The organism is Pelosinus baikalensis (genome assembly GCF_020819555.1).
Classification (GTDB): domain Bacteria; phylum Bacillota; class Negativicutes; order DSM-13327; family DSM-13327; genus Pelosinus; species Pelosinus baikalensis.
Genome location: NZ_JAJHJB010000031.1, coordinates 1 through 57,671, shown reverse-complemented (window position 1 = coordinate 57,671; position 57,671 = coordinate 1). Strand labels below are relative to the sequence as shown.

General features: G+C 40.6%; 48 protein-coding genes and 1 other RNA gene (1 of these 49 running past the window's edge). 8 read left to right on the top strand and 41 right to left on the bottom strand.

What is annotated here, in order from left to right:
- The 3 genes from LMF89_RS18490 to LMF89_RS18480 form a co-directional block, all read right to left on the bottom strand.
- Positions 1-2,420, bottom strand: partial view of a cation-translocating P-type ATPase gene (locus tag LMF89_RS18490; RefSeq protein WP_229536367.1) — the 5' portion only. It extends 238 nt beyond the left edge of the window; 2,420 of the gene's 2,658 nt are visible here — the first part of the coding sequence; its start codon is at positions 2,418-2,420; its stop codon lies off the left edge, out of view.
- A 759-nt stretch (positions 2,421-3,179) separates the two neighbouring features.
- Positions 3,180-4,028 (bottom strand): DUF6385 domain-containing protein, encoded by an 849-nt coding sequence (locus LMF89_RS18485; RefSeq protein WP_229536366.1) that lies wholly within the window; start codon positions 4,026-4,028, stop codon positions 3,180-3,182.
- A gap of 160 nt (positions 4,029-4,188) precedes the next feature.
- Positions 4,189-5,145: a DUF6385 domain-containing protein gene (locus LMF89_RS18480; protein WP_229536365.1), complete on the bottom strand. Its 957-nt coding sequence runs from the start codon at positions 5,143-5,145 to the stop codon at positions 4,189-4,191.
- A 174-nt stretch (positions 5,146-5,319) separates the two neighbouring features.
- Between LMF89_RS18480 and LMF89_RS18475 the strand changes: the two genes are divergently transcribed.
- From LMF89_RS18475 to LMF89_RS18460, 4 genes are read left to right on the top strand one after another with little or no spacing between them, the layout of a single operon-like run.
- The gene (locus tag LMF89_RS18475; RefSeq protein ID WP_229536364.1) at positions 5,320-7,290 is read left to right on the top strand and encodes a TPR domain-containing glycosyltransferase; all 1,971 of its coding nucleotides are present in this window, start codon (positions 5,320-5,322) and stop codon (positions 7,288-7,290) included.
- Positions 7,287-9,020 (top strand): glycosyltransferase, encoded by a 1,734-nt coding sequence (locus LMF89_RS18470; protein WP_229536363.1) that lies wholly within the window; start codon positions 7,287-7,289, stop codon positions 9,018-9,020. The genes LMF89_RS18475 and LMF89_RS18470 overlap by 4 nt, the downstream gene beginning before the upstream one ends.
- Positions 9,017-10,552 carry a tetratricopeptide repeat-containing glycosyltransferase family 2 protein gene (locus LMF89_RS18465; protein ID WP_229536362.1) on the top strand — a complete coding sequence of 512 codons (1,536 nt, stop codon included), beginning with the start codon at positions 9,017-9,019 and terminating at the stop codon, positions 10,550-10,552. Before LMF89_RS18470 ends, LMF89_RS18465 begins: the two co-directional genes overlap by 4 nt.
- The gene (locus LMF89_RS18460; protein ID WP_229536361.1) at positions 10,521-12,035 is read left to right on the top strand and encodes a glycosyltransferase; all 1,515 of its coding nucleotides are present in this window, start codon (positions 10,521-10,523) and stop codon (positions 12,033-12,035) included. The genes LMF89_RS18465 and LMF89_RS18460 overlap by 32 nt, the downstream gene beginning before the upstream one ends.
- A gap of 95 nt (positions 12,036-12,130) precedes the next feature.
- On the opposite strand, the gene LMF89_RS18455 is transcribed toward LMF89_RS18460, so the two are convergent.
- The 3 genes from LMF89_RS18455 to LMF89_RS18445 form a co-directional block, all read right to left on the bottom strand.
- Positions 12,131-13,144 carry a serine hydrolase gene (locus LMF89_RS18455; RefSeq protein ID WP_229536360.1) on the bottom strand — a complete coding sequence of 338 codons (1,014 nt, stop codon included), beginning with the start codon at positions 13,142-13,144 and terminating at the stop codon, positions 12,131-12,133.
- A gap of 232 nt (positions 13,145-13,376) precedes the next feature.
- Positions 13,377-13,973, bottom strand: coding sequence for a hypothetical protein (locus tag LMF89_RS18450; protein ID WP_229536359.1), 597 nt, complete (start codon positions 13,971-13,973; stop codon positions 13,377-13,379).
- Positions 13,970-14,200, bottom strand: coding sequence for a helix-turn-helix transcriptional regulator (locus tag LMF89_RS18445; RefSeq protein ID WP_229536358.1), 231 nt, complete (start codon positions 14,198-14,200; stop codon positions 13,970-13,972). Before LMF89_RS18445 ends, LMF89_RS18450 begins: the two co-directional genes overlap by 4 nt.
- Positions 14,201-14,422: 222 nt before the next feature.
- Between LMF89_RS18445 and LMF89_RS18440 the strand changes: the two genes are divergently transcribed.
- Positions 14,423-14,566, top strand: coding sequence for a hypothetical protein (locus LMF89_RS18440; RefSeq protein ID WP_229536357.1), 144 nt, complete (start codon positions 14,423-14,425; stop codon positions 14,564-14,566).
- A gap of 142 nt (positions 14,567-14,708) precedes the next feature.
- Here the strand turns inward: LMF89_RS18440 and hcp are convergent, their stop codons facing one another.
- From hcp to LMF89_RS18410, 6 genes are all read right to left on the bottom strand, one after another.
- Positions 14,709-16,424 carry a hydroxylamine reductase gene (hcp, locus tag LMF89_RS18435; RefSeq protein ID WP_229536356.1) on the bottom strand — a complete coding sequence of 572 codons (1,716 nt, stop codon included), beginning with the start codon at positions 16,422-16,424 and terminating at the stop codon, positions 14,709-14,711.
- A 196-nt stretch (positions 16,425-16,620) separates the two neighbouring features.
- Entirely contained in the window at positions 16,621-18,135 is a 1,515-nt protein-coding gene (locus tag LMF89_RS18430) for an FGGY-family carbohydrate kinase (RefSeq protein WP_229536355.1), read from the bottom strand.
- 271 nt (positions 18,136-18,406) lie between these two features.
- A complete protein-coding gene (locus LMF89_RS18425; protein WP_369412641.1) occupies positions 18,407-18,940 on the bottom strand; it encodes an ECF transporter S component in 534 nt (177 codons plus the stop codon).
- Positions 18,941-19,606: 666 nt separating this feature from the next.
- A complete protein-coding gene (locus LMF89_RS18420) occupies positions 19,607-20,263 on the bottom strand; it encodes a phenylalanine--tRNA ligase beta subunit-related protein (protein ID WP_229536373.1) in 657 nt (218 codons plus the stop codon).
- Between the two features lie 88 nt (positions 20,264-20,351).
- Entirely contained in the window at positions 20,352-21,209 is an 858-nt protein-coding gene (locus LMF89_RS18415; RefSeq protein WP_229536353.1) for an AraC family transcriptional regulator, read from the bottom strand.
- Positions 21,210-21,374: 165 nt separating this feature from the next.
- Complete coding sequence (locus LMF89_RS18410; protein WP_229536352.1) at positions 21,375-21,923, bottom strand: flavodoxin family protein; 549 nt, start codon at positions 21,921-21,923, stop codon at positions 21,375-21,377.
- Positions 21,924-22,610: 687 nt separating this feature from the next.
- On the opposite strand from LMF89_RS18410, the gene LMF89_RS18405 reads away from it, so the two are divergent.
- Complete coding sequence (locus LMF89_RS18405; RefSeq protein WP_229536351.1) at positions 22,611-22,760, top strand: small acid-soluble spore protein P; 150 nt, start codon at positions 22,611-22,613, stop codon at positions 22,758-22,760.
- A 630-nt stretch (positions 22,761-23,390) separates the two neighbouring features.
- Here LMF89_RS18405 and LMF89_RS18400 read toward each other — a convergent pair.
- The 10 genes from LMF89_RS18400 to ssrA form a co-directional block, all read right to left on the bottom strand.
- The gene (locus LMF89_RS18400) at positions 23,391-23,864 is read right to left on the bottom strand and encodes an HXXEE domain-containing protein (RefSeq protein WP_229536350.1); all 474 of its coding nucleotides are present in this window, start codon (positions 23,862-23,864) and stop codon (positions 23,391-23,393) included.
- A gap of 102 nt (positions 23,865-23,966) precedes the next feature.
- Positions 23,967-24,413, bottom strand: a complete 447-nt coding sequence (locus LMF89_RS18395; RefSeq protein WP_229536349.1) for a YdhR family protein — start codon at positions 24,411-24,413, stop codon at positions 23,967-23,969.
- An 88-nt stretch (positions 24,414-24,501) separates the two neighbouring features.
- Complete coding sequence (locus LMF89_RS18390; RefSeq protein WP_229536348.1) at positions 24,502-25,065, bottom strand: TetR/AcrR family transcriptional regulator; 564 nt, start codon at positions 25,063-25,065, stop codon at positions 24,502-24,504.
- An 830-nt stretch (positions 25,066-25,895) separates the two neighbouring features.
- Positions 25,896-26,291, bottom strand: a complete 396-nt coding sequence (locus LMF89_RS18385) for a PEP/pyruvate-binding domain-containing protein (protein WP_439651942.1) — start codon at positions 26,289-26,291, stop codon at positions 25,896-25,898.
- A gap of 67 nt (positions 26,292-26,358) precedes the next feature.
- On the bottom strand, positions 26,359-27,441 hold the full coding sequence (locus LMF89_RS18380) for an ATP-binding protein (RefSeq protein WP_229536347.1): 1,083 nt from the start codon (positions 27,439-27,441) through the stop codon (positions 26,359-26,361).
- A gap of 444 nt (positions 27,442-27,885) precedes the next feature.
- Entirely contained in the window at positions 27,886-28,824 is a 939-nt protein-coding gene (locus tag LMF89_RS18375; protein ID WP_229536372.1) for a tripartite tricarboxylate transporter substrate binding protein, read from the bottom strand.
- A 331-nt stretch (positions 28,825-29,155) separates the two neighbouring features.
- Complete coding sequence (locus tag LMF89_RS18370; RefSeq protein WP_229536346.1) at positions 29,156-29,500, bottom strand: hypothetical protein; 345 nt, start codon at positions 29,498-29,500, stop codon at positions 29,156-29,158.
- A 55-nt stretch (positions 29,501-29,555) separates the two neighbouring features.
- Positions 29,556-29,816 carry a hypothetical protein gene (locus tag LMF89_RS18365; protein ID WP_229536345.1) on the bottom strand — a complete coding sequence of 87 codons (261 nt, stop codon included), beginning with the start codon at positions 29,814-29,816 and terminating at the stop codon, positions 29,556-29,558.
- A 248-nt stretch (positions 29,817-30,064) separates the two neighbouring features.
- Positions 30,065-30,562: a hypothetical protein gene (locus LMF89_RS18360; protein WP_229536344.1), complete on the bottom strand. Its 498-nt coding sequence runs from the start codon at positions 30,560-30,562 to the stop codon at positions 30,065-30,067.
- A 71-nt stretch (positions 30,563-30,633) separates the two neighbouring features.
- Positions 30,634-30,980, bottom strand: a transfer-messenger RNA (tmRNA) gene (gene ssrA / locus LMF89_RS18355).
- Positions 30,981-31,282: 302 nt separating this feature from the next.
- On the opposite strand from ssrA, the gene LMF89_RS18350 reads away from it, so the two are divergent.
- Positions 31,283-32,197 carry a DMT family transporter gene (locus LMF89_RS18350; RefSeq protein WP_229536343.1) on the top strand — a complete coding sequence of 305 codons (915 nt, stop codon included), beginning with the start codon at positions 31,283-31,285 and terminating at the stop codon, positions 32,195-32,197.
- Positions 32,198-32,203: 6 nt separating this feature from the next.
- On the opposite strand, the gene LMF89_RS18345 is transcribed toward LMF89_RS18350, so the two are convergent.
- The 18 genes from LMF89_RS18345 to LMF89_RS18260 all read right to left on the bottom strand — a co-directional run bounded on the left by LMF89_RS18345 (position 32,204) and on the right by LMF89_RS18260 (position 52,325).
- On the bottom strand, positions 32,204-32,962 hold the full coding sequence (locus LMF89_RS18345; protein WP_304622617.1) for an amino acid ABC transporter ATP-binding protein: 759 nt from the start codon (positions 32,960-32,962) through the stop codon (positions 32,204-32,206).
- Positions 32,963-32,974: 12 nt separating this feature from the next.
- On the bottom strand, positions 32,975-33,628 hold the full coding sequence (locus tag LMF89_RS18340) for an amino acid ABC transporter permease (RefSeq protein ID WP_229536342.1): 654 nt from the start codon (positions 33,626-33,628) through the stop codon (positions 32,975-32,977).
- A 172-nt stretch (positions 33,629-33,800) separates the two neighbouring features.
- Complete coding sequence (locus LMF89_RS18335) at positions 33,801-34,583, bottom strand: amino acid ABC transporter substrate-binding protein (protein WP_007953970.1); 783 nt, start codon at positions 34,581-34,583, stop codon at positions 33,801-33,803.
- Positions 34,584-34,987: 404 nt separating this feature from the next.
- The gene (locus tag LMF89_RS18330; protein WP_229536341.1) at positions 34,988-35,893 is read right to left on the bottom strand and encodes a peptidoglycan DD-metalloendopeptidase family protein; all 906 of its coding nucleotides are present in this window, start codon (positions 35,891-35,893) and stop codon (positions 34,988-34,990) included.
- A 207-nt stretch (positions 35,894-36,100) separates the two neighbouring features.
- Positions 36,101-37,066 carry a class II fructose-bisphosphatase gene (gene glpX, locus LMF89_RS18325; RefSeq protein ID WP_229536340.1) on the bottom strand — a complete coding sequence of 322 codons (966 nt, stop codon included), beginning with the start codon at positions 37,064-37,066 and terminating at the stop codon, positions 36,101-36,103.
- 147 nt (positions 37,067-37,213) lie between these two features.
- Complete coding sequence (locus tag LMF89_RS18320; protein WP_229536339.1) at positions 37,214-37,855, bottom strand: hypothetical protein; 642 nt, start codon at positions 37,853-37,855, stop codon at positions 37,214-37,216.
- A 185-nt stretch (positions 37,856-38,040) separates the two neighbouring features.
- Positions 38,041-38,442 carry a response regulator gene (locus tag LMF89_RS18315; protein ID WP_229536338.1) on the bottom strand — a complete coding sequence of 134 codons (402 nt, stop codon included), beginning with the start codon at positions 38,440-38,442 and terminating at the stop codon, positions 38,041-38,043.
- A 107-nt stretch (positions 38,443-38,549) separates the two neighbouring features.
- Positions 38,550-40,898 carry a COG1470 family protein gene (locus LMF89_RS18310; RefSeq protein WP_229536337.1) on the bottom strand — a complete coding sequence of 783 codons (2,349 nt, stop codon included), beginning with the start codon at positions 40,896-40,898 and terminating at the stop codon, positions 38,550-38,552.
- 133 nt (positions 40,899-41,031) lie between these two features.
- The gene (locus LMF89_RS18305; RefSeq protein ID WP_007953964.1) at positions 41,032-41,613 is read right to left on the bottom strand and encodes a Yip1 family protein; all 582 of its coding nucleotides are present in this window, start codon (positions 41,611-41,613) and stop codon (positions 41,032-41,034) included.
- Positions 41,614-42,564 (bottom strand): signal peptide peptidase SppA, encoded by a 951-nt coding sequence (gene sppA / locus LMF89_RS18300; protein WP_229536336.1) that lies wholly within the window; start codon positions 42,562-42,564, stop codon positions 41,614-41,616.
- Between the two features lie 229 nt (positions 42,565-42,793).
- On the bottom strand, positions 42,794-44,398 hold the full coding sequence (pyrG, locus tag LMF89_RS18295) for a CTP synthase (protein WP_007953962.1): 1,605 nt from the start codon (positions 44,396-44,398) through the stop codon (positions 42,794-42,796).
- Between the two features lie 110 nt (positions 44,399-44,508).
- Complete coding sequence (gene rpoE, locus LMF89_RS18290; RefSeq protein WP_007953961.1) at positions 44,509-44,877, bottom strand: DNA-directed RNA polymerase subunit delta; 369 nt, start codon at positions 44,875-44,877, stop codon at positions 44,509-44,511.
- A 119-nt stretch (positions 44,878-44,996) separates the two neighbouring features.
- On the bottom strand, positions 44,997-46,661 hold the full coding sequence (argS, locus tag LMF89_RS18285) for an arginine--tRNA ligase (protein WP_229536335.1): 1,665 nt from the start codon (positions 46,659-46,661) through the stop codon (positions 44,997-44,999).
- The gene (locus LMF89_RS18280; RefSeq protein WP_229536334.1) at positions 46,651-47,085 is read right to left on the bottom strand and encodes a YwiB family protein; all 435 of its coding nucleotides are present in this window, start codon (positions 47,083-47,085) and stop codon (positions 46,651-46,653) included. The genes argS and LMF89_RS18280 overlap by 11 nt, the downstream gene beginning before the upstream one ends.
- Positions 47,086-47,296: 211 nt before the next feature.
- On the bottom strand, positions 47,297-48,169 hold the full coding sequence (locus tag LMF89_RS18275) for a methyl-accepting chemotaxis protein (protein WP_229536333.1): 873 nt from the start codon (positions 48,167-48,169) through the stop codon (positions 47,297-47,299).
- A gap of 482 nt (positions 48,170-48,651) precedes the next feature.
- The gene (locus LMF89_RS18270) at positions 48,652-49,671 is read right to left on the bottom strand and encodes a SpoIID/LytB domain-containing protein (protein ID WP_229536332.1); all 1,020 of its coding nucleotides are present in this window, start codon (positions 49,669-49,671) and stop codon (positions 48,652-48,654) included.
- Between the two features lie 233 nt (positions 49,672-49,904).
- The gene (gene larA / locus LMF89_RS18265) at positions 49,905-51,170 is read right to left on the bottom strand and encodes a nickel-dependent lactate racemase (RefSeq protein ID WP_229536331.1); all 1,266 of its coding nucleotides are present in this window, start codon (positions 51,168-51,170) and stop codon (positions 49,905-49,907) included.
- A 261-nt stretch (positions 51,171-51,431) separates the two neighbouring features.
- Positions 51,432-52,325 carry a DUF2156 domain-containing protein gene (locus tag LMF89_RS18260; RefSeq protein ID WP_369412640.1) on the bottom strand — a complete coding sequence of 298 codons (894 nt, stop codon included), beginning with the start codon at positions 52,323-52,325 and terminating at the stop codon, positions 51,432-51,434.
- 211 nt (positions 52,326-52,536) lie between these two features.
- Between LMF89_RS18260 and recQ the strand changes: the two genes are divergently transcribed.
- Positions 52,537-54,660, top strand: a complete 2,124-nt coding sequence (gene recQ, locus LMF89_RS18255; protein WP_229536329.1) for a DNA helicase RecQ — start codon at positions 52,537-52,539, stop codon at positions 54,658-54,660.
- Positions 54,661-54,823: 163 nt separating this feature from the next.
- Here the strand turns inward: recQ and LMF89_RS18250 are convergent.
- Positions 54,824-57,671: type I polyketide synthase (locus LMF89_RS18250; protein WP_229536328.1), on the bottom strand; the 2,848-nt coding region annotated here is incomplete at its 5' end.

Below are 57,671 nucleotides of genomic sequence, written 5' to 3'. Positions count from 1 at the left end.
ATTGAAAAGGAGAAAAATAACTGCGCGCCGGCAAGAACTACGAATGCCATTGTTCTAGCATTTGTTATTACATGTTCCGGTATATCCTTGGAGTTTAAGCTATAGCCAAATTCAGCTAATCCAAAATAGAAGGCCACCAACGTCAAAATACCAATTAATGTACCACCAATTATTGCCCTTTGTCCAGCGCCGTGGGCAAAGAAACTATCTTTAGGTTTTCTTGGTTCTTTACTCATAACATCCTTATCGCCAGGATCTATGCCGAGTGCAATTGCCGGAAATGAGTCAGTAATCAGATTGATCCAAAGTATTTGAGTAGCCAGCAGCGGCAATGGCCAGTTGAACAACACAGCTAGAAATATAGCCACAACTTCGCCTAAATTACAGGAAAGCAGGAATATTACCGATTTTTTAATGTTATTGTATATATTTCTTCCTTCTTCTATCGCATGGACAATCGTTGTAAAGTTATCATCTGTAAGTATCATGTCACTCGCGCCTTTCGATACGTCAGTGCCTGTAATGCCCATTGCAACGCCGATATCGGCGATTTTTAATGCAGGGGCGTCGTTCACTCCGTCACCGGTCATAGATACGATATTCCCATGGAACTGAAATGCTTTCACTATCTTAACCTTGTGCTCTGGCGATACGCGGGCAAATACTCGATAATTCTTGATTTTTCTTAAGAATTCCTCTTCTGATAATTCATCTATTTCGCTACCGGTAATACTCTGCTCCAGCGAGCTTGCAATTCCTAGTTCCTTCGCAATGGCAACCGCCGTATTCTTATGATCACCGGTAATCATAACTGGAGTAATGCCGGCGCCCTTGGCTTTTGCTATCGAGTCCTTAACTTCTAACCTAGGCGGATCGATCATACCGACTAAACCGACAACGGTTAAGTCTTCTTCCATTTCTTCCGGATTAATAATGCTATTCGTATCTTTAAATGCTGCGCCTAGAACTCTTAACGCATCGTCCGACATTTTTTCCGCTACTTTTAGGTAATCTTCTTTCATTTCTTCAGTTAATGAAACAACTTTACCATCCACCAAGGCAGTCGAGGATATCTTTAGAATATTATCAAGTGCGCCTTTGGTATGTACTCTATATCCATTTTCATCTTGGTTAAGGGTAGACATCAATTTTCGATCTGAATCAAAGGGCTTTTCACCCACCCGTTTATGTTCTTTATGCAACTTTCTTCTTTCCATGTCATATTTTTCGGCAAGCACAACTAAAGCAACTTCAGTAGGATCGCCTGTACTTTTTCCATTTTCATAAGTTGCATCTGAACAGAGAACAAAGGATCTAATCAATTCTTTCTCGTCTGTGTTCTGTGCGGCAAACGACCTTCCTTCTGTCGCGACATTTGTCAAATTGCCTGCAGTATAAAATTTTACAACTGTCATCTTGTTCTGAGTAAGCGTCCCGGTTTTATCTGAGCAGATGATGTTTACTGAACCAAGTGTTTCAACCGCAGGAAGCTTCCTAACTATAGCGTTTATCCTGGACATTCTTGTCACACCAAGCGCCAGTACGATGGCGACTATAGCCGGCAGTCCCTCAGGAATCGCGGCAACAGCTAAACTAATGGCTGTTAAGAACATCTCAAATAAAGGTCTATCTTGGACTAGTGCTATGACCAACATCACTACTGTTATAGCTATAGCAATGTACCCCAACGTCTTTCCAAGTTCTTCGAGCCGCTTTTGCAGCGGAGTCATCGAGTCGATATCTTCATCCAATATTGTGGCAATCTTGCCAATTTCCGTTTCCATGGCAGTTGCTATGACAACGCCTTCCCCTCTGCCATAGGTAGCCAATGTTGACATGAATGCCATATTCGATTTTTCGCCAATAGGTGTCTTAGGGTCTTCGTGCAGGTCTTTTGCATTTTTCTCAGTAGGAAGTGATTCACCTGTCAGGGCCGATTCTTCGATTTGTAGATTTGCACTTTCGATTAGTCTAAGGTCAGCAGGTACATATCTGCCTGCATCGAGGATTACAATATCTCCTGCTACTACATCTTCCGAATTGATTTCCCTTACTTCTCCGTCACGTCTTACCAACGATCGTGGAGTAGTCATTTTCTCAAGTGCTTCTATTGCCTTTTCCGCTTTGCTTTCTTGGATTACCCCGATAGTTGCATTCAGGAATACTACCATCAGGATAATAATGGCGTCTACCCATTCTCCTACCGCTATAGTGATAACCGCTGCGCCCAATAAGACATAGATTAACATGTCCTGTAGTTGTGCAAAGAATAATTCGAGCGTGCTTTTCTTTGGCTTGCCTTTTAACTTATTTTGACCATACTTTTCAAGCCTGGCTTGCGCTTCTGCAGTAGACAGACCAGTTTCTGGGTTAACACTAAGTTCATGAATAATTTCTTCCGTCGATTTTGAGAACCACATTTATATTTTCATTCCTTTCCACATTTGATTGAGGCGTTCCTGCGTAAAATACCCTCGCCCTACGTTTTTTGTAAGCCTATTGTTTTCAGTTTATCTTCAGTGACATTCCTATCGAGTAGCAAACCTCTTCGTCCTTCCCCCTCCAATCCCGACTGGTCATCACCTACTGTTTTTATATCGCTATTGTACCCTTCTGTCGTGGGTTTTATAAACACCACTTCGGCACGATAGCTAGTAATATTCGCGGGAACGGTTCTTTTTGAGTCACTCCCCCTCGTTTTGTCTCATGTCATAAATTTACGATCGTAAATTTCTTTTAAAACAATTCCCATATTTCCATCCTATTTACCATTAAAATACAAAACTCCTGCAAGGCTTGGGGGATGTTACTAGATTGTCAACATTTTGCCACTATGCTGCGTGATATTCTAGTTTTTTCTGCGAAGTCTGCAATGGCTCAATTCATGCAGTTAAGATTAATCGGGGTCTACGTATCGGGTTAAACGGCGAAATGTCTTTTATAATTATTTAGCAAGACAATATCACTATCTCCGAGCCCGCCTAATGAGCCAGAAAACCTTAAGAAGCAATAGAACCGTCCCTTTGCCTTTACTCCTACATAATAAATAGGTAAACCATATTTTCCCCTTCCATAGTTTACCTATTTATTCACAGCTTCAAACTTCCACGCTTGATGGGCCTTCCAGCACTTTTCCGGCTTTCCCATTTTTATTACTGCAGTTCAGACAAAAATCCTCCTTAAGAGGAGTAACCTCTTACTCGTATATCCAGTAAAGTACTCTGATCAGGCACGGTCGATTGAAAGGCCAGGCGAGCAAATCTGGCAATTACATTGGGGACAAATGGCAACATTACCCCAGGCGAAATGACCCGCAGCGGTTCGTCGGTAATCCAGTTTATGCCGTCCGGGCTGAGCTCAAGGGAAACACTAGCGCTATATGTACCGGTATTGATGATATAATACGTGTAATTAAAACGTTGAACATTTAGCATCGTTGTAGTTCGAACAAATTCGCTGGTGGTGACGCCTTCATCCATATCCAGCATTTCACAGCAGTTATCATTGGGTAGCGGTTCTAAAAATGTCACTTCTAAAAATGGCCAGCACCGCGAGTTAAAGGCTCTATTACTGCAAAAGCCTAGCAAACCAGGCCTTTGTTGGTCTCTTAATTTCAAAAGTACTCCCAGGTTCGCACTGCCACCTGTATACCAATCCACAATCAGGGATGTAATGTCAAAACTTAAGAAGCAGCCATTCCTATCGCCGACAGCCACGCTGGTCACCGGTGCATTTTTAATCAGCGTGTTTTTCCTTTTACACCACGGTGAAAGTACTTGATGAACATCAATGATATTTCCTATTTGGGAACAATTATTCTCAAACAGAAAAACATTCAGTGTTCCGCGTAAAATGGTCAGAAATGACGGTAACGCAGCAATATCAAATTCAATAAGCGATTGATATATATGCCTCTTGCAGCCGACGAATAGCATTCTTTTGGCCGATCGATGGTGCGAACATTTGCCATTAATTGTAGATATATTTTTAACAGGAGGCTTAATGGTTTTCACTCTCTCGCCCGTCACACCTACTCCCCCCCTTCTTTTTATCTAAAATTCATGTACCATATACCACCCATCATAATAAACATAGTTAATTATATTTTCTATTATGTAAGAAATTTGTCTCCAACCACTTGTTAGAGACAAATTTCACAAAGCAGCACTTGATAAAATACAGGGTGTATTACGATTGTCCTTGGAAGAAGATGGTGAGGTCTACAGCACTGGCAGCATTAACAGCTGCATAGTAGACCCTGGCATATTTCAGGAAAATATCAGATACTAACCCAGTTGAGCTACTTGGACTCAAGGTGACTACTGAACTGTCGTTAAACCAGACCACCCCATCAGGACTGAGCTGCAATTGAGCAGTTGCTTGAGCATTGGCTGCAGACGTGGATTCATTAACTAGACCGAAAGAATAGGCTGCTACGCCCAGTACTGTGTACGTGTTGGACGGTGAGCCAGCCGTATCAACAAGACCGGTTTTGGCTTCCGTTACATCAGTGGTAGCCAGAGCAGAAATAACAGATAATCCTTCGCTAGTAATCAGCAGTCCACCGGTTGGTGGTGTTACGCTGAGACCAGACGCCGGTGCCGTAACGATTATACCATTGACAGGCCCAGTCACGCTCAAGCCATCTGGCGAAGCAGTAACAAGCAGACCATTCGTTGGCGCGGTAACACTGAGGCCGGACGCCGGTGCCGTAACGATTATACCATTGACAGGCCCAGTCACGCTCAAGCCATCTGGCGAAGCAGTAACAAGCAGACCATTCGTTGGCGCGGTAACACTGAGACCGGATGCCGGTGCCGTAACGATTATACCATTGACAGGCCCAGTCACGCTCAAGCCATCTGGCGAAGCAGTAACAAGCAGACCATTCGTTGGCGCGGTAACACTGAGGCCGGACGCCGGTGCCGTAACGATTATACCATTGACAGGCCCAGTCACGCTCAAGCCATCTGGCGAAGCAGTAACAAGCAGACCATTCGTTGGTGCAGTAATACTAAGGCCGCCGACCGGAGCAGTGACAGACAGGTATCCTCCATTTGATGTAATTAGCGCCTCATTTTCCGATCCAAAAATTTTTATTCGAGCCTGGTCAGGCACATCTTGGATAATCTTAAAATTGGGCATGCCGAAATCGCTCCTTTCCCACAATCTTTTGACAGATTCCTCTATCACTTTATAATATGCTAAGTAACAATTTATGTGCTGTACTTTACCTTTTTATGTAAAGAAATATATCTTAATGAACGAGAAATATATCCTAAGCATATACTGAAAATAAAACATAATGGGGTATATGCCATGAGCAATAAGATCAGCTTGTGTATGATCGTAAAAAATGAAGAGATTAACCTAGCGCGTTGTTTACACAGCGTGACCGGAGCCGTCGACGAAATTATCATAGTAGATACAGGATCGTCAGATCAAACAATACAAGTAGCCGAACAGGCCGGAGCCCAAGTAATCTCTCATGTCTGGCAAGATGATTTCAGCGCTGCCCGTAATGTATCCTTAGAATTGGCGACCGGCGACTGGGTCCTTTTTCTGGATGCCGACGAAACTTTGGAGCCTGGAACCGCCCAAGCGCTACGTCAAATGGCAGAGTCAGATAATGAAGGTTACTTTGTAAAAATCATTAACTTGATTGGCATGGAAGGAAGCATTGAAACCTGCCCAGATTTGGTATTTCGAATGTTTCGAAATAAGCCGGAATATCGATTCCGGGGAACCATTCACGAACAGATTGTGGACGTCATTTTAGAAAATAACAGGCAGGCAAAATTCCAGATTGCCGAAAATATAGTTCTGCGGCATTACGGTTATTTAAACCAACAAGTTATCGAAAAAGATAAAAAAACCAGGAACCTAGCTATTATTAAAAAGCAAATGGAAAGTGATCCGGATAACAACACGCTGCGTTACCACTATGGCGTAGAATTGTATCGAATTGACAACTTTTCTGAAGCAGCGGAGGAACTGACCAAGGCAGCGAACAATACCGACCCGGGCACGATTTACTACCCCAAATTGCTGCGGTATATTGCCCTTGCTCACTATGGGGCCCAGCAATATGAGCGCGCGTTAGAGGCTATTTCACTCGGTCTAAAGTTCTTTCCCAATTATGCAGACTTATATTATTACGGTGGGTTAATCCATCTTGAGCAAAAAAATTACGCCGGAGCCTTTGATTGTTTTCAGAATGCGCTCTCAATGCCCGAACAGCCAGCCTACTATGCTCCTTTCAGCGGCAGTCGGGGATTTCGGGTCTATTATCAAATTGCCCAGTTAGCAGAAGCGTTTGGTAATGAAGAAGAAGCCTTGCGCTATTATATTCTAAGCTTACAAGATAATGCGAGTTTTACCATCACATTGTCGGCCATTGTTCGTATCTTAAACCCCAGTAAAGATCCCGAGTATACCAAGCACGCTATGGAAAAGCTTTGTGATTTCTGCACTCCGGATGCTAAACGCCTCATTGGTACAGTGTATTTTACAGAAGGAGCCTATCGTCTGGCACTTGATTATTTTGAAAAAATTGAACCTTCAGCTATAGATGATTACACCAGCATGCTGAAAGCAATATGTCTAATTCAACAAAAACGAATACTCGAAGCGTTGCATTTATTAGATGCTATCCCCCCCAATCATCCCCAATACCCATTAGCAAGAATGAATGAGATACTCTGCTTCTGGCTAAATAAAAAACGTACAAAAGTACGCGTACTGTGTGAAGATTTCCTGGCTGTTGGTTTGTCTGCCGATACAGGCGCAGTTGTCATCATGCTGAGGGATTCCTTGTATAAACGAGGCTCTGCTCCCCCGGCTGTCCTCGGGTCGGAGGGTATGTCACTTGTGAAGGACATCGTTCTGCGTGCGCTCGATCTGCAGGAGTTACAGCTTGCCGAAGGCTTGCTAGCCAAAGTCGCAAAATCGACACAAAAAGAATGCGCCCTGGATTTAGCCCGCATTTTTGCGCATTATGAATATTGGGATACTGCGAAGCTGTATACAGAGTTATACTTAGAGGAACATACGGACAATGCAGATGCTTGGTGCCAAATGGGGGAAATACTACAGCAAAGTAATCAATCAGAGGAAGCTTGCCTTTGCTACCGCCGTGCAATATCGATAGCACCACAGCAGCCACAGTACTATGTTAAATTAATCCGTCTGTACCAATTAGTGCGGCAGAAGCTGCTGTCCGAGGCTGCCCAGCGATATCCTGATATGCCCCTGTTTAGCGAGTTGCTAGAGGAGGCTGCGAAACAATGACACTACAACGAATCTCTTTGGCGATGATTGTTCGCAATGAAGAAACTCGCCTCGCTCATTGTCTGGAAAGTGTCAAAGACGCAGTCGATGAAATTGTGATTGTCGATACCGGGTCATCTGATACTACGGTGCATATTGCCAAAAAATATACAACAAAGGTATACTCCTACCAGTGGAATGATGATTTCGCCGCAGCCCGTAATTATGCCATCGAGCAAACAACCGGAGATTGGGTATTATCATTAGATGCCGACGAACAACTAAGTATCGACTCAAGGGCACTGCGTTTATTAGTAAACCAACCAGAATATACTGCCTTTTGTCTGCCGCTTTGCGCACTAAAGTCTTGCAATGAATTTCGTGAATATGACCGCTTTATGGTGCTGCGGTTATTCCGGAGGAATTACCGTTTTACAAATCCTGTCCATGAATACGTGTCCATAGTTGACCCCATGACTGTGGGCTATACTTGTCATCCCGTAATTTGGCATACGGCAATTTCTCCTTCCGAACGACGCGCCCGGCGGGGGCGAAATATCTGTCTGTTAAAGACTGCGATAGCCCTGAATAACACTGACCCCTATTTGCATTATTATCTAGGCACCGAATGGCTGGGAGTAAGCCGCAATGACCTCGCTATTGCCGATTTTCAAGTAGCTTTGAGGCAATTCTCTACCACCCAGGCAGTGTTTCGCACGCCAGCAGTCAGGCACCTTATTAGCTGTTACAAGCAGTCCGCGAAACATGATGAGGCAATCCGGCTTTGTTTAGAGGAAAGTGCGCATTATCCAGAGTACTGCGACCTCTTCTTTGATGGAGCAGTTCTTTTCGAATTACAGGGGGAATATGCCCTTGCAATGAAATGGTTTCAAGAGGCTATTCGATTGGGCCCACCGCCACTAGCGTTCTTTCATACCGATGGAACAGATAGTTATCTGGCTTACTATCATCTGGGCTATTGCTCAGAAAAGATCGGTTTAATAAAAGAGGCAGAAATTTATTATGAGCAAGCTTTGGCTACCAGCCAAAACTATTACTACCCATTATATCCACTGGTTGTATTAAAACTGACGCAACAGCCGGCTGTTGAGGTGCTGCGTTTTCTCCGTGAACAAGATTATCTCGCAGTTAGCGAGGTTGCCGTAAAAATGGCAGAACTCTTCTGGACAGCTGGATTTCCGGATATCGGTGTTCAATGTCTAGAGCACAAGGTGGCCCCTGACGCTCTCGTATTAGAGACATTATTTACCTGCCAATTGTATAGCGGCGAAATCGCCAGAGCACAGCAGTTAATCTTGCAAATGCACGATCTGGGAATAGAACCATCCACCGCAGTAGCTGTGGATGAAATCGTCGGCCTTATGATTTTAAGCCGCTTTGAGGAAGCACGGCAACAGATGTGGCGCCTTTGGCAAAAGCCAGACAGTCGCAATGAATTCCGGGCTGTATTTTGTCTTTATAAAAAGCTGTGCCACAATGCCGCTATTCCCTTAGCCAATCCCCAAGCGACTGCTACCCTTCTCGCCGTAAGTAACCGTTGTCTGCAGGTCCGGACAAAAGATTTCTCACAGCAGCATCGCTTTGCCGCTGTAATCGCTGCGATTAAAGATATTCTTACCAATGAAGCGGAATCATTAGCATTATTCATCGACAATCTTAGCGTAAAAGAACAAGGTGTAAAGCAAAGTTTGGACTACACCTTCTCGACACTGCGAGGCTTATATCGATGAACGGTACTATCTCAATCTCTTTGTGCCTTATCACAAAAAACGAAGAGCATTGCCTGGCTCGCTGCCTCCAAAGTGTACAGCAACTTGTGGATGAGATTATCGTCGTTGATACAGGGTCAGAGGATGCTACCGTGAAAATTGCAGCAGAACTAGGTGCCTCCGTATTTTTCTTTCACTGGGTGAATGATTTTTCTGCAGCACGTAATTATGCCATTAGCCAAGCACAGGGGCAATGGATACTGGTATTGGATGCCGATGAGGTATTATCTCCCTTGTCCCGCCAAGAACTATTCGGCTACATGGAACAGTCACCGGCAGAGGGCTATTATTTTCAAATTTCCAGTTATCTGGATGGCGGCAATAAGACCGTTGAGGACTATGTCGTCCGCTTATTTAAAAATACGCCCGCGTATCGATTTAGCGGAGCAATTCATGAACAAGTTGCCGGTAGTATTCAAAGCAGTAATCTAATCGATGGATTGATTTTTGCTCCCTATACCATTCACCATTATGGATATCTGCTAAAAGAATTAGAAGGCAAACATAAGTTCCACCGGAATACCGATATCATTCGAAAGGCACTGATGGAAAATCCACAGGACCCTTTTTTGCATTATAGCCTTGCAATTGAGTATTTGCAGCATAAAGACTTTCAACAAGCCGGTTCATTGCTACAAAAAACCCTCACCCTGCTGCGTGGTGAAGAAGGCTACATCCCGCAGGTATTAATAGCACTATTACTAGCAAAATTGGCCGAACCTGATGATCCCCACGCCGAAGCATTATTCTGCAATGCTTTACAAACCCTGCCTGACAGTGGTGACTTATACTGTCTGTACGGGGTATGGCTTATGCTACATACCCGCTTTTCAGAGGCGGTAAAGGTATTAGAGACCGCGTTATCAAAAAACATAGACCTGGTTGAGCCTGGCCAACTGCATTCTTTGCTGGGAGATGTATATTTTCTTGGAGACATGGGGGATCAAGCTACCGAGTATTATTTAACTGCAATATCCCAACCATCAGTGGATTTGTATCCACTGGTACGGCTACTAACCATGTGGAACCGCAGGTCAAGTCAGCAATTAAGCAAATCTATATTAAACAGACTGACCCCCAATATCACTATAGGTTTGCTGCAACGCGCAACACAAGCAGGCAGATTTGATCTGGCAATTGCTATTATTTTGTTAGCAATCATTGAAAGTACCCGTGCAAATGACATTCCGCAGGTTGTATCAGCCTGTACCGCATATGTGCAGTACTTGTCAACAGCAACTCCTGTACATTGTTTACACACCGGGATGTTTACCCTATTGGAGCAAAGTGGAAAAAAACTACTACTCCAGAGCCGCTTGCTAGAATTGTCCGGCGGTCACTTAACAAATGTGCAGCAGGCATTAATTGAGGACGCGCTTCAAAATCTTCTTCTGATCTCATCATTTGTTCAGCGCTGCTTCCCAACTGATCCATTAAAATTCTGGAAGGGGGTATTTATCAATGAAACGAGTTTTGATTGCCAGTCCTGTTAAACAAAAGACTGGCATTCTGACTGAGTTCCTTGCTTGCTTGCAAGCGCTGGATAAGGTGGGTCTTACGCTGGAATTTATCTTTATCGATGATCATGATTCTCCAAGTGTTGCTTTACAAGAATTTGCAGCAGCCAATCCCGGTGTTATTATTTTACAAGGTACAGAACGGTCCCAGGCTTATCAATGCAACGAGCAAACACATTACTGGCAGGAAGATATCGTGTGGAAAGTAGCCACATATAAGGATTATTTCATCAATTTAGCCCGTGAAGAGCAATATGACTATCTGTTCCTTGTCGATTCGGACCTGGCTTTGCATCCAAAAACCATAACTCATCTTGTTAGTCTTGGCAAAGACCTCGTCTCCGAGGTCTATTGGACCCAATGGGAGAAAGAATTAATTCTGCTGCCGCAAGTATGGCTAGGGGGGCAGTATCGCTTGCATGAAACCGAGGATGGAAAACCATTGAGTGAAGAAGAAATTGGCAAACGCCAACGAGACTTTATTAACAGGCTCTATTGCCCTGGAACCTACAAAGTAGGTGGTCTGGGGGCCTGCACCTTACTCAGTAAAAAGGCGCTGGCGGCTGATATTTCTTTCGCTAAAATAGACAACTTGGACTTAGTCGGTGAGGATCGGCATTTTTGTGTACGGGCCGCGGTGTTGGGTTTCGAACTATATGCTGATACCTATTACCCCCCATACCATATGTACCGGGAATCGGAACTGCCCGGACTCATGCAGCACAAAGAAAAATATGACTATCAGGAAAGCAAGCAATCACCCCATTTAACTCTAGCTATGTTAGTCCGTAACGAAGCAGATCGCTATTTGGAAAAAGTACTCACCCATGCGGCCAGCTATGTCGACGAAGTAGTCATTCTGGATGATGCCAGTACAGACAATACCATCGAGGTTTGCCGACAATGCCTTATCAATATTCCTCATCGAATTGTAGTAAACACCGAAGCGGGGTTTCATAATGAAATAATGCTGCGCAAGCAGCTATGGGATCTGGCAGCAGCAACAAAGCCAGACTGGATACTGATTTTGGATGCGGACGAAATCTTTGAAGACCAAATTATCCAGATGATGCCCTTTTTGCTGCGCAATCCTCAGGCAGATATCTACCACTTTCGCTTGTATGATATGTGGAACGAAACACAGTATCGTGAAGACAACTACTGGCAGGCACATATGTATTACCGACCATTCCTGGTGCGCTACCAGGCTAATTATGATTATAATTGGCAAGAAACCCCCCAGCATTGTGGTCGTTTACCCTTGAATCTCAGTAATCTACGCGCGATTCCCTGCCAAATCAGGCTGAAACATTTGGGCTGGTCTCGTCCTTCTGATCGGCTTGATAAATATTATCGTTATAAGAAGCTTGATCCCAATGCGGTTTACGGCAACAAGGAGCAATACCAATCGATCTTGGATCCCAAGCCCAATCTGATTAGCTGGCAAGATTGCGACTAAGAAGTAAAGGAAGGAAGCAAAGGGACGGCAAAATGTGTGAAAAAAGCTCCTGCAAGACTAGGCTGTTTTGCAGGAGTTGGTCGTATATATTGTTTTTAGTCGAGTATGCCGTATAAGAATTCATTCATATTACCTTGTAATTTTTCATAATCCTTTTGTTCAATATTATTAATGAATAGTACAATTTCTGTAGAATCATCTTTCTTATCTATGGCATACAATGCAGTATTCAGTATATAATTTGTAGAACCTCCTTTAAACCCCAAATGTTGAAATAGCTCTTGATTTCCCGCACTTTCCATAAGGCCTTCCATGAGTTGATCCAAATAGTTTTGGACTTGTGGTGAAAAATAATTACGGCCATTAATTTTTGACAATAGTAATCCGTAATCTTCCGCTGTAGAAGCCACCATTCTATCTGAATTAATTTTATCAAATTCATTGTCATACCACTTTTCAATATCGACTGCCTTTTTATAGGCTCCATCAATATCATTTGCCAGTTTATTATGCTCTTGCATTGCTAAAAGGTAAAATTGCTCTTTAGTCATGTTTCTCAATTCTTCTTTTGTTTTTGCTATTCTTTCCTTCTCAGGTAAATTATCATTTTTTTGCATTAACCCATATGGCATTAAGAAAAACGAAAACGGAAATATCTTGTCATGATTCTTTAATCCGAGCGTAGAAATATTTTTGTTGATATTATCAATACCTAAAATCTCTATCAAATAGTCCGCATTTGCATTGCTGCTAAAGTCAATCATTCCTTTTGCAACTTCCTTCAAAGACACAGAATTATCCTTTATAAGATTGAGGGATTTAAGACTATCTATCCATTTAAGTTGAGCATCTCCATCTAATTTAGGTATATAATATTTATCTATTTCAGTTAAGTTAACAGGTTCATCGGGATTGATCCTTCCATTTGCCGATTGCTGAGCATATTCAATAGCTATCATTATTTTAACTACACTAGCTAACGGCATCATCCGATTGGAATTAAAAGAAACGATTACATTATTATTTCGTATAACAGTCAGTGCTACATTCTCAGGATGGTGTTTCATATATTTGAGCACAATTCTCTTCGACTTAATTTTATTCAACATTCTTATTCCTCCACATGATTTACTTACTTAATTCAGATACCAGCCGCTTTTAGACAGCATTTTGGATAAATTTGACCAGAATTCTGGATAGGGACAGTGTACGAATTTTGGGGTCCACTCCATTCATTGCAATGAAGTTTGATTTTGGGTAAAGGTCAAGAAACGTTTTAAAAGCTTGGGTCTCACTCTATGTAAAGATGCGGCAGAACAGGTCGACTCTGCTCTATTACTGTTATTTCATTAAACGCCGCATCGAATAATTATAAGCAACAACTTGCCAAATTATTAATCCGAGGATTAATGCTGAGCTAGAAATAGGTAGGCCAGCATAGGAAAAAATAGTTTGCTCTTGCATGGCTTCTCGTGCGTCATCCTTTGGTAAATTTTCTAGCAGTTCTAATTTCACACCTAATGAAATAATATTGGTTTTTCCATCAATCGCTTTCTCTAAAGGGATACTACAAACAGAAATCTGGAAACAAGAAAGAACAAAAAGAAAAATCAATATGGCTAGAGTGGTAAGCATGGTTGCTTTTGCAGCTTTTCCAGTTAACATCACTTCACGTTCGTCGCGTTCTTTTATAAAGGTGAGTTTAGTCAACACTTTTTCTCTAAATATCCCGGAAAACATTAAACGAATACCTAAATAGATCGAAAGCAGCATCCAGGACATGAACATGAATCCAGCAAAATTCTCTAGCAGTATTATGTAGTTATTAGCAGAGACAGGTGGGACTGAATCGTATGAGTACGAAAAAATAGCCAAAAGAAGAATAAGCGGCAAGCCATATAGGAAAGTTCTTAATAAAATGGAATCAAATCTTTTCATTTATTTTCCTCCTCAACTGAAAAAATGGCATTAATATCTGTTTTGAAATAACGTGCAAGACGAAAAGCAAGTTCTAAAGATGGATTATATCCGCCCCCTTCGATTGCAACAATCGTTGCACGCGTTACTCCAATTGCTTTTGCTAGCTGGTCTTGGGTTATTCTGTGTTCTGCACGAATCACGTGCAAACGATTGGAGATTTTTAGTTGCATTGTTGATTTCGTCATTTCATATCCCCATTCATTACCTATTTACATTATAAATGTAAGATATATTGATCTAAATGTCAAGTTTATTTTACATTTAGATCAAATGGTTTAGCAAACCATTCATAAAAAATAACCAGTACGATCAGCAGGAGGACTGATTTCAGCGATACTGCTAAAATAGCCGGTGGTATGCAATTTTTTTTTACTTTTGGCATCCTATATTATAAAGGAGATGTTATAATGGCTGAAAACAGAGATTTGAAAGCAACTCCCGGCATACCTGAAAAAAATAGAGTTGATTCGGAACCTAGTACAAAAGAGATTATTAATCAAATTGAGACTGCTGTTAAAAATTCTGTTACTGAGAAAAAACGCGAAAGTTAAAGCCAATCGTAGCTCGCCCCACCTCTTATTTATTCGTGATATGCAAAAGTATTCGCCTAGACTTCAAGTCTAGGCGAATACTAATATACTTATTAAATATCTCTAAATTTCAGCAAACTGCTAAATTAAATGCTGCAGTTGCTTAGGCCATGAACATTTTGATATCATCTTCGGGATTGCTGATGCCGCCTATGCCAAATTGCTCTATAAGCACCTTGACTACATTTGGTGAAAGGAAGCCTGGCAGCGTCGGTCCGAGATGGATATTTTTCACACCAAGGTATAACAGCGCCAGGAGTACGATAACGGCCTTTTGCTCATACCAGGCGATATTGTACGATATTGGCAACTTATTAATATCATCCAGGCCAAAAACCTCTTTAAGTTTTAGGGCTATAATTGCTAGCGAGTAGGAGTCGTTGCATTGACCGGCATCCAGTACGCGGGGAATGCCGCCGATGTCACCCAATGGAAGCTTGTTGTAGCGGTATTTGGCACAACCCGCTGTCAGTATGACAGTGTCTTTAGGCAATGCTTTAGCAAATTCGGCATAGTAATCTCTGCTCTTCATGCGGCCATCGCAGCCAGCCATAACAAAGAAACGTTTAATGGCGCCGCTTTTCACTGCATCCACCACCTTATCAGCCAGAGCTAATACCTGGTTGTGAGCGAAACCGCCGATTATTTCCCCTTGTTCCAGCTCATTGGGCGGTGGGCATTTTTTAGCATGAGCGATAAGAGCCGTAAAGTCCTTCGGTTTGCCATTTTTCCGCTCACCGATTTCTTTCAGGCCTTCAAAACCGACTACACCAGTCACATACACGCGGTCTTTATAACTGGCTTTCGGTGGCACTAAGCAGTTAGTAGTCATCAGGATCGGTCCATTAAAGGTTTCAAATTCTTTGTCCTGCAACCACCAGGCATTGCCGTAGTTACCAGCAAAATTGGTATATTTCTTAAAGGCTGGATAGTAATGCGCCGGCAGCATCTCGCCGTGCGTGTATACATCAACGCCCGTCCCTTGGGTTTGTTCCAATAATTCTTCCAGATCTTTTAAATCATGGCCACTGATAAGGATACCAGGGTTGTTTCTCACACCAATATTGACTTTGGTAATCTCAGGGTTGCCATAGGTACTGGTATTGGCTTTATCCAATAAGGCCATAACATCAACACCGTATTTGCCGCATTCCATCACCAAAGCAACCAATTCATCAGCACTCAGCTTATCGTTAGTAGTGGCAACTAGCGCTTTTTGCATAAAGGCAAAAATAGCATCCTCCATATAGCCTAATGTATAGGCGTGCTCAGCATAAGCAGCCATTCCTTTTACGCCATAGGTAAGCAGCTCGCGTAATGAACGGACATCTTCGTTTTCAGTCGCCAAAATTCCGACTGTGGCAGCCTTTTTTTCAAATTCTGGCGCATTATCAGCAAACCACAGAGTGCTGTCATGAGAAGCTTCTGCTGCCCCATCAGCTGTAAACCAGTCAGTTAATTTCCGCCAGATGGATCTCGTACTGTCATTTGCAGCATCTACCTTTACACCGGCTTTTACTAAAGCAGCTTTCACGTTATCTCTCACGATCAGCGCTTGTTTAATGAGCACAACAAAGTGCTCCTTATCAAAGTTAGCATTGGTAATGGTGGCAAATAAGCCTTCCATTATAAACTTATCAGCCTCTGGTGTAGCAATTTTAGCCTGACGAGCCTCGAGTGCATAGACCGAAATCCCTTTTAGTGTGTACATGAGCAGGTCTTGGAGATTAGATACATCAGCCGTTTTTCCACAGACACCACGCATGGTGCAGCCAGTACCTTTGGCTGTTTCTTGACATTGATAACAAAACATCGACATATATTTTATCCCCCTTATATTGTGAAGCGCTATTTAAATCTTCTGATGTTATTGTATCGAAAACTATAGCGATTGACTGTGAGCAAAATCACATAAAGGGATGCCGTCTTTCTAAGATTAAGTTTTGTCGCCTTACCATCAAAAACAAGCCCGCAGTTACCTGCAAGGCTTGTTTTTTTCAGTCTTTGCTAACGACTTAGTGACCTAATTTATTCAATAAATCTTTTTGCTTCTGCGACTGTTGCTTGTAGATCTCGGAATTTTTGCTGTCTGGGCTATATGTATGGGTTATTTTCAAATTTCTGGTGAGCAGCTCTTTCAAGTCTCCGTCCGCGCCCGTTGCATAGGCCGCAATGATAGAATTTGTCAGCACTGCACCTCCGGAAATCTCCAAGGTGATCGCCTCGCTGTCCATGACATCGGCTTTAATCTGATTCCAAAGCGCATCGCAACTGCCTCCTTCGGTAATGGTGATTCTGTTGATCTCGATGCCGGCCTGTCGGTAGGTGTCGGTGATTTCCCGGTAGTCATAGGCAATGGCCTCGAGCACGGCCCGCCATAAGACAAATTGATCTGTGTCTAGAGTCATGTTCAGGAAACAGCCTTTTACATTGGAATATTCGTCATAGCCGCCGGTCAAGTACGGCAAAAAGATCACATCGTTGCAGCCCGGGGCGACTTTGGCAGCACCTTGGCTTAACATTTCATAATAGCTGTCATCATCGACTTGCTGGCAGATACTGTCTTTGAACCAGCGCAGTGCCAATCCACCGGTCCGGACAAAGCCCCAATAAAAATATGTATTTTCCAATGTGCCGCTGTTGAAGATCAGACCACTGCCTTTACGGCTTAGTTCCGGAATGATCCCTGTGGTCGAGACACAGAACATCGCACAGGTACCGGCAACATCTACGGCCTTATTGGCTTCAAAGACCCCGCTGCCCAGCATGGACTGCATAGTATCACCGGCTCCGGCACAGATAGGGATCCCCGCTGGACAGCCCGTTTGTGCTGCTGCTTCAGCCGATAAAGTACCGATGATATCCCATGGTTTTACGATCTTCGGCATATAGCTTTTATCGATTCCCAATATAGTTAGCTGTTCATCGGACCATTGTTTTTCATATACTTTGTAACCTAATCCCCAACCCGACATTGCCCCCCAGTCAATAAAGGCATCGCTGCTCTTCAAGCCAGCGAGATTAAGCAGAATATACGGTGTATTGTGGACAAATTTCTTGCCCCTAGCCTGAAATTCTTTATTATTGGTCAATAGCCACCGGGCATGCAAAGCCGGAAACATGCAGAGTGGCTCGGCATTCCCCGTTTCTTTGCCCCAGATGTCAAGATCAAGCTCTTTAAGTGCTACCGCATCACTCTGCGTTCGTGAATCCAAATAATTTATGTAGGGTGTGATTGCCTTGCCGTTCTCATCGATGCCGACAATCCCACAAATAATTCCATCGCCCATAATGGCCTTGATTAACCCAGGATCAATACCCTGTTCTTTTAACTGCGTCATGCACTGTTTCATGCCCAGTTTGGTCAGTGCAAGATATTCATCCGCATCCATCTCAACCCAGCCGGGATGGGGATAGGTCAACGTCGTCTGATTGGATACTTTCGTTACGCATTCCATATTTTCATTGTATACCGTCACTTTTACACTTTGCGTTCCTGCATCAAAACTAACATAATATTGCTCCGCCATTTGCCATGCCTCCTGTATTTAGCCGGTCTATCTTTAGAAATTGCTTCTAGTGTCATTGCACTTTAATTTTATCATTTAAAATACGGGAAAAAGTACGGGAATAAATTAATTTAACTTAATTGTTTACATTCGCTATTTCAGGATAAATTCCTTGGAAAATCCGCTCCAATTTTCCCTAGAATTTTTGCTTTAAAACTGTTTGGACAATAAAATAACCTGTAAGAGATTTCTCTCCTACAGGTTATTATTCATTAGCCGATCATACCGAGGGTCATTTGCGGCCTCCTGCCCAGGAATAAACAGCCACATGCTTTCTCAACTTCGCCACGATAGGCAACACAACAACTGCCGCCACGCCAATCTGAACGAGATTACCGGGAATCGATGCCATTGGTGCCAGCCAATTGCCGTAAATAATCCATTCGGCACCATAGTAACCAACCACTTTAATGAAACAAGCCGCCGCCAAGGCCAGGACATAAGCCGTCAGGGTCCGGTGCTTTTCGCAGATAGCGCCGACCGTATACCCCATGAGACCAACAATGGCCAGCGTAAAGGGAGCCCATAAAAACCAGCCGCCCACCACATCAAAAAGAGCCATGCCGATTCCTCCTGCCAAAGCGCCAAACCGGCGTCCGTAAAGAATGGCGATAATAAATAGAGGCACATTCCCCAAATGAATTAAACCGCCATTAGCGGCTATGGGAAGACGAACATTTACAAATACTGTACAAATAAAAACGAGGGCAATACCCAATGCTGCATAGACCAGTTGTTTTGTTTGACTGAAGGATTGTTGTTTCATATCGACTCCTACCTTTCCTACTTCTAAAATATTGACTTTATTATCGCCAGGGATATAGCCCGCTTTGCACGAGGGCAAAAACCTTCGATGAATCGCTACCCACTTCTTAGCCTCTTTATCCATAGCTTGGACCACCGATACATAATCGGTGAGATTGCTTTCCCTGCATGTCAGGAAAATAGGAGTTACGAATACCCGTTTATTGATAATGGAAGTATCATATCATTGGTAATGTTTTTCTCGGTAGCCACTGCAAGTTCTGGTTAATGGATTTGATATTGATATTGCAATCTGCCAACACTTGACACACAGTTGCAACAATGCCTACCCCTGGTCAATACCAATCACTGTAATGACAATTTTCATTCACACACTCCCATTCTAAATATATATAAGATATCATAGGAATTAGTTTGATGCAACTCTCATGGTACGAAACGTTCGTTATTCTTAAATAATTAATTCATATATACATTTCAAATATCTTTATGAATATATCGCTTTCACAAAGCAAAACCTCCACCCGAATAGGTGGAGGGGATGTTTTCATTTGTTGGAGGAGACCAAACTAGTCTAAATCCTCCCTTTTAAGCTTCCCACGATAATCATTGCTAATGACAAACTTATGTACGTATCCAGATTCTCTTTTAATTTATTAATTTCCATTTAACTATATACTTCTTGTCGGTCTATTTGGGCATCAGGGGATACTAATTTGACATAGGCATATATGTCAGACAAATGATCAGCTACTAGGTCTTTCGAAATACCAGCAGGCGCATAGACTAGAAAAACAACTTTTCGAGTGCTAGGCACAATGCGAGAACGCAAGTCAGGCCCGTGTATAATACTTGAGATAATCCCTTCTGTATCAACAATCATCATATCACTAGGTTTCACAATTTGTTCTTGCCCATTCAATAGGACATATTTTTCATTCCCTCTAGCTACATCAAGTTTTAGAGGAAATTTAAGTGCCTCATAGTCATGTCCTGCGGTTAATAGGCAATTTTCAAGTTCTGCCATAAACATGGCTTCAATCAGTCCTGCACCACGAGGAATACACTTTCTTTTAAAGACAACGGATTTCAATTGTTGCAACACATGGTAAGTCTTAGAATATCGCTTGTAGTATTCGGTATAGACCTGAATTGAATTATAACTAGATAAATCTCCGTCATTTAGAAATCTTGCTCGAAGCTTGGTTTCTAATTCACGTTTGCAGTTCTCCAGCTCCTCACATTGCTCCATATTACACACATTACTAAGAACCATTAATCCTGCACTCGCTCCAGGATATGTTTTTCTCCATAATTCCGTCACATACAACTTATTAGACATCTCCTTATTATAAATTTGAAAGCAAAACTACGCTCAGATTTTTAATCAGACTGTAGTTCCTGATTTCATTTTAAATCGTATGCGGAGAAAATCCTTGTATAAAATTGCTATATTTACGAGGCGTAATTCCAGTAATTTGTTTGAATTGTTTAGAAAAATGACTTTGATCTACAAATCCCCTTTCGTGGGCAACAAAAAGAGGAGGAACGCCCTTAGCTAGAAGCTCCTTAGCTCGCTTTATTCTGACTTGTTTAAGATATATATGGGGGGGTACTCCAATCTGATCTCCGAAAACACGTATTAAATGAAAAGGACTTAGACCGCAAACGCTAGATAATATCTCAATCGAAATATTTTCTTTATAATTATCCTCAATATATTCCCTTGCCCGATTCACTTCTTTTTTCTGTTTACCTACATTTCCCATTACCAAACGTTCATTAGCATGACGCAAAATACACATAGTAAGCATTGTTAAAAGATATGATTCTTGCTCAAGTCTTGGTATACTTGGTTCTTCCAGTAACAGGTGGAGATTTCGTATAAGGGCAGCCAAGTAGGTATCTTTTATAATGCCATCACGAAAGAAGGGGATACCTTTTGCTTTATTAGAGATTTCAGAAGCAGCTTGTTCCAGTAACTTCGTTTCGAGATAAAACATTCGGTAAGACCAACCTATATTTGATGCAGCATGTCCGTCGTGAGCTTCGCCAGGAATAACTAAATTGATATACCCTGAAGGAGCAAGCAGTTTTTCACCTCGATAAGAGAATTCAAGGGCCCCACGCTCAATAACACCAATCCCAAATCCTTCATGAGTGTGTTTCGTAAAGGATTGGGTAATATATGTTGCACGAAGTAGCTCAAGGTTATTCAAATGTGGCATCACCCAAAATTTCACTTTTTCTTGTGGTTTAATTTCACACATAAGAATCCCCTTTCAACAAAAATATCCCTTTTATAGTATGCGGTTGTATTTTGAATATAACATTTAACCAAGAATAAACTATTCTTGATTTAGTAAGACAAGTATGTAATTCTCTCTCATATGAACTAATTCCTCGTGAAAATTGAGTGGCGTTTGCTTAGAACATCAAACTATGTTTTTCCCCAATGTTTCCGCTCTCTTTAGTCCGTCGGTCTTTAGAATATCATCTTTATCATGAAGACCCGGTACGATGACTATGCCGCTATCCTTCCAATTCAGGAAATCAGCAATCAGCTTATAGGACTTAACAATACCATCGTACGTATTTAAATCTGTCCCGCCGCCGCTGACTAGAAGCACGCATTCCTTTATCTTCAATGTCCTTTTCGAAATTAAATAAGAATAGAATTTGTCAATAGCAGCTTTCAACTGCACCGGAAACGAGAACCAGTACATTGGTGTTGCGAACACAACCATATCGGCTTGCTCCAGAAGCGGTGCAAGGTTAACAAAATCATCTGGAACAGAACAAGCGCTCCCTCTGCTGAAACATGTCTGACAGTCGATACAGCCCTTAATGTGTTTATCCGCAGTTGTAAATATTACAGTTGTGTGTCCCGCCTGCTGAGCTCCGGCAATAAATGCATCTGCCAACTTATCGGTATTGCCGCCTTTTCTAGGGCTACCTGTTAAAACAAGTATATTTTTTGACATATATATGTGCCTCCTTTAATAAACTCTCAATTTCTTGATTTCTCTTGATTTAGCTCAGTATTGCCTTTTAAACAAATTGGAGCTTGCTTTTCGAAAAGTGTGTAAACTAGGTTGTCGTAAGTCTTTATGAGCAACTTCCTTCGATAATATATATGACGTTGAGCTAAGTTAAAACCCGCTTACAGTAACCTCCCCCTCATGTTCTTCGTTTTCTGGAAGTATATCCTTATATAATAATACACACTAATATCACAAAAAATAAGTACGCACTTATTTGTATTATAGTATCTATTTTTATACCGCACGAATTTATATACTTGATCAAATTTTGAATTTTCGAGTCGCTGTGTCTGCAATTCCTACAGACACAGAGTATTCTTGCGATGGAAAAAAGTACAACAATTAATCACGAATCTTCCACGGATAAAACCAAGTAAGTCGCCGTAAGCTATGTAATAAGGTGCGAGCGATAGACAATCGCAAGACTTGATCGCTGCCTAGAGAAAATCAACGATCTCAAATCCATGAGCGTCCCATCCGATCCAAACACACTTAGCGAATCTACCAAAGAGTTAAATTTTCGCCCAACCAACAGTCATCAAGCACAATAGGCTCAGCGAGACCGAAACGATCGACGCAAGCAAGCTCTAAAAACTCATACCAAACCTATAAATCGGAGGAGATAACATGACTAAGCCCGAAGCTTACCCTGTAGATCCGCCAGATGCACCTAAGCGTACAAAGAATGATGACACCAATATACCTGAACCACTTTCAGGATCTAAGAAAGTAAAAAATCAAAATCACACTGGCCAGCGCCACGGAGAAGGATCCTAGAATTTTATTTCACAATGGCAAATCCCTAAATTTATAACCGATATAGCCAATACAAACAAATGCCTGCGAGTTCTTCATTTCTGAACTGCAGGCATAATTAGTAATTATGATAAGACTTTAATTTGGCTTTCAGATGACTCCTTGACTAGGTGAAAAAATAAGCTTCGTAATATAGGTGAGTATAAATAAAACTACCACAGCTTTATTGACCATAAGAGTCAGCTAACTACGTCATTAGCTTGCAACTTCTAGCTGCCATTCCGTTTCTTATAAACTAGGCACCTGCAATAAAACAGAGCCTGCTATCTGCAACGCTAAAACTCTTTCCCTCTCACCAATAAGCTGGTAGCTCTTAAGCAAAAAGACTATTTGCTAATAATCAGCAAATAGTCTTCTAAATTGTCATCGTTTTTCAACCCCAAAATGGGTGGATTTTTTTGGTGGAGGCGAGGCGTGACCTTGCAAATCCACCCAAAATATCCGATGTAGCCTTGGTCTTTTATTCATTCTTACCATCTGCGAATGACAAATTAGACTCACCTTCAAAACCGTACTTACTTTATGCTCTCTTTGTTTTAAGCAAAAAACAAAGAGAGCATCCTTTTGCTTCTATGAGATCAGCTATACTGTTTAATATTCATCAATCAACTTACTCCCCATCTTAAACAATAGTCGTAAAGAAATACTTGTCAAAACGCTTACAATAATGCCTGCTATAAGAATAGAATGTCGTGGTACACCAGCTTCTATATTTTTCATAATGATCGTCGTACCAATCGGCAAGTTTAGCAATAAACCTGTCAATGTTCCTGGAGCATATTTTTTCAGGACGATTGTCGCTAATAGATGCGGAAAAACTGAATTGAGGCACATCATTACTATAAACCCTAAATAAATACATTGTATGGTCTCGATAGATTGCCCAAACTGTAAAGACATAAATGTTAATAGATATCCCACTGAAGTTATAGTTAGTAAGGCAAAATGGAATTCTCTATTAGATACTTGTGGATGATATGGCCCTACATATTGAGACCATCTCGGCAGCCATATTCCTTCTTCTATATTATGTAGGGTAAATGATAATAAAAAAAGCAATTCCATTTAACCCCCTCCTCCATCACGTTCCATTATCACTGATGTTTATCTACGTATCGTCTATAATGATAAATACTCAAACAGTTTCTTTCCTACCTGAGCTTTCGTCTAGTTTAATTCTAATATAGTATATGTCACACTTCCTGGCACAGATCTTTTACGCATAAAATTCATTGCAAATGATCTTGCATATAATTCAGCGTGTTCCTTCGTATCCCACTCATATACACCTTGAAATTCACCGCTGGTTTTATTAACCATCCATAATTTAGATCTAAAACCTGACAATCCTATGATGAAAGGTATCGGTAATATTGAAAACTTAATATTTTTTTGCGGTGACATTCCAGCTAGGCGAAAACGAACCCTAAATAGGGCTCCTGGATATTTAGGTTGATTTTTAGTTGGTTTAATAACGACCTGCCGAAATATCTCAAATTGAACTCCGTCATCACTTCTAAAAATATCGCCTTTCCTATTGTTAGGAAAACGTATCGTACTAGTAAACAGATAACCCAACGTCCTTATAAAAGACCAAAATGGATTAAAAACCATAATTAAAAATCCCCTCCTCTATGGCTTCTTAACGTTATACTAATTATATTATTTCGGTATAATTAGTATAACGTTTAATAAAAAAAAATTACTTTTGAATGCCTTTTAAAATATATCCAAACGATATTTTCAATTTTTGTTGGAAACTAACAGCATCTGGTTCCTGTTTTATAAAATATAGCAGAACGGCTTGCAATGTCTGAATTAAGGTTTCTGGATCTACCTCTGAGTGCAACTTGCCTGCATCTTTACCTTTCTGAATAAACTGGTATATGTACTGTGTCAATTCGCGCCTATGGCATATGATTTGCTCCTCAATAGCAGGATATTCATTATATACTTCTCGAAATGTATCGCTATATAGACCTACGATTTTTGGAAAAACTAATAGTATTTGATCCAATGCCGCGAAATACTCTGCTTCCTTTTCTATGATTTGTCCGACTTCCCACTGTAAATCCTTAATTTTATTAATAATAACTTTTTCCAACAAGATTTCTTTTGATGTAATAATCTTATATAAAGTGTTTTTCGCCAGTCCAGCCTTAGCAGCCAACTGATCCATATTCCATCCTTGTAAGCCCTTTTGAAAAACTAGACTTTCGGCACAGGACAAAATCTTTTTTTCTACTCTTTGATCGTCAATTTTCACACTCCATCCCCCTCTATTTATACTATAATAGCATAAGTAGTATAAATCAAGATATTTATCTTAATCAGGAGACTTAGCCAAAAAGGTCACTACTTGCATCCGATACGATTAATGATTTTCACTCACTTGAACTAAATCCAAATTCACGCTACATCTATCTCTATAATGACCGATACAATACAAATTTCTTCATCTTTACTAATTATCCCTCAATTTCCAATTTATGTTTTTATTCTACTCATTATAATCGTCTGGTTTTAGCTGGTGGAGCTACCCGAAACCTTTTAAAACCACACAAAGCAAAAAAGCCACGAAATTCGCGGCTTCATAAGTATTCCGGATTTAGATGGTGGAGGCGAAGCGCGTCAATCTACGCGCAAAACATTTATATGTCTTATACCTCACTAAGAAAAGGACATTAAATATTTTACTATATTTATTATTTCCTACAATATTATATAAAAACACCCTCACCGTTGGCAGCTAGTAGACAATGCCAACATTAATTAACGCAACTGTAACGCATTTTAAAATTTCACTTCACTCTCTCTATTTCTGAGTCCTATCATCACCTCAATTCTTTTTTGGTTTTTCATGAATATTATGCAGTTTCTTTTTTCAATGTTGTCACGTGCTCGCTTTTCGATTGTTCCTGTGTTATCCTGGGGGCAGCAGCCGAAATGTTCTTCGATCTTTCTCCTATGCGCTCAAGCTGCAAAAACTGCTCATCCGTCAGAGCTTGCCTATTCTGCCGCTCAGGCGGGATCTCCTGTTCTTTCGTACCACCATCTTGTAAGGCATAAATAGCCAGCTTCTTGGTGGATATCTTCTTATCGATAACCTTGCCTACACACTTTATAGATATCAGTATTCACCAGGCCGGAGACCAAGGCCTCACCAAGTCCGAAGCTGGCATCAATGGATACCACTTTCCGATTGGAAGTGACGGGATCGGCAGTAAACAAAATTCCTGCCGCCTGCAGGAAGACCATCTTCTGAATAACCACGGACAGGTGAACTTTACGGTGGTCAAAGCCATTTTGAATGCGGTAAGTGACTGCCCTCTCGGTAAACAGCGATGCCCAGCACTTGCTGATATGCTTGAGGTTTGCCTCCTTGCCGATAATGTTCAAATACGTATCCTGCTGACCTGCAAAGGAGGCCGTCGGTAAATCCTCTGCAGTTGCGCTGGATCGTACTGCTGAGGCAAATATCGCCGGTGGCAAGACGATAAGCGAATATTAGTTCCTCCTTTTATTTATTATCACAAGGGCTACGGAATTGATAAATATATTACAGGGGTAAACTGACAATAAAGGAGCTGCCTTTTCCCAGCGTGCTTTCCACTTTTATTCTTCCGCCGTGGACATCTACGATCCACTTAGCGATAGACAGACCAAGGCCAGTACCACCCTCTTCACGTGACCTTGCCTTATCCACTCGGTAGAAGCGTTCAAAAATTCGATCATTTTCTGAAATTCCTTCCCCTGTATCGCTTACAGCAATCATAACAAATGATTTCGGAGTAGCTGTCCTTGTGAGCAAAACATCCACCTTACCGCCGACAGGGGTATATTTTATCGCATTATCAATCAGAATCAAAAGCAGTTGGCTTATTCTTTCGCGATCAGCCATAATGGGCAGCATCTCTTTACCGCGCATTTCCAATTTGACCCCTTTTACAACCGCTAATGGCTGTACTGAACGAATAAGGGTCTCTGCCATAGCAGCCAAGTCGAATTTCTCTTTTATAATATTGGTTGCTCCAGCATCCGCCCGTGCCAAAGTTAATAAGTCGGTTACCAGTTTGGTCATTCTACGGATTTCACTGTTCATGTCATCAAGCACTTGAGTGGAGAATGATGATAGCTTTTGGTCTTTATCGTTCTGCACTGCCTCCACGGAAAGCTTGATGACACTAAGAGGCGTGCGCAGTTCATGGGAAGCATCGGCGACAAATTCACGCTGCCGGAAAAAAGCCTGCTTAATTGGAATCATTGCCTTCCCCGCCAGTAGGTGTCCGGCAAAAGCGGCGATGATAAGAAAAATAATAGAAACCGCAACCATTATGATCAACAACATTTTTAGCATGTGACAATAAGCGCTGATATCTTCCCCTACAAAAACAGTGCCCAGTACTTGGGATCCGTCATATATTTTCATGCTGCATAACATGACCACGGCTCTGTCGCCATCAGCAAGACGAAATTTCTTCAGTTCAACTTCCCTATCCGCCGCGTCCCATTTGTGTATAATGCGTAACACACCGCTTTGAATTACATGAGCTGGCTCCTCGGCAGCAGCCAGCTGCCCATTAGTATCGAAAACATAATAAAAAATCTTGGCACCGTGATCGCTATCCTCAGTTTCCTTCATTGTTTAACTATCTAACTAAATCCGACAATCCCCTTGTGTATAAGCATCAAAAAACTTATAGCAAAAAACCCGCGAAATTCGCGGGTTCAATTTATTTTCCGAATTTATTTGTGGAGGCGAGGAGAATCGAACTACACGCAAAATATTTATCTTTCATATAGTTTACAAAGATAGATAAGTTACGTGGTTGCTTCATTTATTCTACTTACAATAAGCTCAGCCAACCTACGATTATAAATATCTGGATGCTTATCAGGATTAAAGTTGATGATTGTTACATGTGCGGTAAAATTAGGATACTTTTTTGTGATCGTAAATGGAGACTTAATTGTCATAAGTTTTACCAACCTTTTACTCCTTATTATTTTCCCCTATTAGTGTAATTATGCAGAAAAATACCGTCCACCTAATTAAAGATAGACGGTACATTCCTTCTAATTTAAGTTATTTTTTTTGATCCTTAACTCGGTCTAAAATGCCAGTTTCTTGTACTATTTTAGTTAGTTTTACGTTATCTTCTAGCCATTTATTTTGGGATTCCTTAGAACCTAAATATTCAATTTCAACTCCAAGGGAGTCCATACTGCTTTTAAACTCTGAATCGGAAATCAATGCTTTAAATCCTTCGGTTAACTTCGTTTTAACTTCTGGTGGTAACTCTTTAGGAGCTGCTATTCCATGGCGAGTATTAAATACGACATCAAGCCCCTGTTCTTTAAATGTTGGTATATGTGCTAAAACTGGGTCAGTTAATCGTTTTTCGGATGATACTGCTAATGCTCTTACTGTACCGCTTTTGATTTGTTCTCTGACTGATATCGGAGGCATAATAGCAATTTGAACATGTCTACCTAATAAGGCAACTGTTGCTTCGCTAGTACCATTAAAAGCAACTTGCTCAATATTGATACCTGCACTTTTTGCAAAAGCTTCACCGACTACATGTGCCATTGAACCTAAGCCCCCATGACCAAATTTTATTTGTCCTGGGTGCTCTTTAGCATATTCTATTAATTCGTCAATATTCTGCCATTCGTCTGATTGAACTAACATCACAAAAGGCGAATATGAAATTTGTGCAATAGGATCTAATGCTGTTAGATATTGATACTTAGTTTGCCCATATAACGGCAGAAGTAGTAAGTCAGTCCCAGTTATGCCAAGCGTATACCCATCAGGATTAGAACAAACTAATTCATTCCACCCAATGGCTCCAGCCCCACCAGGTTTATTTATAATAACCAAGGATTGACCAAAGTATTTAGGCGCTTCCTTTTCCATAGCCCGAGCTAAAAGGTCGAATCCTCCGCCAACACTAAACGGTACAATTACAGTAATAGGCTTTTCAGCGAAATTATTAGGGGCCATTATAGTTTTTTCCATAGTTGTACAACCTCCTATTATTATTGAAATAAGTAACAAGTATACTGCCAACGAAATCAATGATTTTTTTTGCAATACCATATTCCTCCTTCCATATTACAATTTGTTATAATTTTACTCTAAATACAATATAAGTAGTTTATCATTAATATTTCTCCAATAAATGGGAGAATCCTTTTTATTAAGTCAAATTAAATCTAAATATAGCAGGATTATGTTAAAATTTTCATGTGGATAAACCTGTGAATAGTGTGTGGATTACTGTGGATAACTTTATACGATTGATAACGGCCGTCCCTGGGATGTTTCAAAATGGCAAGCGCTTGCCGATTTAAAATATAATAAATAACTTATCCGTTTTCCTAGTATACTTTACTTCCCATCCCGAACTATTACCTCCAAAATGGTGCTCATAACTTATTGCAGCGTTCTTACTAAAATTACGCTGCAGCTCTACAGGTATATACCGATCACCACCATGCTGACCGTAGCCAGCAGACCATTCCCAATTACGGTAATTATTGTTTTTAAATACGGCCACGTCATAATTAGCCTGTGGCGTTTTATTTGTGTTGGTGGTTACAATTGTATTATCAGTCTTTTCGAGAGCTGCAGGTGGTAAGGTGGGATCTCTATCATTTATACGTTTGGCTACATCTTCGGCTGCGGCCTGCACACTTGGCGCCTGCACGGTGAACTGGTTAATCGGCTGCGCCTGGCCCGTTTGAGCCTTATTTATAAAGTTGCAATACGTTTTTGTCCTTTGCTTGCTGCTTACTTAACACAATTGCCTGCTGCAGCTTAGCTTCTGTATCAGCATGTTTCTGCCAAGCGAAATAGCTGGCAATCAGTAATCCAATTATAACTATAGCTACAAAAATTATAGCCGCTACTCGGTATTTACTACCAGTAGCGGCCGTTACTTTTTCTAGAATTTGCTGGGCTAGTTTTATCAGTTCTTCTCTTAGCGATTTATTGCCTACATTTCTCAAATCATTGATTCCTATTCCTTTTTCAGCCAAATACCTATTTATATATTCATTCACATTTAACTGATCTATTTCTTTCTCTTGTTATAGTAAGCTTAATCAATTCAATTCCTTACCGGCACTCCAAAGCTCATTCTCACTCAAGTCAATGTCTTCGTGAGCGCCCAACTTGTAAGCGCCAACACCTCTCTTAGCATGATGGCGACTATCCCAAATCACAATATCGATTGCATACCACCTGTCACTTCGCTCTAATAAGTATATAATTCACCATTTTCTTTTACTATATTTTTGCAATTACTAACATAGGTTTTCGTCCCTGCTTCATAGTTACATTTTGCGTGACTAAACGCAATGTTCTCCATGCTGTAAAAGAGTTTAGTAGGCTCCTCACTTAAGAGCCAAGATTCCTTATGGTCAATGGTAAACTCTTCAATGTTATCGATGATCTCGCCACATCGAAAACAAGTATCCATCCCACACTTTTTGGCTAAATCAAACATTAGTAGTTTGTTAAGCCTTGATTTAGCTGTACTAAGCTTTTCGCCAAGTAATTCTTCGATCTTTTTTGTTCTGCGCTGGTAGGGTTTGAGACCATCTCGTGGGCTATTATGTCTTACTTGATTTGCATAAATCCCAGTACAACTACGACTGCAAAAAAAATAATCTCTCCCCTCTTTTCGCTGCCGTCGTATTTCTTTTTCTTCTTTTTCAAACTCGATTCCACATTGGCGACAAGTTACTTTCATAAAACAAAACCTCCACCTAATGTATAATAGATTTTATCTCTATTATACATTAGGTGGAGGGGATATTCAATTGGTGGAGGCGAGGAGAATCGAACTCCTGTCCAAAGGCATTACTACATGGGCTTCTCCGAGCGCATTCTGTACTTTAACATTCGCTCCATTGACGCTTACAGACGAGCTTCGCTGGTGCTATCTCTTTAAAATTTCCCAGTCGGTCCGCGGAGAATTAGACCTCAGGTATCCTGCATCGTGACGTCCTATCCTTCTCCGCAGGAGGGGAGACGGTAGAACGTTAGCATTAAGCTGCTAAAGCGTATTCGTTGTTTTCAATTATTGTTTTTCCACCGTATTGCGGGCTGATGGAATCCCGGCTCGCTACCCATGTCACAACAACCCCTGTCGAAACCATTACGCCCCCGATTTCAACATTGCATGATAATGACTCGAAAACTATGCGTGTACGCTTCAACACACATAACTCTCCTGTGTATCATTATGTACTTATTATATCATACAATCAATCAATCTACCAACTATAAGTATTACCATTTATATAAGATCATCATGTTAGCATTTATCTTCAATAACAAATTTTAAAATACTCAATTTTTGAATAAGGCAGAATAGGATGTAACAAAATAAAAATTTCTATATCAAGTCTTTTATCCAACTCACAGGAAATTACTTTTATAAGCAGGAATATACTACAGAACAAAGGAGATGATTCCACTGAGTCAACAATATTTAGGTGCTTTATTAGTCTTATCATCGGCTGCGGGCTTTAGCACTTTGGCAATTTTTATTAAACTTGCATATGGCGCAGGTGCTAATACCCTTACTATACTGACCATGCGTTTTGTATTGGCATCCTTATGCCTATGGCTGTTATTACGTTTTTTAAAGATTTCACCTCGTATTCCAATCAAAACTGCAATCAAACTCTGTCTAATGGGAGCACTGGGCTACGGCACTATGTCTTTAGCATTTGCTGCTTCTCTGCAATACCTGCCTGCTTCCTTATCTGAAATGCTGCTCTTTACCTATCCTACGATCGTGAGCGTTCTTTCTTTCCTGATTGGCGATGAAGAATTTAGCTGGCAAAAAGGTGCCTCTCTTGCAATTTGTTTACTAGGTCTTTTTTTTATTTTAGGCGTCTCATTTACTGGTCTTAGCCAAGTAGGCATCCTGCTGGGCTTAAGCAGTGCCATTGTATATTCTTGTTATATTCTCATTGGTAATCGAGTGCTAAAAGATGTTCATGCATTAGTTGCCACCACCTATGTATCTTCCGCTGCAGGCCTTGCCTTTGCTGCTTACAGCATTACGACAGGTCAGCTTATACTGACAGCTCTTCCCCTCCACGGCTGGCTGGCGTTAGCAGGAACAGCTATTTTCGGGACTATTTTAGGTATTTTGGGATTTTTTGCTGGCATTACAAAAATCGGAGCAGCTAATGCTTCGATCATCAGCACTGCTGAACCAGTCCTGACAGTCCTACTCTCAGTGTTAATACTAGGAGAAGCTCTTACACTCCTTCAAAGTTTAGGCGGCATTTTGGTTATTGGCAGCATATTGCTTTTACAACTATGTACGAAGAGCACCAATGTCAAAGATGAAATTCTGGAAATAGGTTAAGTATTTTTATAACATACTCTTTAAAAATGCTTGTGTGCGCGGCTGCTCTGGATTGTTAAAGATTTGTTCCGGTGTGCCTTCTTCCACAATATCGCCGTTATCCATAAAAATAACACGTTGAGCCACTTCACGGGCAAAGGCCATTTCATGGGTTACAACGATCATTGTCATATGTTCTAAGGCAAGCTGACGCATGGCTTTTAATACTTCTCCCGTCAACTCTGGATCAAGGGCAGATGTGGGCTCATCGAACAGCATGATATCAGGCTTCATCGCTAAGGCTCTTGCAATCGCAACCCGCTGTTTTTGACCGCCTGACAATCTTGATGGATAGCTATTCTTTTTCTCAAATAGTCCTACCTTTTTAAGCAGTTCTTCCGCTTCGGGAATAATAAGCTCTTTTTTGATTCCTTTCACCAACATCGGCGCTTCGATAATATTATCGATCACTGTCATGTGAGGAAATAAATTAAACTGCTGAAATACCATACCCATTTTAAAACAAATTTCCCGAGCCTTTTGCTCTGAAACGTACTGGCATTTTCCCTCTGTATCTTCCGTGGCAAGAATTTCACCCTCAATTTCAATTGTTCCCTGGTCAATGATTTCCAATCGGTTTAAACACCTAAGAAGAGTACTTTTACCAGATCCAGAAGGTCCAATAATAGCCACTACTTCTCCTTGTGTGACTTCAAGGCTAATGCCTTTTAAGACTTCAAGATGATTAAACTTTTTGTGGATATTTTTCAAACGTAACATATTCATAAAAACTCACTCCTACTCATCGTATGCTGCATAGCGCTCTTCCAATTTATTAAATACCCATGTTAATACCAAGGTCATTGCCAAATAAAATACAGCCGCAATAACAAAAGGGGTCATATCAAACTCTCGCTGTACGATGGTTCTAGCAGTTCTAAGTAAATCATTCATGGCAAGAACATAGATGAGAGATGTGTCTTTCACAAGTGTAATGGTTTCATTACTAATGGGCGGTACTACCCGTTTTAAGACCTGGGGAAGTATGATTCGCCTCATCGTCTGGACATATGTCATACCTAGTACTTTACTTGCTTCATATTGCCCCCGTTCAATAGATTGTATTCCCCCACGAAAAATTTCTGCAAAATAAGCTGCATAATTGAGTATAAATGCCAGAATAGCTGCTGAAAAGTCCGGTAATTTAATACCGATATAAGGCACTAAAGGTAACGCATAATATACAAATAAGAGCTGGAGCATGAGGGGTGTACCCCGCATCAACCATATGTATGTCTCTACTAAAAAGCTAATAGGTTTGTATTTCGATATACGAGCCAATGACAAAAGCAAGCCTAAAGGCAATGAAAGCACTAAGGTAATAAAGAACATTTGTAGTGTCACATTGACTCCATCCAGCATAGGCCCCATCATGGTTATTATTTTTTCCATTCATCTTCTCCTCTTTCTTGACTTTTAAAAATACAGCTTCTATTATATCATATCTCCATGGGTGATTCCGTAAGAAAAATCCTAGGCATCCTTTAAAACATACACCGCAGAGGCGCAGAGAACACAGAGAAAAGATAGAAGGCTAATGGCATCAACCATTAGCCTTCTATTGTTACTTAACGATGTCTGACCCAAACCATTTCTGTGATATTTTAGCAGAAGTTCCATCTTTTTTCATTTCATTTAATGCTTTCTGCATTTTATCCCGGAGGTCTGTATCTTCTTTTCTAAATCCGATACCATATGTACCGACTTCACCGATGGGCTTTTCAATGGCTACGTATTTATCTTTTTCCTTGGACATATAATATCTGCCAAGTATTTCATCTGTAACAACCGCATCAACTCTACCTGTGTTAAGATCCATAAATGCAGCAATAAAGTCTGGATATACTTTGAAATCTTTTAAAGAGTTTTTCAATTGAACGTCTTTTAAAACTTCTTCTTCACCAATACTGGCTTGCTGTACGCCTACCACTTTTCCGCTTAAATCAGCTGCACTTTTAATAGGAGAACCTGCAAGTACAAAAATCAATTGTTTACTTTCCATATAGGGATCACTAAATAATACATTTTTTTTCCGTTCTTCAGTTATATTCATACCATTCCACAAGGCGTCAATCCGTTTAGCACTTAATTCTGCTTCTTTACTACTCCAGTCAATCGGCTTAAATTCCACTTCCATGTCGAGTTTCTTAGCTGCTTCTTTAGCCATATCTATATCAAAACCAACGATGTTATTTTTTTCATCTCGAAAACCCATAGGAGGAAAACTATCATCCAAGCCTATTACAATTTTCTTCTTTGCTGCCCCCTTGGTGTCAGCGCTGCCGCATCCTGTTAAAGCCATACCTGCCATCATAAGTAATAATACCAACGCAACTATTTTCTTCATGTATAAATCCCCCACTCCATATAATTAACCTATGTTTAACATTATACTTTAGTTCGGTAAAATTTAAAAGCGTTAAATTAATGCTTTTGTGAAATTTAAAAGCATTTTTCTTGATTTATCTCTTCCAAACGTACTATTTCACCTAATTTATAAGAATTACATTGCTGATCTTCTGACCTTCACATTTCAAATCTCTATTGAAGGCATAAAATAATCGAACCACAAAGACGCAAAGGACACAAAGAGGGCACAGCGGTATTGCGCCTTTGTGGTTCATAATATCTTATTTTTTCTACCTACAAAACTTATGAAATTACAACATAATAAAATAGCTAAGAGCGTTTTTGTCGCCCCTAGCTATTTTTACAATCCACTATTTAACATTTAGCAGATATTGGCCTCTATTACGGCAGCACATTATATGGATTGATCGGTGTACCATTTTTTCGCACTTCAAAGTGCAGGTGGGGTCCCGTAGAATATCCTGTATTCCCCATAGCGGCTATACTTTGTCCAACTTTAACATATTGTCCTTCTGATACATAAGATTCATTTAAATGACCGTAAACAGTGGTATAACCCTGCTCATGCTCAATCATGACAACACGACCATACCCACTAGACCAGCCAGAATAACTTACCCGCCCAGAACGAGAGGCTCGTACAGAAGTACCAATATCATTAGCCAAGTCAATCCCGTCATGATTCCGTCCCCAGCGATGCCCAAATCCAGAGGTCAGCTCTCCCTCCGTCGGCCAGCTAAAGCGATTACCACTGCCACGTGATACTGTGGTTTCAGCTCGCGCCAATAATCGTTCTGTTTCCTTCGGTTTCTTTCCACCTGGGATAAACAAACTCTCACCAATGGATAGGTCTTCATTCTCTTTGCCATTCGCCTGCAATATCGCAGCAACCTCAACATGGTAGGCATTAGCGATCCACCATAACGTATCCCCTGTACCAGCAGTATGCAATGCACCCTTTTGAGGCAAAATTACCAATTGGTCTCCTGGATGAATATCAACATTCAGATCTGGATTTGCGCCTTCTAACGTATCAACATCAATCCCATATTGTTCAGCAATCGTACTTAATGTCTCACCTTCTTTTACGGTGTGCATCGTCTTCTTCGGAACGGTTTGAACAGCCTCAGTTTCAGGTTCAGGACTTAGATCTTGTGCCACTTCTACTTTTTCTTCCGGTACCCCTTTTGGAATATGCATTGCTCCAAAAAACAATGCTCCAATTCCAAATAGGGCAGCCATTGTATATAAGAACTTAGGTTGTTGTTTTAGCCAAGCCAAATTCACAGCATCGCCTCCGCTTTTTATGAAAACTGATGATATTGTATCTTCTTATATTCTCTCTTCACATAATATATCATAAACAGCAATGAAAGTATTTATGCATTATTTTCCTATTACGCAAACTAGACTTGCCTTAAGGCAAGTCTAGTTTGGTATGAAATTAGGAAACTTGCCTGCTAGATCCTTACTTAACGTAAACTCAACTATTTCTTATGTGCGTTTAATCGCCATTGATTTACGCTCAAATTTGTGGATCGCATCTACAAAACGTACCGTACCTGTTTTATAACGCATTACAATGGAGTGAGTACGAGCACCGCCGCCAAAATAACGTACGCCATTCAACAAATCACCTTGGGTAATGGCTGTTGCAGCAAAGAATGCATCGTCGCCTTTCACCAAATCATCAATAGTTAATACTTTATGAATATCGGCGATACCCATTGATTTAGCCCGAGCAATCTCTTGTTCATTTTCCGGACGCAAGATACCTTGCATATCGCCGCCAAGACACTTGACTGCCGCTGCGGCAATTACACCTTCTGGTGCACCGCCTATACCAATCATCATATGAACGCCTGTACCTTCAATGCATACATTAATAGCAGGAGATACATCACCATCTGTAATCAGCTTGATTCGTGCGCCAGCCTTACGCGCTTCGGCAATAATGCCTTCATGACGATCCCGATCTAAAATGACTACAGTTAAATCTTCTACCTGACGTTCCAGAGCAGTGGCTACGGCCTTAAGATTTTCCGTAACCGAAGCATTAATATTGACTTTACCTGCCGCCTTTGGACCAACAACGATTTTGTCCATGTACATGTCCGGCGCATGTAGTAAACCACCGCGGGAGGCAATTGCCAAAACAGCAATGGCACCAGGTAAACCTTTTGCGATAAGATTCGTCCCTTCAAGAGGATCCACTGCAATATCTACATCCAGACCGCCGCCACCTACTGCTTCCCCAATATAGAGCATAGGAGCTTCATCCATTTCGCCTTCACCGATAACAACCTTACCATTGATATTAACACTATCAAAAGCAGTTCTCATTGCATCAACAGCTGCCTGATCTGCTAAATTCTTTTCACCTTTTCCCATCCAGCGTCCTGAAGCAATAGCAGCCGCTTCTGTAACACGAACAAATTCCAATGCAAGTTCACGATCCATTTCGTAGCATCTCCTTTTCCTATAAAAATCTATTGTTCTATGAATAAGCAATAAAGAAGACCCGGCTTATGCCAAGTCTTACGAATTGCTAATTGGAACCAAATATCTGCTTCAACGCGTAAATGATTGGTGATTCGATGCCAATTATTAATGTTTCCGATGTGAACGCCGCGGAGGAATAATTTCAATGGATTCTAATCCTTCAACATACGCTAAATCTTTTTCACTTTGCGCTGGAATCATAAGATAACCACCACATTGCCCACATTCTAATTCAATACCTTCCGGCAATACTTCAGCACCAATTGCATTACTGCCGCAACGGCAATATACTTTTCCCTTTTCTGCAATGTCGTGTATTTTATTTAATGTTTCAAACATTACCTGAGGATTTTGAATATAATCATCATATTCATCGATATCCATGCCCAAGGACATTTTTTCAAACTCAATTTTATATTTGTCAATGGTTTCAGAAATGACTTGCCGATTCCCGATGAATCCCAATTCAAAATTTTCCTGCACACAATATATTTTATCCATAGCCACATGCCAAAAACGATTATGTTCAAGACAAATTACATGATTTCGCTGGCACAAGACGCAGGGAATATCCAATAAACACTGACGCTCACCAACACTTGTAATAGAGGCTTGTATTTGACCACAACTGCAAAACAGCTTTTTGCCAGCCGTATTCTTTAGGTCGAACCTTGAAATATCATGCATGTGCAATTTCCCACAACGCGGGCAATATAAAGCCAGTGTTGCAACCGTGTTGATAATCATATACATCCCCCTTTCGATTATTCATTTCGCCAAACAATAAAAAAATCCTGCCTCTATTCAAAAAACCCTCTAACGCAAAGAATACTAAAAACCATGTTTTTCTAGCCAAATTCATTTTACAGTACAGTCTAATCTGTCATTTTTCTAAGAAAAACACCCAAAGAATTTTCTTTGGGTGCATGCTACTAACCAATTTTCAATTCACATTCTTTATTATTTCCAGAAATCAAAGTAGCAATCATAGAACATAAGTCAATAATATCAAAAGGTTTGGTAATATATGCATAGGCTCCTAATTCCTTGGCGATATTAACCAATTCTAATTCACCATATGCAGTCATCATAATCACTTTATTTGCTTGATTTAATCGTTTGAGCTCCCGTAGTGTTTCAATTCCGTCCATCCCTGGCATTTTCATGTCCATCAAAATCAAGACAGGTTTGAGATCTTTCACTTTTTGTATGCCTTCATAGCCATTAGCCGCTGTATGAACTGCATCCCCTTCTTCGCTTAGAACTTCCATCAGTAATCTTCTAATGCCTGGCTGATCATCAATAACCAATACTGTATGTTTGATATTAGACATTCTTAGCCTCTCCTTATTTACTTTATATCCGTTTATGTTCTATGTTATATGTTTATTCGCACAAATCTAAAAATATCCTCCTATATAATGGGAAAAAATACTTTTTGTCAATTTTTTTTGTATATTTTTTCATTTAAAGAACGAATTTGCGTTATAAACTTGGCAACAAGTTCATTATGATATATTTTTACAGTATATACAGCGGTTTTATCATCTACTGTAAATAATATATCATTAAAGGGAGTAGGTAGCCCCCAAGTACTATAAATAGTCTGTCCATTTTTTAATATACTGATTCGATAGGCACTATTGTGTAAGTACAACGGATATTTCATATTTACGCTATGAATATGATTCGCATCAACAGGAATGTCCCGCCCTAAAATTCGGATGTTATACTCAGCAACACCAAATCGATCGGATCGTCTTGCACCATAAACCGCCAATAACTGAGGTGTGTAATAATCCAAATAATCTGCAACCAATTCACTAGCAGTTCCAAAGGTTAATAAACCTTTATTGACATAAGATTCTTTTATATAGGCTAAATGATCATCTAAAGCCTGAAATTGCCCTCCCTCAAGGCTTTGCCAATCTGTCTGCCCCATAATAAACATAGCATGTGTGAAACCGACAATGGCATGCACCCCGGGCTTTACATTGGAACTGCCCGCAGTAAAATAGTTCATGCCTTGATCTGTTTTTTCATTCATGATGGATGCGCTTTGACTATCATATGCAATGGGTTCTTTTGGTGTGGGGCGAAACTCCACTACCCCTAACTTTAGAAGATCCTTTGCAGGAGCATTAATATCATCAGCAGCCGCAAAATAAATTTCCCGTCCGTATTCACCTGAGGTGATACCTCCTGCATTTCCATCAGCATCACTGGATCCTAATAGGCCAACTTTCTTATACGCATTCGTACTCATCGCCTCTTGTTCGCTGCCATTGCCAAAATCAAAAGAGCCTGCTCGAGCTGTTAGTAATTGCCCTTGGGAAGAATTGGCCGACAATTGATCTACGATTGCCTGATACTGGTATAAGATGCCAGTTCGGCTGTTATAGTCACTAAAATTGCCTTCATGTTCTATAGAATGAGCCCAACCATGTTTTAAATGATTGGCCCAAAATCCGTCAACTGCAGCATTATAGGACAGAGCATTGCTAGGCAGATAAGGGTCATAATCGGAATGCATATGAATTCCATATTCATGACCTTTTCCAGATTCTTGGATGACGGAGTTTCTAATCGCTGCTACTACCTTAGACCACTCACCCAAGGTTGACTGACCTGCGGCCCATTGAGCAGCTTTAACAGCCGGCCAAGCAATATAATGGGTCCACTTTGCCCCATGCTTTTCAGCTATTTCATTGAGTTTTTCCGCTTTAAAAACCATTTGTCCCAAAAATTCCTGTGGGTCCAGCCACCCATTGGCATTCCCCCAGGCTTTAGCGTAACCAGCACCATCAATGGGTTCTAAATCTTCGGTCATTACATAAAAGATTTTTCCCGGTCTTGTATCCGCTACCTTTACTCCGATTTTTGACGATAGCGGCACTTCATTTACACGAAAGCCAATGGACCAAGGCTGATTTAAGTTTACGCTATCAGGTCTTTGCGCTTGAATCTGCCAGCTAACGCGTTGTTTCTCCCCTGGGGCTAAACGTGCAATCGTCTTTGTGACTTGATCTACTGCAACTAGACCGTAACCATAAGGTTCCTGAAGGCGCACTGCCACATTTTCCAGAAGTTCTTGACTTTGATTTTCCACATCGGCTTCAATCGTGAGCCAATCTCCCTGCTTGACAGTATATTTTAGCATACTAGGAGTCAGTGCTACAGCTTTCGTGATATCTATGCCCGTCGTAAACTGAGAAATAAGAGCATGCTGTCCCTCACTCACTTCTACGCTGAGACGATAGGTTACTGCATCAGATGAAACAGCCTGTGGCAAATCAGCTAACATTTTGGAGAAATAATGAGTTTCCTCGATCCAGCCGCCTTGATAATTATTATAATATCGCCTATCCTGCCACTTTTCGTGAGCAGTGTCAGGAGGCAGCTGTCCTGTAAAAATAGAGCTCGTTTCGCTGAGAAGATTCCCCTTATTGTCAAAAGCTGCGAATCGAATCCGCCCTCCCCCTTGCGTAGACAAAAACTCTAGTCTTATATTTGCAAAGGCTGCCGCATCGGCTTTTACCTCCACGAAGTATTCAATCTTGCCCTGGTTCCCTGCTACCAGTTCCAGCATCGTCCCTTGACCTTGTGCTGCCATCACTCGATAGGAATTTCCCGCTCCCTCTTGTTGTAATTGTTGGGAGAGTCCCCACTTCATGCCTTCCTCTGGTGCAGCTACGCTAAGACCAGCAGTTGGCGCTGGTGTTTGACTCGCACATCCTCCAAGCAGGAATGCTAGGACGAGCACAAGGATTGTAATTTTACCCCATTTCATTTCATCCTACCCTTTTCTATCCATTATTGAAATCAATATTTTACATGACAATTATCAGGAATGAAATCCCTGCATTTCATTCCTGACAGATTAACGATCAATACTAAACTTTTACTGCTCCCACATCTATCGGTTACAACCACATGGGCATTTGTGTCACAGCACTGCCGATAAAGGTAAAAGCAATTGCACATACCACTAGGATGGCTAATACAGGAGTGATCATGACCATCATTGCCTTTGCTGTGGAGAATTCATACACTTCTTTAATCGCTGTTATCGTCAGGAAAAATGACCATCCAAAAATTATCAAAGCAGCAACCGCCATCATTATGCTTTTCAAACTGGCTGGCAATAATGCAGCAATTACCCACAATGGAACGATAAATACTTGTGGAAACTGGGCAAATCCCAGTGTAGTAAATAATCCTAATCCTGTGCCTCTGCCACCAAGAAATTCAGCAATCAAATGCCATACAGCAGCTCCCATAAACCACATGAGCATACTGCTAACAATTTTAAACCCGATAACAAAGGGAACCATAGCAGACATGCCAACATCCTGCATACCAAAATACAAGGCCCATAAGGGTATCACCAGGCTAAGGAAAAAGACGATCACAGCCTGTGATATATTTTTCTGCTCGGCAATCATCTGCATTGCTATTTTAGGTTGGAATAGCACATCATACAAAGCGTCGAAGACATTCCCCATTTATTTCACCTGCCATTTTTCTGGCGCCGCTTCCAAAGGAACACCTAGATTCAATTGATTTCCAGCCTTTTGAAATAAAAATTGTTCTAGCAGCGTACTTATTTTCTCACTAGGACCAAACACCATGTTCCAAGGAGATGTTTTGCCAAATTCTTTTATGGTTGGTTTCCCTTCAATACCTGCTAATTGACTGGCACCATCAATCGCATCATACATATTGCCTAATTCATCTACCAGTCCAAGCTGCTTGGCCTGATTACCTGTATAAATACGTCCGTCAGCCAGTTTCTTCACCTGTTCTTTGTCCATCTTGCGTCCTTGGGCTACTACGTCTACAAATTGATTATAGATATCATCTACCATAACTTGAATAATCTCTCGTTCTGCATCCGTCATTTGCCGTTCAGGAGACAAAATATCTTTGTGGGGTCCGCTTTTAATTTTCTCTTGATAGATACCGACTTTTTTGTATAACTCTTCCCAGTTGGCGTAAGGCATATATACACCAATACTGCCTGTCATCGTAGTCGGGTTTGCATAAATTTTATCCGTACATGCTGCCAGCCAATATCCGCCAGAAGCAGCAACATCCCCCATGGACGTTACTACTACCTTTCCTTGAGCCCGCAGCTTCTTCAATTCTTCTCCTACTTCCTGAGAAGCTGCCGCGCTCCCTCCTGGACTATTTACTCGTAAAACCACAGCCTTTACCGATCCATCATCTCTAGCCTGGTGTATTTGTTTAATAATTTGATCGGTGCCACCTTGCTCCATGAGCACACTGCTTTGGCCTCGGCCGCCGATAATAACACCATCCACGTAGATGATACCAATCTTATCCGACTGGCTGACTTTTCCCTTATTCTTAGCACCCAAGCCATGAAAAGCCAAACCAATTAATGAAAGTACGATCACAATTCCAATCACAATGATAACTGACTTTTTATACATAGACAAACCTCCTTATTTTACAAAACCTTCGACAAAGTTACCTATGCGAAAAACGCTTCACGTCCTTTAAAACATATAAAACGAATCGGACTACAAAGACGCAAAGGACACAAAGGGGTTATTTATATTTTTTGTCACTCCTTTGCGTGCCGCATCAGCGGCATTAAAACGTATCCTTTGCTTACAAAAAAGCAACTGCCGGAAATAAGTCCAACAGTTGCTTTTTTTACTACTTGCCGTTCAGAGCAGCCTTAATAAATTCTCTGAATAATGGATGCGGGTTGGTCGGACGTGATTTAAGTTCTGGATGAAATTGAGTACCAACAAACCATGGATGATCCTTAACCTCTATAATTTCTATTAATCGACCATTTGGCAAAGTACCACCGATCACAAGACCAGCTTGAGTGAGCTGCTCACGGTAGGCATTATTAAATTCCCAACGATGACGATGACGTTCATAAATGATTTCATCTTGATAAGCCTGACAGGTTAAGGTATCTTCCGACACCTTACATGGATAAATCCCTAAACGCATAGTGCCGCCTTTTTCTTCTACGGCCACTTGCTCGGACATGAGATCAATTACCGGATACTGAGTCTCAGGATTAAACTCTGTACTATGAGCATCTGCCAAGTTGCATACATGACGGGCAAACTCAACAACAGCACATTGCATACCTAAGCATAAACCGAAAAATGGTACTTTGTTTTCCCGAGCATACTGAATGGCTTTAATCTTGCCTTCTACACCCCGATCACCGAAACCGCCTGGTACCAAAATACCGTCAACATCTGCAAAACACTTTTTAAGGTCCACAGATGCATCCTCGATTTCTTCTGCATTGATCCAATGAATTTGAATGGCAGTGTCATTGGCAATACCTGCATGTCTTAAGGCTTCTGCCACGCTCAGATATGCATCAGGCAAAGCCACATACTTACCGACAATTGCAATTTTTACTGATTTCGAAGGATTAATGATTTTATGAACCATTTCACGCCAATCTGCCATATCGGCATCACCAGCATCAATTTTAAGCTTTTCTAAGACAATACGATCAAGGCCTTCCTCTTGCATCATCAAAGGCACTTCATAGATGCTGGCTGCCGTTTTATTTTGTATTACAGCATCGGAATCAATATCACAGAAAAGAGCCAATTTATCTCGCATATCAGATGAAATATCATATTCCGTACGACAAACAATAATATCAGGCGTAATACCAATACTTCTCAGTTCTTTTACGCTATGTTGTGTCGGCTTGGTTTTAAGCTCTCCTGCAGCAGCAATATAAGGCAATAAGGTGACATGAAGATACAGTACATCATTGCGCCCTACTTCTTTTTTTACCTGGCGGATCGCTTCTAAAAAGGGAAGGCTTTCAATATCGCCGACAGTACCGCCAATCTCAGTGATGACTACGTCCGCATTATCTTCTTTGCCAACACGATAAACACGTTCTTTTATCTCATTGGTAATATGAGGAATAACCTGCACCGTACTCCCCAAATAATCACCTTTACGTTCTTTATTAATAACAGACAAATATATTTTTCCTGCTGTTACATTGGAGCTTTTACTCAAATTAATATCAATAAAACGCTCATAATGTCCCAAATCCAGATCAGTTTCCGCTCCATCATCGGTAACAAATACTTCACCATGCTGATAAGGACTCATGGTTCCTGGATCAATATTAATGTATGGATCAAACTTCTGGATCGTTACCTTTAGCCCGCGATTCTTTAGCAACCGCCCCAAAGAAGCAGCAGTAATACCTTTACCAAGTGAAGATACAACCCCCCCGGTAACAAATATATATTTTGTCATAGTCCTATTTCCTCCTAAAAATGCCTTTAACAGTATATGTCATTTAGTACGCTAATTTAGTTCAAGTACGCCAATCATTTTATACTTTACTAAAGGGCAGTGTCAAGTACTTATTCTCGTTCACCAGGCTCTGCCGCGGACGCAACATATTCTTGTTGAATTTCCTCAAAGAGTTTTTCACGGCGGGAAGAAAAAGAACTTGGTGCGCTATCAGTATCATCACTGGCAGAATGAGCGCTCAGCTGTTGCGGCGACCACTCAACGAGACCCCACATGCCTTTTCCCATATGGACAAATCGACTATCCATATTGATTTGTGTATGCACTTCCGACATAGCATGAGCTAAAGAGTGAATTCTGCGACCTTTCAGTTCTAATACCTCTGTAATTAACTCTCTAAAATACATGGAGTGTCCTGTTTTTTGCAAAATTTTATAAGCTAATTCTACTTCTGAAACCTGTTTCATCATATCTGTCATATTATTTTATTCCTTCCGCACGCAGCGTTTAATATTGAGCTTGAAATCATTTTTGCTGGTAATGATTCACCATATTTAGGAAAATTCCTTTTTTTAGTAAGACTTTTTCAAAAAAATCTCTACATTTTTTCTGGTACACTAATCCCCAAAATGCCTAATGCATGCCTAATGGTTGTTTGCACAGCTTTTGCCAGCCCCATACGTGCCAATTGCAAATCCTGTTCAACCCCTTTAATGCGGCATTGGTTATAAAAGGTGTGAAACTGCCCTGCCAAATCATGAGCATAGCGGGCAATACGATGAGGCGCCCTTTCTTTCGCAGCATCTGCGATTTCTTCTTGATATTCACCCAACTTCTTAATTAAATCCACCTCACACTCGCTGGTAAGCAGACTTAATTTCGCAGCATCAACCCCCTCGAGTATAATCCCATCTTCTGCAGCTTGACGAAAAATACTGGCGATGCGCGCATAAGCATATTGTATATAATACACGGGATTCTCATTGGATTTTGACTTTGCTAAATCAAGATCAAAATCTAATTGACTATCAAGAGACCGCATAATGAAGAAAAATCTTGCAGCATCTGTACCAACTTCTTCAATCAACTCCGACAACGTCACACTTTGCCCTGTACGTTTTGACATTTTTACCAATTGGCCACTTCTATATAAGCTTACCATTTGTACAATCAAAACTTCCAGTTGTTCGGGAGAATATCCTAAGGAACCAATGGCTGCTTTCACACGGCAAATATAACCATGATGATCAGCACCCCAAATATTAATTAATTGATCAAACCCTCTTTCCAGCTTGTTTCTATGATAGGCAATATCGGCAGCTAAATAAGTAGGAATTCCATTGTCACGAATTACTACCCGGTCCTTATCATCTCCATAGGCTGTGGATTTTAACCAAAGAGCTCCTTCTTGTTCATAGATTGAACCATTGCTTTTGAGCACCTGACAGGTCTCCTGCAATGCACCGTCTTGATGCAATGTACACTCGCTAAACCAAACATCAAATTGTACATTAAATGCGGCAAGATCCGCTTTTAACGCAGCCAGTTTCTCCTGCAGGGCGATTTCTTTAAAGACTGCTAACCGCTCTAGAACAGGCATGGAAAGGTAGCTTTCTCCCGCCTTATCAATGATACGCTGAGCCGTATCGATAATATCCTGGCCATGATAACCATCTCCAGGAAACTCTACCTTTTGACCGAGAAGTTCAAGGTAACGGGCATGAACAGATGCTGCCAGGTTATCAATTTGATTACCCGCATCATTGATATAATATTCACTAGCCACGTCATATCCTGCTGCTTTTAATAAATTTACCAAAGCACTTCCTACTGCAGCACCACGACCATGACCTACGTGAAGAGGTCCAGTAGGGTTGGCACTAACATATTCTACCTGTACACGCTCTTTTGGGCCAGCTTTGCTATTACCATAATTTTCACCTTGGGATAATATATCGTTTAACATGGTATATAACCAGTCAGATTTCAAATAAAAATTAATAAATCCCGGTCCTGCAATCACAGCTTTTTCCAACCATGTTTCTTTCATCCGAGCAACAATTGCTTCGGCAATCACTCTTGGATTGGTTTTTGCAGCTCTGGCTGCCTGCATCGAAAAATTAGTAGCAAAATCTCCAAACTCTTTTTTAGGTGGTACTTCCAGGATTACTTGTGGCAACTCATGACTGGCAAATACACCATCAACAATGGCTGCCTGAGCTGCTTGATAAATTGCTTTATGTAATAACTCTTTAATGTCCACTTATGCTTTCCTCCTGTATGCTGATCGACAAGGTATTGGCACTTTGCCATTGTCCGTTTATTTCTAATTCGTACTCAATCGTGACGGTTCCAATTGTACTGGTTAAAGCCATCTTTAGGCTGTTTGTCAGGATACTCATTTGCATAGTACCATAAGGTGTATGGTACATGCTATAGCTTTTTTCACCCAGAAGAAATTCTTGTTTATGATCTACGCTGCCCGTTCGTACCAATACCACATGTCTATCGTACACTTTCAACATCGTAGTAACGCCCTCGATACCAGAAATCTCACTATCCTTATATACAATATATCGAATGTTATTTCTTTCATAATAACGGCCTTTGGTAGTACATTCAATACGAGATTCTTCACCTTTCTCATCTTTTTGAGTACCAATGATTGTAATAACAATATCTATCATATTATCTCCTCTGTCAGCCTGAAATATATTATAGCGTACTCAGCAAATATTGCAAGAAAAGGAAGAAAAAAATGTACATAAAAAAACACAACGCCTCATGCCTGTGCATAGCAGACAAGCGGCGCGTTTAACGAATCATTCATTATATAATATACGAAAAATTCCCAAAAATATATATTTATTTCATTTTATTTTTGATCTTAATTTTCAGTTACTGATTTTTATTGTTAAATGCTGCTACCAAATCAGCTGATGAGGTCTGAACATCTTGAATCACTTTAATAATATCTTGCATCGTCCCGGCTTGTTTATTGGAGATTAGCGCAGACTGATTGATGCCATCAATTACTTTTTGTATCGATTCTTGTATTTCCTGCAATATCTTATTAATATTTTCCGTAGCATCTGCACTATTTTGCGCCAAATTCTGCATTTCTTGTGCAACTACCGCAAAACCTCTGCCATAATTTCCAGCTCTGGCTGCTTCAATGGAAGCATTCAGACTCAACAGCTTGGTTTGAGTGGCAATTTTACGACTCATGTCAAGAATTTTCCCCGTATCTTTTACTCGTCTAACAGAATCATGAGATACATTCACAACACTTTCCGTATTTGCAGCTAATTCTTGGGAAGAGGCAGAAATACCCTCTATGGCAGCAACTGCCTGACTCACATTTTGTGAAACCGCATGAGCTACTTGCTGAACAATCTCGATTTGCTTTGCCTGTTTTAATCGTGTACTTAACAAAGCCACCACGACCTTAGCAATGGGACGCACATAATCCAATTGACCTGCAATAGCAAAAGTACCCACTCTTTGCCCATCAACCTCAATCGGATAATTCTGTCCTTCTTTTAGGGTTGGGTTTTTTGCCACATCAGCTGTTGTTACTACATATTCATCCAAGTGACCACTAAGAATGTTTTGTGAACCAAGATGCTTTGTGTTCAGACGCTTACCGCCATCTGAATCTCCTACAATCATAGCATCTTGGTTACAGACAATAATATGATAACCAGTATTTTGATAAATAAACCGTGCCAATGAGCCTGCCATTTCTGTCGTAATTGCATACTCTGCCATATTCGCCATCTCCCTTTTGCTGTCGGACTCCATTTGCTCTCAACCTTTTTAATATCCGCTTCTTCTGCTATATATAAGTTCAATGGCAATACAGTAAATCCTGCTAGAATATCGACAATAAAACCAACACTTTTATTCCATAATCCAGCCCCACTAAGAATCTAAAAAGGCAACTAGCAATTATATAAACAGCACGTTTAAAAGTAACTTTTTTTATAAATAGAGAAGCATCGTTTTAGGAAAAGATATAAGAATTTATGAACCACAAAGGCACAATGCCGCTGATGCGGCACACAAAGGAGTGCACAAAAAATAGTAATAGAACCCTTTGTGTCCTTAGCGTCTTTGTGGTAAAAAACCGTAGCGCCGCAGTCCCTTCTTTGTAAAAGAGAAACCGCGGCGCCTATATGGATGAGGCGTCAAATGACTGCCTCTCCACTACTAGTATATGCAAAACCGTGCCAAAAGATTACTCTGTGCTCTTACTGCCAGAGCTTTGTCACCTCTGTCCCTACATAATAGGTTTTCACAATATCTTCAGCTTTTTGCCCCTCTTGAGCAAAGGTATAAGCCCCCCACTGGCACAAACCTACACCATTGCCCCATCCCATTCCTTTAAAAGTAAAACTTTCTCCATCATAATTCATCTCTGTAATTAATGTAGATCTTAAACGGTCATAGCCGACTTTCTTTCTAAAATCAGAACCATATACTTTTTTATCTCCTGCACCAATATATAGAATACGGCCCGAAGGACCTTTTTCCAAGATTCGAATATTTTTCGGATTGCCAAAATAACCAACAGCAGCAGCAACTTCTGCTCCTGGTATTTTAACCGTCCAAGACTGCTCTTTCTCGGGTGCGTATTGAAAACACCGGTCTGTTATTGGCTGAAAGTATGGCGTTGGAGTAGGTATCTCTTCTGGAAAGCTCTCTTCCTTGGTGGCGGCAATTTGTCCATTACAAGAGCTGTAGATGGCATTGATCAAGCCTCCTGCATATGTCAGTACTTCACCTCTGGTACGGCGTACCGCTTCTCTAACATTGTCATTTACTAACTCAGGTGCGTAAGCTTGCAGCTCTTCTTTAGCCGTACTCACGTCAGCATGATGCAACCGCATAATCGTACCCGCTTCTATCGCATGAAGGGTTAGTGTGCGTGATGTAATCGCCTGAGCAGCTAAAGCTTCAATCGGCCAATCGTTATGCATTTCCCTCGCGACAACGCCTTCTAGATACTTTTCTAATAACATTCTGTCTACATAGCCTTTATCTGCAATCCACACCGTAATTGTTGGTTCATTTTTATATTTATTAACGTCTAACGTTTCTACCCCTGGGATAGGCTGAACCGTTTCTGGCACCGGTACTTGTGGACTGGGGGTTTCCACTACCTCAGGATCTGGTTTGGGAGCAGGGGACTGCAAAAAAGAACAAGCTCCTGCCACTGTCAGAATTCCAATCAGAAACATCAAAATCATAAATTTTTGTTTATTTACCATCTACTCCACCTCAACAATAGTATGGAGTAATATTTATCACACTATACTTAAAATAAATGAACCGCAGAGGCGCAGAGACCACAGAGAAAAACATATAAAACAATCGAACCACAAAGACGTAAAGGACACAAAGGTGTGCCGCTCAGCGGCATTGTGCCTTTGTGGTTCGCAAAACCTATAAATTGTAGCACTATAAGAAAAACGAGCCTCCACAAAAATGGAGACTCGCACTTTTACTTGGCAACGTAAGGAACAACGAGTGGCCCTAGAGGCAATACAGCAATACTTGCATCAGGCCCGTACTTGTCAATCAACGTTGCCAATGTTTGTTCTATATTTGTAGCAGATTGCAGCATGCAGTCTGCTACAGTCTCTTTATCTAAGGTTGAGTATAAATAACAATCTGCTTTAACCTGTATCATTGCCAGTGCTTGGGCTTCCCACTGATCAAACATAGAAAAAGATGGTTCATTAATCATATCCAGCAGTGCTTGGGGAGTATTGCGCATTTTCAAAATGGGGCCAAAATTACCATGGCTTGGCAGCCCATCTGAACATTCGGCAACACTGATAATACTGCCGCCCTCTTTTACAATTTGCGCACCAGCACTCATCCCTTTTACTGTTTGATATAGATTCTGATCCAAAGGATATCCTGCATTTGTCGTAATGACAATATCAAAAGAATGATCTACCGCAACCATCGCATGATGTTTTACAAATTCGCAGCCTACTCGATGAGCTTGAATAACATCTCCTGCAAACACATTGGTTATTTCTTTATCTCCATTTAATGTCACATTCAACATAAACTGCGGCTTTGCCATTAAACAATTTTGAGTAGCTGCATCTTGCACACCATTGCCCTCAATTACGCCCCAAGTACTCTTTGGATTACCGATCATTTCAGCATTATGAAAGTCCTGAATCGTTTTAATACCAACAATTCCTGGATTTATGCCCTTTGGACCGCCAGAAAAGCCAGCAAAAAAGTGCGGCTCAATAAATCCTGTAACAATTCTAAAATCAGCTTCTACATAGGTTTTATTTAAATACACTTCGGATCCATAACTATTCCGACCAACGTGTACTAATTCCTTATCATCAAAGGCTTCATGATTGATGACGCGAATCGTATCAACGACTTCCTGCCCTAGCATACTAATTAATTCTTCTCTCGTATTATGGCGATGGCTCCCTAATCCATTGATAACCACAAAATTTTCTTTAGGAACATGAGACAGCTCCTCAATCAGCCATGGAACTAATTTGTGATTAGGAGTTGGTCTTGTGATATCAGAAATTACAATGGCAACCGTATCCGATGCTTTTACCATTTCCTTTAAAGGAGGAGTTCCAGTAGGATGACGCAGAGCCTGAACAACAGCTCCCTTCTCATCTGCCAAACTCTCTATATGCGGGGGTTCTACTATTACTGCCTTATCAGGAACTTCAATACTAATACTGCCTTTACCATATGCTAATTGTACTTTTTTCATAGAATCATCTCCTTATTCCTATTTGCTACCTATTTGTACAAATAGTTGTAATCTTCCTGCTTTTTTAGTCATAACTTTTTATGACTACTTTCAATTCCTTTTTACTATCATACCCTGAAAAAGAACCTAACTATGCAAAAAGTCCCTGGTGCTTACGATCTCTTTTGACCGTAAGCACCAGGGATTTTATACTATTTATATAGTAAGTACGGCTACGATTCAGATGGAACTCGCCCTCGACCTAAATCGTAGGCGTACTTACTATAATTTTATTCTTACGTTATATTTTTCTATCATTTTAATAGGCTGATAGGATTCTTTTGCTTTTCGTAAGCCTTCAATCCCCATATCTTCCTCTCGGTTAATATACATCGCCTGTGAGAAAGTACGAGCACAGAACTCCTGATTGATAATACTATATACACCATTGATTCCCATACGACCTTTTTCCACATGAATTACTGCGGTATCGTCATTGCCCATTTCGCCATAACTAAAGGCTACCATTTTACCATCAATAAAAATAGCTCCTCCTTGAAAACCAAGAACCGTAAAGTTATTCATCGCTTCCACAATTGCATTTCTTTCACAGTCCAGATCATCACCTTTTACACAGCCTCGCTCATCACACCACTCCTGCATAAACTCAATACATTCCCTCGTCATTTCCTCAGTCATAGGTACATATTCATAATTGCTGTATTTTTTTCTAAAACTATTTACATGGTTTTTCTTAGTATGAAATTTACGCCCCTTTAGCTCAATTAAATCTTTCGCTGAATACACATAATCGAAATTATCCCGCACAGCTTTGGATGTAAAATAACCTGGCTTCGCCTCTTCCAGCCACTCGATCATAAAAGCTTCTACGCCTTGCAGCGAAAAAGTAAAATCATTCTCTTTTGCATGCTGTATCATACTATCCAATATCTCTGATAGACCTTCCTTTGGACCAAAGGGTGGTAAAAAGAATATTACCCCTTCCCAGCAAGCTTTCACACATAGATAATTACCTTCAACCGTCCACTGTATTTTATAGGCTTTACGCCACATAAATAGATTCGTAAAATTATAATGGGCATTTTCATATCGCCGCTCACTAAAGAATCGATCAAATAGCGGCTTATCTTCTAGAGTAAGCTGTTGAAACTTAATAGTAAACCCTCCTCAAACACAACTTTATTCTCCATTATACATGATTAGCCGAAAAAATATAATGGTATTGGCATAAAAAGCATCTGTTATATCGACAGGAATCCTCCTACCAAAAGACGAACTAAGCATTAAAGGATAAAAGTATCGGCTCCTCTTCAATGTCACAAAGAAGCAGGAACTATAACAAAAATAATTTTCAGGAGATAATTACATGTTAAATGCCGCCCTAAAAATCTTAAAGCAACACTATGGTTATACCACCTTTCGTCCTGGTCAGGAGAAAATCATCACCAGCCTATTAGGCAATAAAGATACCTTAGCCATCATGCCCACAGGCGCTGGTAAATCCCTGTGTTTTCAAATCCCCGCCCTCTTACTGCCAGGTGTTACCCTCGTTGTCTCACCCTTGATTTCTTTAATGAAAGACCAGGTTGACGCATTAAACGGGGTGGGAATTCCTGCTACCTTTATTAATAGCTCCCTCACCCTCTCCCAGGTCAATGAACGTATTTACAATGCAAAATGCGGTCGCTACAAAATCATCTATATCGCTCCAGAGCGTTTAGAATCGGATAGTTTTCAAGCTGCCATCAAGGTCCTTACCATCTCTTTATTAGCCATTGATGAGGCCCACTGTGTCTCACAATGGGGACATGATTTTCGTCCAAGCTATCGGGCCGTTGGATCTTTTATTGCCTCACTGCCCAACCGTCCCATTATTGGTGCCTTTACTGCAACCGCTACTACAGATGTAACACAAGACATTATTACCTTATTAGCCTTAAAAAATCCTGATGTGTATATGACTGGTTTTGATCGTGAAAACCTATCCTTTACCGTTATTCGCGGTGAAAACAAACAAGACTTTACCCTTAAATATATTACCGCCAACAAAGAACAATCCGGAATTATTTATGCGGCTACCCGTAAAGAAGTAGATAATCTTTATAGCCTATTATACAAAAAAGGTTACTCTGTAGGCAAATATCATGCTGGACTGCCTGATAAGGAACGCCAGCACTACCAAGAACAATTCATCTATGACAATATCAGTATCATGGTCGCTACCAATGCCTTTGGTATGGGGATTGATAAATCCAATGTGCGCTATGTGATTCATTACAATATGCCCAAAAACATGGAAGCCTATTACCAAGAAGCAGGTCGTGCGGGACGAGACGGAGAACCAAGCGAATGCATGCTGCTGTTTGGCGCCCAAGATCCTTTATTACAACGATATCTGATCGAGCAAACAACATTTGATACCGACCGGAAAACCAATGAACTTAGCAAACTGCAAACGATGGTAGATTATTGTCATACCCCAGAATGCCTGCGAAAATTTATCTTAAGTTATTTTGGTGAGACAAGTGATATAACAGAATGCGCCAATTGCAGCAATTGTAAGGATGACAATGAACTTACGGATATTACATTAGACGCTCAAAAGATTTTTTCCTGCGTCATGCGAGTTAAAGAACGTTATGGCACGACTTTAATTGCCAGCGTATTAAAAGGATCTAAGGATAAAAAAGTCCTACAGCTAGGTTTTGACAGCCTATCCACCTACGGCTTGTTAAAAAACTATACCTTACCAGAAATACGAGATGCCATTAATCGGTTAATTGCTACCGATTATCTAATGTTAACGGACAGTGAATATCCGGTAGTGAAACTGGCACCTAAAGGAGTCGCCGTATTAAAAAATCAAACAAAAGTATGGCAGAAAGTACCGAAACGTACCCAGAAAATCACAGCAGACAATTCTCTTTTTAGTTTGCTGCGAAGCTTACGTAAAACCATTGCTGACAGAGAACAAATACCACCCTATCTTGTATTTGCCGACAGCACCTTAAAGGAAATGAGCGAATATTGCCCAACTAGCTATGATGCTCTATTGACCATAAAAGGGGTGGGTGAAAGCAAACGAAAACGCTATGGTGATGAGTTCCTCGAAGTCTTACAGCAATATGCATTGGCAAATAATATTCAATCCTCTAACCTTTCTATAGAAAGTAAAGAAGCGGCTGTAAAAGTCCAGGAAAGTCCCAGCCATGTTATCAGTCTTGAGCTATACCAAAAAGGACATTCTCTAGAAGAAATCAGCCAAATGCGCAAACTAAAATCCCTTACGATACAAGATCACTTGGTACGCTGCTACCAAGAGGGACATCCTGTAAACTGGGATGCTCTTATCCCGCCTCAATATGAAAAGTTAATTCTTAGTAAGGTCGCACAATTGGGCGCAGAAAGATTAAAAATCCTGAAAGACGCCTTGCCAGAAGAAATTAGCTATGCTGCCATTAAAGCTGTACTGTGCAAACACAATAGGTAAAGCCAGGTCCATAACCTATCCCTTTCTACAAAAAGATTGAGTCCTACTTTCAATGAAAGTAGGACTCAATCTTTTTGATGATTCCCTACGCAAATGTTGCATTTAGCATCGAATGATATTGTAAAAAAATGGATGCAACGTTAGCAAAAGTCTATCCCCATTTTTAGATTGACACAACCTGGCATTCTTTAAAAGGATATGTTGGTAAAAAGATTTTACGGACTTCATTTTGTTCATGAAATGAATCCCATGGAATTTTGCCTCCTTGACTCCAATACATGGCAATTTTATTAAGATTTTTTTCAGCTAAAAGCACTTGAGAAAATTTTTCTCCGGTATTCCCTGAAAAGAGATTTTTCATTTCGTGTTCTTCTTCTAGATTTACTGCGAAAATTGGTACACAGGCTTCTCTTTTTTTAGGATGTTTTAAGTATTCTTTTAAGCTTTGAATCAACTCTTGTCGATTATTTACGACCATAGCTACTCTAGCCTCCATTGCTTCCCGTCCCACTTGAAGAGTATATGCAATGTCCTGTAAGATAAGTTCTTCCTTACATTCTATAAACTCAAGCATCTGTTGACAAACGACTACTAATCTTTCTTGGTTCTTAGCTGAAAAAACTACAATCTGTGGTGAAATTTGAGAACGGCGATGTAATGTTTCGTTTGGAGAAGGAATATATTCTTCCACAATCAAGTGTACATTCGAACCTCCAGCTCCAAATGAACTCACTGTGGCTCTCCTTGGAACTTCCCGTTCTTCTCCATCAATCCATACCATAGGCCGCTTCCACTCTGTAAGCTTTCGTTGTATATAAAATGGCGTTTTTTCAAAATGTATATTAGGATTTAAAGTTTCTGCTCCAATTGCAGGAACCAATTGCTGATGTTGTAATTGCAAAATTACTTTAGTCAATTGAGACACTCCTGAAGCAGCTTCCGCATGACCAATATTAGCTTTTATAGACCCAATTGCACAAAACTGTTGATCATTTGTAAATTTATGAAATGCTTTATCCAATGCCGAAATCTCGATAAGATCTCCAACGGGAAATCCATTTGCAGCCGCTTCAACATAACTGATTGTCCGGGGATCCATACCAGTTTTTTTAAAATTATCCTCAATCAACTGTATTTGAGCATTAATATTAGGAGTAGCCGCTCCATTAGTATGTCCTCCATGATTAGTTACTGACGATTTAATAACAGCTAGAATACGATCCCCATCCTTTATTGCCTGAGTAAGAGGTTTTAATAGTACAGCACCAACCCCTTCCGCCGGCAGATATCCGTCTCCATCCCCAAAACTTCTGCTATGAATATGACTACCAATCATTTTGATTTTGCTTAGCCTCAAATATTTTTGGAGATACAAAAGATTCACACCCCCAGCTATTGCAAGCCGGCATTCTCCCCTGATTAAACTTTCACAAGCCATATGAATCGCAATAGCAGAAGAAGAACTCATAGAATCAATAACCACACTAGGTCCCTGGAGATTAAAATACTGAGAAATTCGATTTGCAATAGAAGAACACATAAAGGTTGACAACTCGTTTATGCTACTTGATTTGCTATCATAATCCTGATACATCGAGCCGACATAAACTCCAACCCGGGTCTGGTACTGATGTTTTAAAGACTCCCGTGTATATCCTGCACTCTCAAATAGGTTCCAAACGGTTTCCATAAAAAGACGATCTTGAGGATTCATAAATTTTGCTTCTTCCGGTGAAATGGCAAAAAACAGCGAATCAAAACGGTCGGAATTTTCTAAAAAACCTCCCCATTTACAGTACGTTTTCCCTGATTTATTCTTATCCTCATCATAATAGGCATGATAATCCCACCTTTCTTTAGGAACCTCAGTGATACAATCTCTCCCAGCTTGTAAATTTATCCAAAGTTCGCCGATATTCTTTGCTCCCGGATAACGTCCAGAAACACCAATGATGGCAATATCTCCGTTGTTCTTCTCTTCTTTTCCCCTGGATTCTTCTCTGCTGGCTATAAAACGTGGGCGACTGCAATTACTACCCTCATGGGATTTTACAGACTCTATTATAGGTTCAAACTCTCTCAGTACAGTTGTCTCTTCTTCTCTAATGCCCAGCAAATCCAACAATTGCTTGCTATGACATTCAAAAAAATAGGCTGTTAATTCTTTGATGTTCTGATACTCAAAAAACAAGGTTTTTGGCAGCGAACCAAATATTTCTTCTAAGTTACTGGTGATTTGCATGGCTATAATTGAATCTATCCCATATTCATCCATTGGATCCTCTGCGTCAATTTCTTTCATTGGTACTTTGATTGTGGAAGCAATTATTTTTCTAAAATAGTCGCTAATCTTTTCTTGAAATAAATCTTCTTCGATAGTGAAACCCATTTTATATTCTTGTGTTACAGAAGGCGTAGCTTCCTTTGTAGGAGAAAATCCGGTGAAAAATTCTCTAAGGCGCTGACACTCTCCTTCCAGCACCATCACTTGTTCTGCACCAGAAGCTAAGCTACGATACAAAGCCTGAATACCAGCAGCCGTCTCAAGAGGAAGCATCCCCGTTTTTTGCAACATACTTTTCGCGACCTCTTCGTCAACATGCATTCCCCCTTCTTTCCACAGCGGCCAATTAACCGACAGTGTTCTGCCATATCGCTCTTTTAGCCCGACTAACTCATTACGATAGTTCGCATAGCTGTCCATGAAGGCATTCGCCGCCGAATAATCACTCTGCCCTGCATTACCTAAGCTTCCTGCAATCGAGGAAAAGAAAATAAAGAAGTCAAGAGGTAACCCCTTGCTCGCTTCGTCCAGATTTACAAGCCCGGAAACTTTTGGCGAAATAACGTTTTGCATTTCTTCCTTGCTTTTTTTGAAGATAAAATTATCTTGAATGATTCCAGCGCCATGAATAATACCGTGAAGATTTCCATACTCCTTTGTAATACTTTGAATTAGATGGGCTATCCCTTTCTTATCCGTAACATCGACCTGCTTATATTCAATTTTG

Coding starts and splice junctions, on each gene's coding strand:
- LMF89_RS18480 (WP_229536365.1), bottom strand. CDS start 5,145: ATGCCCAATTTTAAGATTATCCAAGATGTGCCTGACCAGGCTCGAATA.
- LMF89_RS18475 (WP_229536364.1), top strand. CDS start 5,320: ATGAGCAATAAGATCAGCTTGTGTATGATCGTAAAAAATGAAGAGATT.
- LMF89_RS18470 (WP_229536363.1), top strand. CDS start 7,287: ATGACACTACAACGAATCTCTTTGGCGATGATTGTTCGCAATGAAGAA.
- LMF89_RS18465 (WP_229536362.1), top strand. CDS start 9,017: ATGAACGGTACTATCTCAATCTCTTTGTGCCTTATCACAAAAAACGAA.
- LMF89_RS18460 (WP_229536361.1), top strand. CDS start 10,521: ATGAAACGAGTTTTGATTGCCAGTCCTGTTAAACAAAAGACTGGCATT.
- LMF89_RS18455 (WP_229536360.1), bottom strand. CDS start 13,144: ATGTTGAATAAAATTAAGTCGAAGAGAATTGTGCTCAAATATATGAAA.
- LMF89_RS18450 (WP_229536359.1), bottom strand. CDS start 13,973: ATGAAAAGATTTGATTCCATTTTATTAAGAACTTTCCTATATGGCTTG.
- LMF89_RS18445 (WP_229536358.1), bottom strand. CDS start 14,200: ATGACGAAATCAACAATGCAACTAAAAATCTCCAATCGTTTGCACGTG.
- LMF89_RS18440 (WP_229536357.1), top strand. CDS start 14,423: ATGGCTGAAAACAGAGATTTGAAAGCAACTCCCGGCATACCTGAAAAA.
- hcp (WP_229536356.1), bottom strand. CDS start 16,424: ATGTCGATGTTTTGTTATCAATGTCAAGAAACAGCCAAAGGTACTGGC.
- LMF89_RS18430 (WP_229536355.1), bottom strand. CDS start 18,135: ATGGCGGAGCAATATTATGTTAGTTTTGATGCAGGAACGCAAAGTGTA.
- LMF89_RS18425 (WP_369412641.1), bottom strand. CDS start 18,940: ATGAAACAACAATCCTTCAGTCAAACAAAACAACTGGTCTATGCAGCA.
- LMF89_RS18415 (WP_229536353.1), bottom strand. CDS start 21,209: ATGTGTGAAATTAAACCACAAGAAAAAGTGAAATTTTGGGTGATGCCA.
- LMF89_RS18410 (WP_229536352.1), bottom strand. CDS start 21,923: ATGTCAAAAAATATACTTGTTTTAACAGGTAGCCCTAGAAAAGGCGGC.
- LMF89_RS18405 (WP_229536351.1), top strand. CDS start 22,611: ATGACTAAGCCCGAAGCTTACCCTGTAGATCCGCCAGATGCACCTAAG.
- LMF89_RS18400 (WP_229536350.1), bottom strand. CDS start 23,864: ATGGAATTGCTTTTTTTATTATCATTTACCCTACATAATATAGAAGAA.
- LMF89_RS18395 (WP_229536349.1), bottom strand. CDS start 24,413: ATGGTTTTTAATCCATTTTGGTCTTTTATAAGGACGTTGGGTTATCTG.
- LMF89_RS18380 (WP_229536347.1), bottom strand. CDS start 27,441: ATGAAGGAAACTGAGGATAGCGATCACGGTGCCAAGATTTTTTATTAT.
- LMF89_RS18375 (WP_229536372.1), bottom strand. CDS start 28,824: ATGGAAAAAACTATAATGGCCCCTAATAATTTCGCTGAAAAGCCTATT.
- LMF89_RS18360 (WP_229536344.1), bottom strand. CDS start 30,562: ATGAAAGTAACTTGTCGCCAATGTGGAATCGAGTTTGAAAAAGAAGAA.
- LMF89_RS18350 (WP_229536343.1), top strand. CDS start 31,283: ATGATTCCACTGAGTCAACAATATTTAGGTGCTTTATTAGTCTTATCA.
- LMF89_RS18345 (WP_304622617.1), bottom strand. CDS start 32,962: ATGAATATGTTACGTTTGAAAAATATCCACAAAAAGTTTAATCATCTT.
- LMF89_RS18340 (WP_229536342.1), bottom strand. CDS start 33,628: ATGGAAAAAATAATAACCATGATGGGGCCTATGCTGGATGGAGTCAAT.
- LMF89_RS18335 (WP_007953970.1), bottom strand. CDS start 34,583: ATGAAGAAAATAGTTGCGTTGGTATTATTACTTATGATGGCAGGTATG.
- glpX (WP_229536340.1), bottom strand. CDS start 37,066: ATGGATCGTGAACTTGCATTGGAATTTGTTCGTGTTACAGAAGCGGCT.
- LMF89_RS18320 (WP_229536339.1), bottom strand. CDS start 37,855: ATGATTATCAACACGGTTGCAACACTGGCTTTATATTGCCCGCGTTGT.
- LMF89_RS18315 (WP_229536338.1), bottom strand. CDS start 38,442: ATGTCTAATATCAAACATACAGTATTGGTTATTGATGATCAGCCAGGC.
- LMF89_RS18310 (WP_229536337.1), bottom strand. CDS start 40,898: ATGAAATGGGGTAAAATTACAATCCTTGTGCTCGTCCTAGCATTCCTG.
- LMF89_RS18305 (WP_007953964.1), bottom strand. CDS start 41,613: ATGGGGAATGTCTTCGACGCTTTGTATGATGTGCTATTCCAACCTAAA.
- sppA (WP_229536336.1), bottom strand. CDS start 42,564: ATGTATAAAAAGTCAGTTATCATTGTGATTGGAATTGTGATCGTACTT.
- pyrG (WP_007953962.1), bottom strand. CDS start 44,398: ATGACAAAATATATATTTGTTACCGGGGGGGTTGTATCTTCACTTGGT.
- rpoE (WP_007953961.1), bottom strand. CDS start 44,877: ATGACAGATATGATGAAACAGGTTTCAGAAGTAGAATTAGCTTATAAA.
- LMF89_RS18280 (WP_229536334.1), bottom strand. CDS start 47,085: ATGATAGATATTGTTATTACAATCATTGGTACTCAAAAAGATGAGAAA.
- LMF89_RS18275 (WP_229536333.1), bottom strand. CDS start 48,169: ATGGCAGAGTATGCAATTACGACAGAAATGGCAGGCTCATTGGCACGG.
- LMF89_RS18270 (WP_229536332.1), bottom strand. CDS start 49,671: ATGGTAAATAAACAAAAATTTATGATTTTGATGTTTCTGATTGGAATT.
- larA (WP_229536331.1), bottom strand. CDS start 51,170: ATGAAAAAAGTACAATTAGCATATGGTAAAGGCAGTATTAGTATTGAA.
- recQ (WP_229536329.1), top strand. CDS start 52,537: ATGTTAAATGCCGCCCTAAAAATCTTAAAGCAACACTATGGTTATACC.